The organism is Bacillus sp. SKDU12, from assembly GCF_010093085.1.
Taxonomy (GTDB): Bacteria; Bacillota; Bacilli; order Bacillales; family Bacillaceae; genus Bacillus; species Bacillus mexicanus.
The window spans coordinates 115344-173014 of sequence record NZ_MSRC01000016.1 but is presented as its reverse complement, the minus strand read 5'-3'; the positions used below and the strand labels follow the sequence as shown (position 1 = coordinate 173014).

The window sequence follows — 57671 nt, the reverse complement described above, 5'->3', positions numbered from 1 at the left end:
TGTGGCCGCTGTGTGGAAAATGAGATCCTTATGCATTGAACAAAACTAAAAGATGTATCTCTATTTTATGCAACAATTAATTCCAACAGTTAACTGCGTTATTCTGCCCGGTGGCTCGCCGATTTTCTTGGCAACCTATTGTAGTTGCGTTATTGTTTTCCGTCGGGCTTGAATCGGTAATGAGCCAAGCCTTTAGAAGTCGTATAGAAGCTAAATGCCCTCCATAAATTAGTAAATAGCACGCTTGAGTCAGATAGATGACCACCAATCGCTTCTTTTAATTTTGTAGTCCGAATACATTCACGCCCAAGTGTTAATATTTCCTCTGTTGACTGCGTAAGAGAGGGTTTCTCCTGGTGTCTGAATATTATGCGAGAATAGGGACACGATGTATATTATTAAACGGAACTGCTTAGGAGGAATTTTTTGTGAATAAAGATTTTCATTACTATGCAACTTATGTTGCTGCAATGACTGCTGGTTTTAGATATCAAGACGCACAGAAAATTGCTTATGCGGCCCAATATGTAGATGACTCTTCGATATCAATGATAAATACTGCATATTTACCGGGATTATCTCCGGTCCCGACTGCACAACAATTGAGTGAGTTAATTTATGATGACATATGGTGGTCGGAAACAAAACTTATAAATGCAGCAAGGGTGTGGGTTCCTTTTCATATGCTGCCGGGGAACTACGGTGCAAACAGTGACATTCAAGTATATAATGGTACAAGAAGCAGTAGCGATTCGACCGGGACTTATAAATGGTATTTTGATGATGAATCCAATGAAGAATTTAAGCTTTTATGTCAGAAAGATAGCTTGCTGGTTTCAGAAATGATCAATGACACAATAAATCATACTGGTGAAGACTACATTTTACATCTGATTGGATTAAGAATGCACGTTATGGCAGATACATGGGCTCATTGCAACTTTGCTGGCATACCTGCATGGTTTATTAATGAAACAGAGAAAGAAGTAACAAATATGGATACCGGTGATTTAATAAAAATTGATGAACGTTCTCCTGACGCCCTGGCATTTAATTCTTATAGTTATTTAGGACATGGTCGTATGGGACATTTACCGGATTACCCATATTTACATTACTCATATCATTCTCAATGGAAAGGACAAAAAGTACCTATTATAAAAAACAATTCAACTTTATTTCTGGATGCATTCAGGCAAATGGTAACGGCAATGAGACGAATAATAAATCACACAAGGTTTGATCCTAAAATATTTGATCCCATAGATGACAATACTTTAAATGTTGTACTGGAAATACTGCAAAAGAAAAATAATGACCAGTGCAATGACTGGAAAAAAAACATCAGCAGAATTATAGTCAATGGAGAGCCCTTGAGAGTTCCTGAGGACTATAATATAGATGCTTGGTTGACAGCAGCACAGAAAGCATCTGATAAGAAAAAGACCGACTATTACTTTTTCAACATTTCTGCAATACTACATCTATCCTTGGTTGAGAACAGTTTAAAAGCGAATGGAATTTTTATTGGTGAAACACCGCAATCAAATATTTTGCATGGAACCTTGCGTACTGAAGTAGGTTACGTGCAGCAAAGAAAAAACCCCGCTCCTATATTGGGGGAGGATGCCATTCTACTTCAGGTGGTTAAGGCGAACAACCAAATATTAAAAAACGGGGATGTAGTAAAGATAAAAACGAGTGAATATATAAAGGATGGAAAAAACTATCTAGGAGCATGGCCACAAGGTGTTTATTATTACTTTAAAGATGAAAATATAAGTAAGCAAAAATGGAAGATTATCAAACGTTCTGGCTCTCAAGGAGATAATATCCTCCCTACGGATACTGTGTTTTTACAAAATATACACTATGATAATGTGCCCTTTTTAAATTATTATAAAGGCTTATTTAACGAAAATTACTTAACAACAACTGATCTGTCTAAGGACTGGGTACTTGACTATTTTAACTCTGGCTATAAGATTTCAACTTTTGCAAATCATGGGATGGCTCTGAAAATTGATGGTACGATTGCAGTGTGGGGGGAGAACGATTCTCATCAATGTGATATTCCTACCGGCTTATCTAATATAATTTCTATTGATGCAGGCCATAGGCATTGCTTAGCATTAAGAATTGACGGGACTGTTACTGCATGGGGTAACAATAAATTTAATCAATCCACTGTACCTACCGATTTAAATAATGTAATTGCTGTGGCTGCTGGTGGTGCTCATTCTCTTGCATTAAGAAAAGATGGTATAGTTGTGGCATGGGGGGATAACCGATTTAATCAAAAAACGGTGCCATCTACTTTAAATAATGTGACGGATATTGCTGCAGGTACTCTTCATTCTCTTGCATTAAGAAATGATGGAACAGTTGTAGCATGGGGACAAAACGAATTTCACAAAACAGATGTACCTTACGGGTTAACTAATGTTAAAGCTATCGCAGCGGGAAATGAATACTCCTTAGCCTTAAGAAGTGACGGTATCGTTGTGTCCTGGGGGACGAGGGGAGTTTCTGGTACTCCTTGTTTCGAGGTACCTAAAGGATTAAATAATGTTATAGCTATTGCAGCGGGAACAGATCACTGCTTAGCCTTAAAAAACGACGGTACAATTGTGGGCTGGGGTGATAATGCTAACCAACAACTGGATATACCTAAAGGATTAAATAATGTTATAGCTATTGCAGCGGGAGCAGCTCACTCCTTGGCTTTAAAAAACGACGGTACAATTGAGAGCTGGGGTGATAATTCTCACCATCAACGGGATATACCTCATGGTCTAAATCTTATAAAGAGAGCGAAATGAGATGGTCAATTCAAGTCAGATTATACAATAACTAAAACATGGATTTCTGAAGCTGATTCGAATATTGATCCTATCTAATAGACAAAAGCCCGTCTCATATAAGGCGGGCTTTATATAATCCATATTTTCTTTATCCCAAGAAAAACGTGATACCACTTTTGATACCGAAAAATAAACTTTTTCACTAAAATCTTTTAAAAAACGATAACGCAAAACAGCGCAAACCCTTATTTTATGCGCATTTGTGTTTTTCTTGCGTGTAATCATAGTCGAAATGGAAGGTAGTATCGGTTAATATAAATGAAACCCGGCGGATGTTTCCGCCGGGTTTTGTCTATTTATTGACGAACGCTGATCGTTACAACGCCTAGTACGCTCGATCCTTTATAGATTGTGACTTGGGCAGACCCAGGTATAGATTTGCTGTATACCATTCCGCTTTGACTGACTGAGATATAATCACGGCCGGAGGTTACTACGTAGCTAGTAGCTCCAGCTCTGGCAATATTTAAGTAGCTGTTTACTTTCATCTGATAAAAGGCATCCATGACTTTTATCGGACTATGTGAGGCATTTTGAATGGAAGATGCCGGTGCAGCCGACATTTCCTCAGCAGATGCCACACCGCTTAAACTGAAAGCCAAAGCAGACACTGATAGTGCAGAAATAATAGCTTTTTTACCTTTCATTTGTAACACTCCTTTTTTATTTTTTCTTACACATTACTAATTAGATAAAGAAAGCTCGCTTCCTTCTACACAATATGTATAAAATGTTAACAAATGGATTTTTATTATTTAAATGAGAGAAAGCCGCAGGCATTATTTAAACCTACGGCTGCTTTTTTAACTGTCAGGTATATCATTGGGTTGAATATCCATGACAGAGTCCACTGTTGAGCTATGAGTGTTTTTCATTTCTAATAATTGGTGATAAGCCGTATCAAACTCCTCTTTTGACATCTGCTTTGCGGCTAATGCTGAGCATAAAATAGCAAAGGCGATTGGCATTGTATCAATGTGAATGTCGATATGAACTTCTGAGTTGCCGCTGTTTTTAACCACGGATTCATTAGTGGGCAGGTCTTGAGTGTGTCTGTTGATAGGAATAATATTTTTCTTCATTATCCTTGTCCGGCTTGTTTCTGCGCCTGATCCTGATCTGTATTTACGCTGACCACAACTTTTGAATTACCGCTGTTTGAGACATTTGCAACTGGCGCATCGCGCTCTGTGTTTTCTGGGTTTACTTGATGTTGCTCGCTCATGGTATCCATCCTTTCTCTATTGATAGTGACAGGATATTCGATAGGAGAATGAAAAGATTGGACGGAATTCGCGGTTTTTTCATATTAGGGCATAAGGTCGAAGGAAAGCATTCGATTTGGTAAAATGAAAAGACATTATAATAGAAAAGGTGTTAACATATGAAATCTTATATTATCGTCGGCGCCGGCATATTAGGTGCGTCGACGGCTTATCATCTCGCACAATCAGGCGCCCAGGTTACTGTTATTGATCGAAACGAGCCGGGACAAGCAACTGATGCGGCTGCCGGGATCGTCTGTCCTTGGCTTTCCCAGCGCCGCAACCAGGATTGGTACCAGCTTGCTAAGGGAGGCGCGCGGTATTATACGGATTTAATCCATCAATTAGAAGAGGATGGAGAAACGGATACAGGATATAAGCGTGTCGGTGCGATCAGTATTCATACGGATACGCTGAAGCTAGATAAGATGGAGGAGCGGGCCCATAAGAGACGGGAGGATGCCCCGGAAATCGGTGATATTACCCGCTTGTCCGCAAGTGAAACGAAAAAGCTGTTTCCGATTTTAGCTGACGGCTATGAATCGGTTCATATCAGTGGCGCCGCGCGTGTGAACGGAAGAGCGCTGCGCCGGTCTCTTTTAAGCGCTGCGAAAAAACGCGGCGCAGTGATCATTAAAGGAAATGCATCCTTGCTTTTTGAAAACGGAACGGTTACTGGGGTGCAAACAGATACACAGCAGTTTGCGGCTGACGCGGTGATTGTAACAGCGGGGGCATGGGCCAATGAGATCATGAAACCTCTTGGCATTCATTTTCAAGTGTCCTTCCAGAAAGCGCAGATTATGCATTTTGAAATGATGGACACGGATACTGGATCATGGCCGGTTGTGATGCCGCCAAACGATCAGTACATTCTTTCATTTGAAAACGGTCGAATTATAGCGGGCGCTACGCACGAAAATGATGCCGATCTTGATGATTTGCGTGTGACGGCCGGAGGACAGCATGAAGTATTGAGCAAAGCGCTAGCGTCAGCACCTGGTCTTGCTGATGCGTCTGCCGTTGAAACAAGAGTGGGTTTCAGGCCTTTCACGCCGGGTTTTCTGCCGGTTATCGGCGCTATGCCGAACGTTCAAGGTCTTTTTGCCGCTAACGGTTTAGGTGCTTCGGGATTAACGATGGGGCCGTTTTTGGGTTCTGAGCTCGCGAAGCTGGTTCTCGGGAAGCAGACAGAAATTGACCTTAGCCCTTATGATCCAGCCGGAGCGTTGCATAATAAGTAGAAGCATAACAAACAAATAGTATAAAGCTGTTCTAGCTTTTCTTTTCTTTCTGTCTGTGTTAGCATTTATATTTAATGAAAAAGAGGACGTGAACTGATTTTGATAAAAATTGAGATACCTGCACCGAATGTCACGATTACCGAACGACAGCAGTCAGCGAATGAGAACGAGCCAAAAATAAAGGCGATATACGGATTCATCGATTTTCATCAGATACCAAGGGATAAAGGCGGCATCTTTATGTTTTACAATATTCATGATGAGCTGCTGTTTGTCGGCAAAGCCAGAAAGCTAAGACAAAGAATTAAGAAGCATTTTGAAGACAATGTCTCACCGATCAAACAACATAGAGACGAAGTATATAAAATTGAAGTCTGTGTAGTTGATGAGCCAATGGATAGAGACATTTATGAAACATATATCATCAATACACAGCAATCGAAGTACAATATAGACAAGGCATTTTTTAAATAAAAGTCAGTCTGCGGATTGAATAGCGAAGCCAGAGCTTATGTTAAGCTCTGGCTTTTGATTTGGACATTTTTCTACAGATAGGCCCTTTGGCTATCACTTTGTATAAACTATTGGGAAATTTCTGAAAATAATATTGACAATCTCATCCTCAGACTTTAATATAACAATATATAATGTTATATAACGTTATATAATAAAAATAGGGAGTGAAGGATTTGAGTCAGGTCACATCAAAAGTAAATCGTGAGGTTCAAGCTTTCTTGCAGGATTTGAAAGGGAAAACCATTGACCATGTATTCTTTGTCGCATGCGGAGGCTCTTCAGCCCTTATGTATCCGAGTAAGTATGTGTTTGACAGGGAGTCAAATTCAATGAACTCCGACCTTTACAGCTCTAATGAATTTATTCAGCGCAATCCTGTTCAGCTTGGTGAGAAGTCTCTAGTTATTTTGTGCTCGCATTCGGGAAATACCCCGGAAACGGTCAAAGCTGCCGCGTTTGCAAGGGGTAAAGGCGCACTTACGATTGCAATGACGTATAAACCGGAGTCTCCTTTAGCGCAGGAAGCGCAATATGTTGCCCAGTATGATTGGGGGAATGAGGCGCTTGCGATCAATACGAACTATGGTGTTCTGTATCAAATCGTTTTCGGCGTCCTGCAAGTATTAGAAAACAATACAAAATTTGAACAAGCGATTGAAGGTTTAGATCAATTACAGGCTGTGTACGAAGAAGCCCTTAAGCAAGAAGCTGACAATGCAAAGCAATTTGCAAAAGCTCATGAAAAAGAGAACATTATTTACACAATGGCAAGCGGTGCAAACTATGGTGTCGCGTACTCTTATAGCATCTGCATTCTCATGGAAATGCAATGGATTCATTCCCACGCCATTCATGCCGGAGAATATTTTCACGGACCGTTTGAAATTATTGATGAATCCGTGCCGTTTATCATCCTGCTCGGTTTAGACGAAACAAGACCTCTGGAAGAGCGGGCGCTTACCTTCTCGAAAAAATATGGAAAAAAACTCACTGTGCTTGATGCTGCATCTTATGATTTCACTGCAATTGACGATTCAGTTAAAGGCTATCTTGCTCCGCTCGTTCTCAACCGTGTGCTGAGACGCTATGCGGACGAGCTGGCAGAGGCGAGAAATCATCCTTTATCTCATAGAAGATACATGTGGAAAGTTGAATATTGATCTGAAACTGAAGAATGATTATGCATTAGACTATAATGTTATATAACATTATAGTCTAATGTCCAGAGGAGGCCAACCCTTTGAAGAAAATGTTGTTGTTTTTGATCATTGCAGCTGTCAGTATGTTCACCATTGCGGGCTGTTCGAGCCAGGGCAGTTCAGCGGATGGAAAGGTGACATTAAAATTGTTCCACAGATGGCCGAAGGAGCCGGAAAAAAGTTATTTTGAAGAGGTTGTTAAGGAATTTGAAAAAGAGCACCCGGATATCCACATTCAAATTGAAGCCGTTTTAAATGACTCTTATAAAGATAAAATTAAGGTCATGCTGGGAACCGCCAGCCCTCCTGATATTTACTTCTCTTGGAGTGACGAGTTTGCTTTTAAATTCATCAGAGGCAATAAGGCACTTGATCTCTCGTCCTACTACAAAGATGATACCGATTGGTCATCACAGCTCGTTCAATCGCAAATTACACCATTTACTTATGAAAACAAGCAATATGGCGTGCCGTGGCAAATGGACGCTAAATCATTCTTCTATAATAAAGACATTTTTCAAAAATTGAACCTTTCCCCTCCGAAGACATGGGATGAATTAATGAACGTGTCAAAGAAGCTGAAAGAAAATGGCTATACGCCGATCAGCTTTGGAACAAAGGCGACTTGGACCATCTCGCACTATATCGGCACGCTCAATCAGCGGATGGTCGATGAAAAAACCCGGAAAAAGGATTACAACGCCAAAACGGGTGAATTTACTGATGAAGGCTATGTGAAAGCACTTGAAAAGCTGCAGGAGCTGATGCCTTACTTCAATAAACATGTAAACTCCGTCGATCACGAATATGTGAGACAGCAATTTAAGAGCGGAAAATCGGCGATGATATATGCGGAAACAGCGGAAATCAAGCTGGTTGAACCGGTGAATCTTGGGTTGTTCCCATTCCCTGAAATCAGCGGCCAAAAAGGATCTTCAAAAGTATTAACGGGATCACCGGAAGGATTTATGATTGCCTCAAAAACAAAACATCCGAAGGAAGCGGCGGAATTTTTGCAGTTTCTGACGTCGAAAAAAATGGGTGAAAAGCTTGTTAAAGATGTCGGAAAATACAGTGCAGTGCAAGGAACGGCAACCGCAGAAAATTCTACAGCCGTTCAGCGAGAAGCTGTTCAGCATATTGTTGATGCGAAAGCAATGGTTCCGTGGTTTGATATGGATGTCAATGTTGAAATCGCAGATGTGTACTTAACGAGCGTTCAGCAAATGCTTGGCGGCGACATGACACCGGAACAGGTGATGAAAGCCGTTCAGAAAGCAGCAAAGCAAGTAAGTGCGTCAGCTAAATAAAGCAAAGAAAAGGTGAAGCTTCGCACCTTTTCTTTTTATAAAGGAGATGAGATTTCCTTGGTCAATCAGAATAAAATCATTCCCTATTTGTTTTTGGTGCCTGCTCTCGTTTTTTTACTTTTCGTTTATATCCCGATTTTTGAGAATGTCTTCCTCAGCTTGTTTCAGTGGAGCTCTTTTTCTCCTGAAAAAACGTTTATCGGCTTGAAAAACTATATTGAATTATTTCATGATCCTGTCTTCTATCAGGCGCTTACCAATAATGTGCTTTACGCAGTGATCTCGATTGTATGCCAAGTATTTGGCGGCTTGATTTTGGCGGCGGTGCTTGAGGATAAGCTGGTCAGAAAATGGTCGCCATTTTTTCGCACCGTTTTCTTTTTGCCGGTTGTCATTTCCATGACGGTGATCGCGCTGTTGTTTGATTTTATTTACAACCCTGAGACGGGGCTTTTGAATCAGCTGCTTCAGGCGGTAGGGCTTGATCAGCTGACGAGGGCTTGGCTTGGGGAGGACAGCACGGCTATGCTTTCTGTTATTTTTGTGTCTCAATGGCAATCTGTCGGTTATATTGCGATGCTGTACATTGTGTCGATCCAGAAAATACCGGATGAGCTGTATGAAGCGGCTCGGCTTGACGGTGCGGGGAAAATTCAGCAGTTTTTTCATATTACCCTTCCCCAGACGAAAGAGATGTCTTTTGTTGCAGTGGTCATGACGCTGACCGGCGCCTTTACGGTATTTAATGAACCGTACATATTGACCGGCGGCGGACCGGGAAATGCTTCAGAGGTCTTAAGCACGTTTTTATATAAAAGCGCCTTTACAAAGGATATGATGGGCTATGCCTCAGCAATTGCCACCGTTGTGTTAATCGTTACGCTCGCATTGTCGCTCATGCAAATGAAATTCTTTAAAACCGGAAAGGAGGAGTAACAGATGCTGCCTGAAAAGAAGACAGATTCGTTCAGATTGGAGCCTGTGCCTGACCAGCACATTGAAATGAAAAGAAAACCTAGACGAAAATGGTACATCGGAGAAACGTCTGTGTGGGTTTTTCTGTTTCTTTATCTAATTGCGATCGCCTATCCGCTTTTATGGATGGTGATGAGCGCCTTTAAAAACTCGGACGATATTTTTGAGCACAGCTGGTCGCTGCCGTCTTCGTGGCATCCGGAAAACTTTGTGTCCGCCTGGAATCAGGGGATTTCTTCTTATTTTATGAACAGTGTCATTGTGACGGTGCTGACGTGTGTGATTACTGTCTTTATCAGTGCGTGGGCGGCATACGGCCTTTCCCGGTTTGAGTTTAAAGGAAAAGGATTCTTTCTGGTGCTTTGTCTTGGCGGTTTGATGCTGACACCGCAGGTCAGCCTTGTACCGCTTTATTCTATTATTCAGTCGCTGGGCCTTTACAATACGTATTGGGCGTTGATCCTGCCGTATGCGGCTTACCGGATCCCATTCACCATCATTTTGATCCGCTCTTATTTTCTTTCAATCTCCAAAGAATTGGAGGAGGCGGCTTATTTAGATGGGTGTACGAGCTTCGGATTATTTTTCAGAATTTTCTTACCAATGAGTGTGCCGATTTTGGTAACCTCCGGCATTTTGACGGCTTATCATACATGGAATGAATTTATGTTTGCGATTATTTTTATCGATGATGAGAACTTGCGGACCATTCCAGCCGGGCTGATGCAGTTCAGAGATGCATTACAGACAGATTGGGGCGTCCTGCTGGCGGGATTAACGATTTCAGCCGCACCGATTATTATTCTATTTTTATTGATGCAGAAATATTTTGTCCGCGGGATTGCGAGCGGAAGCGTAAAAGGGTAAAGGGGGAAGTAAAATGAGATTGATTGCGGTTGGAGATAATGTTGTCGATTACTATCAGGATCAAGAAACGTTCTACCCGGGAGGAAATGCCTTAAACGTCGCAGTGCTTGCCAAACGGCTCGGACATGAGACATCCTATATCGGAATCGTCGGCAATGACGAAGCGGCGGCACATCTTTTGAACGTGCTGAAGTTGGAGAAAGTCAATGCGGACTATGTCCGTCAGGCGCACGGAGAAAACGGAATGGCGATTGTCACCCTTGATGAACAGGGTGATCGGATTTTTGTCAGATCAAATAAAGGCGGCATTCAGTCCCGGCTTCGTCTCGTGTTTCAGGAAAAAGATCTAGCCTTTATCAGCGGACATGATCTGCTGCATACCAGTGTCTACAGCAGACTTGAGAACGATCTTCCGCAGCTGTGCGGGCGGGTCCCGGTCTCCTTTGATTTTTCAACCAATCGGGAGGATGATTATTTGAGGAAGGTCTGTCCTTATGTGACATATGCGTTTTTTTCAGGGAGCGATTTGAGTGAGTCAGAGTGCGGCGAGCTTGCTGAAAAAGCTCATGGGTATGGAGCGAAATTCGTTTGTCTGACTCGCGGGGGCGAGGGAGCAATTCTGTCTGCAGGTGGCCGAGTCTATCATCAGCCGATTGTGGAAGCTGATATAATAGATACACTTGGAGCGGGAGATTCATTTATAGCAGGTTTTTTGACGGCTTTTTGCGAGGCGCAGGATATCACGCACGCTTTGCGCCAAGCGGCAGAAACGGCTGCGAACACATGCGGTGTGTATGGGGCTTTCGGCTATGGTCATCCTTATCGTTTGGAGGACGGAGGAAGTGAAAAAACGAGAATACTATAAGCAGTGTCTCGTTTTTTATGCCTGTTACGTGTAGGGGCTGTTGATCGTAAAGGTGACACGGTTTGTGTGCATCAAAAACAGTGAACAGTAGATGGGCTGGTCCTCTGATGTAAAAGCCGTTTTATCAATTTCAAACAGCGCATCCCCGATATCGCAATCCAGGTATTTGCTTTCCTCCTGCTGGGCATATACAACGTTTAATAGCTTTGTATTGTGGATGGGAGCAACTTCGTATTGCTGTCTCAAAATATCATGCATGGATACCCCATCGGCAATAAAGGTATCAATGGCAGGAAACAAATCCAACGGATAATGCGTCACTTCAAAGGTGAGCGGCTGGTCATCATTATATAAAATCCGTTTTAATTCAACGACAGGGCTCTCGGGATTGATTTGAAGCTTTTCGGCAATGGGTTTTGCCGCCGGAATGATCTCGTGGGACAGTACATGATGCTTTGGTTTTTTGCCGGTTGATTCCATAAATTCCGAATAGCCGTTTACTGCAATCAGCTCTCGTTTTAATTTAGGGCTTTTAACGAACGTTCCCTTTCCCTGCTGCCTGATTAGATAACCTTCTTCGACTAAATCGAGAATGGCTTTTCTGACGGTAATGCGGCTGACATTATACTTGCTGCAAAGCTCGTTTTCGGTAGGCAGCTTGGCGGTTGGGGAATACACGCCCTTTTTGATGTCATCAGTGATAATTTGTTTTAGCTGGATGTATAGAGGTGTAGAACTTCCGTTGTTTAACAAAGGGTAGCCTCCTTTTAACCTATTAACCATATTATAATGTATTATGACGTTATAATACAAATTTACATTTTATTTTAGATATCCAGACAAAATGGGAATCGATTACTCTAAAAATAACAGAAAGACCAAGTTGTTTCCAGTGACGAAATAACAGATGAAAAGATAGGGGGAATGTCTGATGGCTGCATTAACATTCGAACATGTCAAAAAATCATATCACACACAATTAACGGTGAAGGACTTTGATTTAGATGTGAAGGATAAAGAGCTTTTGGTGCTGGTGGGGCCGTCAGGTTGCGGAAAATCGACGACGCTGCGGATGGTGGCGGGACTGGAAAGCATTTCTGAAGGAAACCTTCTCATTGATGGGGAGCGGGTCAATGATCTGCCGCCGAAAGAACGTGATATCGCGATGGTATTCCAAAATTATGCGCTTTATCCGCATATGACAGTTTTTGATAATATGGCGTTCGGATTAAAGCTCAAAAAGATGGCGAAACAGGAAATAGCCGAGCGGGTTCATGCGGCGGCTCGAATTTTAGAGATTGAACATTTGCTGAAGAGAAAACCAAAGGCGCTCTCCGGCGGGCAGCGGCAAAGGGTGGCGCTTGGCAGATCGATTGTGAGGGAGCCGAAGGTCTTTTTAATGGACGAGCCGCTGTCCAATCTGGACGCAAAATTGAGAGTGACGATGCGCACAGAAATCAGCAAGCTGCACCAGCGTTTAGAGGCAACCATTATTTATGTCACGCATGACCAGACTGAAGCGATGACAATGGGTGATCGGATTGTCGTGATGAATGAAGGAGAAATTCAGCAGGTGGCGAAGCCTCATGACATTTATCATTATCCGGCGAATTTGTTTGTGGCAGGCTTTATCGGTTCTCCGGGAATGAACGTTCTGAAAGGTGTGATTGAAGAGCAGCATGGCGAGCTATTTTTCACAAATCCTTCAATCCGTCTTCATATTCCAGAAGAAAAAGCGAAGCGGATTAAGGAAAAGGGATATGTCGGAGAACAGATGGTTGCCGGCATCCGCCCGGAACATATCACACAAATGATCGGACATGATCAGCTGTTTGATTCAGTGTGTAAAGCGAGGGTAGAAGTGAATGAAAATCTGGGATCAGAGCAGATCGTACACGTTACGGCTGGTGGTGAGCGGCTTACGGTCCGTCTGGATGGAAACACGCGAATCGCCGCAGGCGATTCGGTCCAGCTGGCAGTCAAAATGGATCACGTCGTTTTTTTCGATTCGGAGACAGAAGAGGCTGTGTATTAGGAAAGGTGCTCCTGAACAGGAGCACCTTTTTCTTACGGCCAAATCTCGGCCGCCCATTCTGGATGGTCGATAAATGGATTGCGGTTATGCTGATATTTTTCATAAATGATTTCATTTCTTTTTCGCTCGCGGTCGTCAACCGGGTCCTGTCTATTCCATTTGAGAAGGACTGATTGTTTTCCGTGATAAGGGGCTGAGCCGTTGCCTGTTTTATCATTAAGCTCAAGATCTGGGAAGCCGTCATCGCCTTCGTAACGGACAGCCATGTAAAACAGCATACGGGCGACATCGCCTTTCACATCATCACGAGGCTCCCATGAATCTTCATCATAATAATTTCCAGGCGCTTTCGCATATTCCGTACCGCCGTTGTCAAAATCCATATTTCCTCTGGTGCTGTTGACTTGGACATCAGCCGGACGCAGATGGTGAATGTCTGTGCCGGGCCCTTTGCTTGTACCAAAATTACCGTGTGATTTCGCCCAGACGTGCTCGCGGTTCCAATTGCCGACATTGCCGCCGTTCAGGTTTTTCGACCGCGATTCATTCGTATAGAGCAGGATGACATTATTGGGGTTTGCCGGATCTTCATCGGTTTCTTTCAGTGCGTTCCATACTTCGCTGTAGGACAGCATCGTGTGTCCGCTGATAATGCTGTGCAAGGTGTTTTTAAGCGCTTTTCCTGTTTTTCCTTCAGTTCCTTCATAATAGGTACCTGTGTCTGCGTGAGGTGCAGCGGGAGCGGCTAAGGAGAGAAGCCCCATGGCACCTGAAGAGGAAGACGCTGCTAATCGGTCATGTAAGCTCCATAAGGTTTGCGGGCTTGCTAAAGCGGCGGGCGCAAACCATCCGGAAAACAGTAATACACAGACGAGCGGCAAAAACCTTATGAGGTTTGTCATCACTTGCCCTCCTTTTATCAGATCATGTCTATTATCTAAAATTGAAATAAAGGATAGAAGTGTCATTTTGTATATTTTTCATTAAAATTATAAATTAGTCCTTTTGGAGGAGGCGGATATCCATTGATGTATGTGTCCGAATACATGGTAACGCAATTCCCTCATTCATTTGTGTAACTTGGATTCCTCCACGCCGCTATGCTTTTGATAGATACTATAACTAAAAAATAAACGTTTTTTTGGTTCATTTGCCAATGAACTATCGGTGGGCTCCTTCTATAATGAAGTCACCATAATGGGCATAGGGGGGAGTGCATGGAAAAGCAGAGGCTTTCCGTCAAAAACAGCATCACAGACTATATTGAATGGCTCGCCCAATACGGCGCAACTGCTGATGGCGGCGTGACGAGGCTTTTGTATTCAAATGAATGGATGGACGCGCAGCTCGCTGTGAAGACGGAAATGTCGGCATTCGGACTTGAGACAAGATTCGATGATGTCGGCAATGTGTTTGGTAGGCTTTCAGGCACACAGTATCCGGAGGAAGTCATTTTAACCGGTTCACATATCGATACTGTCATTAATGGGGGCAAATATGACGGCGCTTATGGTGTGCTGGCGGCAATACTTGCAATCAAGCAGCTCAAAGAAACGTACGGAGCTCCGAAAAAAACACTCGAAGCCGTGTCCTTATGTGAGGAGGAGGGCAGCCGTTTTCCAAAGACCTATTGGGGGTCAGGAAATATGACGGGTGTTTTTTCATTACAGGATGCTGTCGAACCGAGAGATGAAGCAGGCGTCTCTCTGCAAACTGCGATGTATGAGAACGGTTTTGGCAAAGGTGTATTTCAATCAGCGTACAGGAAAGATATCAGCGCTTTTGTTGAGCTTCATATTGAACAGGGACAAACGTTGGAAATGTCGGGCAGGGATCTCGGCATTGTGACAAGTATTGCGGGGCAGAGGCGATATCTCGTCACGCTGGAGGGGGAATGCAATCATGCGGGAACCACCTCCATGAAATGGCGCAAGGACCCGCTCGCAGCCAGCAGCCATATCATTCATGAACTGCTACTTCGTGCGGGAGAGCAGCCGGAAGAGCTTCGTCTGACATGCGGGAAAATAATGGCAGATCCTAATATAGCCAATGTCATACCGGGCCGAGTGCAGTTTTCGATCGATATTCGCCATCAGCATCAGCATGTGCTGGAGCAATTTCATGAAGACATGGCTGCTTTGATCAACGGCCTTTGCCGCCAAAAAGGGATTCGTGCCGTCATTGATGAATATATGCGGATAGAGCCTGTACCAATGGACAAAGGACTGAAGGCTGCTGCTCTTGAAACAGCGGCAGAAAACGGCATCAGCTGTGAAGAAATGGTGAGCGGAGCAGGACATGACGCGCAAATGATCGGAAGACGATATCCAGCTTGTATGCTGTTTGTGCCAAGCCGCGGCGGCATCAGCCACTCACCGAAGGAATACACCTCAGGCAGACAGCTTGAGATCGGCGTCCACGCATTGACTGATTTATTATACAAACTGGCTTACTGATAAAGGAGGAATGGCTGTGTCAGGCAGAAAGGAATTATGCACCCCGTTAAGAACGATTATGACGCCGGGGCCTGTTGAGGTTGATCCGCGTGTATTAAGAGTGATGGGCACCCCGGTCGTCGGCCAATTTGATCCGGCGTTTACTGATATCATGAATGAAACAATGGAAATGCTTCGGGAGCTGTTTCAAACAAAAAATCGATGGGCCTATCCGATTGACGGCACCTCACGGGCGGGTATTGAGGCGGTGCTTGCGAGTGTGATTGAACCGGGAGATCATGTGCTCGTTCCGATTTATGGGCGCTTCGGTTTTTTGTTGACTGAAATCGCCGAGCGGTACGGGGCGAATGTTCATACGCTTGAGTGTGAATGGGGTGCGGTTTTTGACCCGGATGATATCATACGGGAAATCAAAAAAGTGAAGCCGAAAATTGTTGCAATGGTGCATGGGGAAACATCGACAGGACGGATTCACCCGCTGAAAGCAATTGGCGAAGCCTGCCACGCCGAGGATGCATTGTTTATTGTCGATGCAGTTGCGACGATTGGGGGCTGCGAGGTCAGCGTTGATGATTGGAAGATTGACGCGGCCATCGGCGGCACGCAAAAATGCTTGTCTGTTCCATCTGGAATGGCGCCGATCACATATAATGAGCGGGTGGCAGATGTGATTGCGGCGCGCAAAAAGGTGGAGCGGGGAATTGCGACACATGCTGACAGGTCAGCGCTTTCTGAAAACCGGCCGATCACAAGCAATTATTTTGATTTGAGCCAGCTTGAGGATTATTGGAGTGAACGGCGGCTCAATCATCATACTGAAGCAACGACGATGCTGTATGCCTTGCGTGAGGGTGTCAGGCTGGTGCTTGAAGAAGGTCTTGAAGCCCGATTTGAGCGGCATTGTCACCATGAAACCGCATTAGTTGCAGGGGTGAAGGCGATGGGGCTAAAGCTGTTTGGAGATGACAGCTGCAAAATGCCTGTTGTGACCTGCGTAGAAATCCCCTGCGATATTGACGGCGAGTCTGTCCGCCATATGCTATTGGCGCAATTCGGTATTGAAATCGCCAGCTCATTCGGACCGCTGTCCGGGAAGATTTGGAGAATCGGCACGATGGGCTACAGCTGCCGAAAAGAAAATGTGCTGTTTGTGCTTGCCGGATTAGAGGCTGTACTGCTCAGACATGGCGCAAAGATTGAAGCGGGTAAAGCGCTCCAAGCAGCGCTTGATGTGTATGAAAACGCCGGCCGTCAGGCGGCGGTGTAAAGAATAAAGAAAGCTTGCGGGAACGCCGCAAGCTTTTTTAGCGATACGATTTCGCTTTTTCTCCAATCTGAATTTCTTCGTTTTACTCTTTTTACAAATCCTCTCTCGATCTGTTGTATTTTCTGACAAAGCATGAGTTATTTTTCCTCCCATCATCTATTCTTTATACAAGTTACCTATAACATCACGCTGAACGAGTTGTTCCTTATAACAATTTTTGAGAGGAGGGTGCAGTGTTGGCAACTGTGCACACAATGTTAGATGCGCTCCTGGAGGATCAGGATGAGGCTGTGCTGGCGACAATCGTTCAAGTTGAAGGCTCTGCATATCGGAAAGCAGGCGCTTCAATGCTCTTTAAGAAAAATGGCGAACGGGTCGGCTTGCTGAGCGGCGGGTGTATGGAAGAAGATTTATTTCAAAGAATGAACGAGTTAGGTGATCAGCTGACGTCAGCCCTGATTCCCTATGACATGCGGGCGGAGGACGATCTTTCCTGGGGTATGGGAGCCGGCTGCAATGGTGTGATTCATATTCATGCGGAGCGCATCACTCCGGAAAAAAGACGGAATTATGAAAGAGTGAGAGATTGCCTTCATTCAGGTAAAGCTGTAACAGCTGTGACGCAAATTGACTCTTCCCGTTCTTTATTTCTGACAGAAAACAGGCATTTCGGGAACTGGACGGACGCGCCTCTGCAAGACATTCAACGTACTGCTTCAACGCTTCATTTACCGCATTTTGATCCAGCAGCCCGCCTGTTTATTCAGCGGATTGAACCGAAGCCGCGTCTCATTTTGTTTGGGGCGGGACCAGATATTGTGCCTCTTGTCAATTTGGCGGCTGATACAGGATTTTCTGTGATCGTGACAGATTGGCGTCCCGCTTATTGCACATCCTCTCTATTCCCAAAAGCGGATCGGCTGATTACCGCTTTTCCGGAACAAATGCTCAGTGAATTTCAGTTTTACCCACAGGATGCAGCTGTTGTGGCCACCCACCATTTTCAGCACGATCAAATGATCATAGACTTCTTATTTTCTCAGCCTCTTCAGTATATCGGACTGTTGGGTTCAGCAAACCGCACGCAGCGGTTGCTGAACGGAAAACGGCCTCCGGCTCATTTCTACAGTCCGGTCGGGCTGAAAATCGGTGCGGAAGGCCCCGAGGAAATTGCCATCAGTGTTGTCGCGGAACTCATCCAAACAAGAAAACGGCAGGCGGTTGTATGAGAACCCCCTATATAATCGGTGTGTTTCTCGCTGCCGGCAAAAGCAAAAGAATGGGCCAAAACAAGCTTGCTTTGCCGCTAAAAGGAGAAACCATCGGCTCGCTTTCCTTGAAAACGGCTCTTTTGTCCGACCTTGATCACGTGCTGATCGTCGAGCGAACAGAACACGCTTCCTTTGAATGGATGGGAGAGCTCTATCATACACCGCCTTTTCGAAAACGCTGGAGCCTGCACGTTTGTCAAGAAGCTGAAAAAGGCCAAGGGCATGCAGTCGGCAGCGGGGTAAGACAAGCAGAAAAAATGGGAGCGGCAGGCGTTGTTATTTTATTAGCCGACCAGCCGCTGCTTTCTGTTGATCACCTCAATGCTCTTGTGGCAATGGCTCCAAAGTCATTTGCCTTGTCTTCATCATCTTTAGGCGCTCCTGCCCCTCCGATCTATTTCTCTTCGGCTTGTTTTCCTTATGTAAAGAAATTAAGGGGAGATGAGGGAGCTCGCCGGCTCCTGAAAAGCGGGAAGCTTGGAACAGGAGCCGTTTTGGAGGCCAAGACAAGCATGGAGCTGGAAGATATTGATACACCGGAGGAATACGACGTGGCAAGGAGGGCGATGGATTGAACGGACAAGTAACAAAAACAAGGATGGATATTCAATTATGGAGACCTGAAGCGCTTGATGAGGCCTATTCGCTTTTAGAGCAGCACGCACCGGATGTGTGTGCCGTATCGGGCGGCACATTGCTTCAGCTTCAGTGGGATAAGGGGATTCTTCCGAAACAGCATCTCATCAGTCTGGAAGGCATTGACGAGATGAGAGGGATGAGTATCAGTGACACCCATGTGTCGATCGGGGCGCTCACAACGCTGAATGAATGCAGAAAACATCCTCTGATCAAGAGTGCCCTCAGCTGTGTCAGCGACGCTGCTTTAAGTGTCGCCGCACCCGGAATCCGCAGCAAGGCGACGATTGGCGGCAACGTAGCGAGTAAAATCGGTGATTTGCTTCCTCTCCTGCTTGTCCTTGATGCGGAGCTTATTATATATCAAAAGGAGCTGATCAGGCTGCCGCTTGACGATTGGCTCAAAGATAAAGACGTTGACACCGCTCTTGTTACGCGTGTCATCATTCCGCGTGCGGAGGGAGAGCGTGTGTTTTACCGCAAGCTTGGGAGACGCCAGACATTTACAGGAGCTGTTGCTGTGGCAGCTGGACGTTTTTTGAAAGACGGCGGTATTCGTCTCGCCGCTGGCCATGCTGATATCACACCAGAAAGATTAACAGAATGCGAAGCGAAGTGGATGGCGTCAGGGTGGAATCCGCTGGCCCTGTACGAAACGCTTATCCGTGAGCTGCCGTTTTCCGCAGATGCTTTTATGTCAGCTTCATACAGAAAAAAGGCTGCTGCCAATGTCATCATGGCAGAGCTGATGGCTGAGGAGGAGAATAAATGATCGTCAGCAAACCGTCAAGAGTGAGACCTGATGGCAGGGGAAAGGTCACAGGGGAACTGAAATATATGACCGATCTCAGCTTTCCCAGAATGTTGTATGGCAAAGTATTAAGAAGCGCGTATCCTCATGCGGAGCTCGTATCAATTTGCACCATGAAAGCGGAAGAAATGGAAGGTGTGCGGGCCGTTGTCACTTATCAAGACGTTCCTGGTTTAAACCGATTTGGAATCGTCACCCCTGATCAGCCGGTTTTATGCGAGGAGAGGGTGCGATATGTCGGGGATGCTGTCGCCGCAGTTGCTGCGGAAACGGAGGAAATCGCGGAAGCGGCGCTGGAGCTGATACATGTGGAGTATAAAGAGCTGGAGGTTATTGATTCACCGGAAAAAGCGCTTCGGCCGGACGCACCCAAGCTGCATGAGGACGGGAATATCCTACACCGCGCGTTTTTTTCAAACGGCGATGTGGAGGTAGGATTTCAAACATCTAATACAGTTCTTGAAGAAATCTATGAACTGCCGCGGCAGATGCATTCGTATATGGAAACAGAAGGAGGGTCAGCCGTTCTGGAAGATGACGGGGGATTGACGATGTATGCAGGAACACAGCACGGCTATAAAGACCGTTTCCAGCTTTCTCGTATTTTGGGCATTCCTGAGGAAAAGATCAGAGTAGTGTCGAGTCCGATGGGCGGCTCGTTCGGCGGAAAGGATGAACTGAATATCCAGCCGTATGCCGCGCTTTTGGCCCTGAAAAGCGGGCGCCCTGTTAAAATCCATCAGACGAGAAAGGAATCTGTACGTTCTGGCATCAAGCGCCATCCGATGAAAGTGACAATCAAAACGGGTGCAGATCAAGCAGGAAAGCTTTTGGCTCATGATGTGAAAATCGTGGCTGATACAGGCGCCTACGCCACACTTGGATCAGCCGTTCTTGATTTTTCCGTCGAGCATGCCGCGGGACCGTACCGCATTCCAAATATCCGCACGGAAGGAATATCTGTGTTTACGAACAATGGAGTGGCAGGAGAATTCCGGGGCTTTGGCGGCAATCAAATTACATTTGCCCTCGAAACCCATCTCGATCGTCTCAGTGATAGGCTCGGCATCGACCCGCTGGAGCTGAGAAGAAAAAATTTGAGAAAATCGCATGACTTAGGGCCGTTAGAGCATCGGATTGCACCGACTGACGGAGCGGCGAAGGTGTTGAAAGCTATTTCTGCATCTCCTATTCTCACCCGAAACTGTCGCAACTCGGGATTTATCCGAAGAGGAACGGGAGCGGCCATTACGATGCACGGCGGCGGGCTGGGGTATGGCCGAATGGATGCGGCAGGAGGCCGTTTGTCCCTTTCAGGTGACGGCAAAATCACAGCCTCGTTCGGATTTGAAGAGTGTGGACAGGGAATTTTAGCGGCGATTGAACAAATTGTCACCGCGGAGCTGGGCTGTGCCGCAGAGGATGTATCTATTGTGATTGGTGACACCGCAAAAGTACCGAAGTCAGGCTCATCTACAGCATCCCGCGGCACAAGTATGGTCTGGCATGCGATTCAGCGTTTGAAGAAGCCATTTTTATCTCAGTTAAAAAAACGGGCGGCAGAATGGGGCGTCTGTTCAGCAGAAAACCTTACTCTCGGCGCCGCAGGCTTGCGTGATCAAAACTCGAAGGAAATCGTGGTGACGTATAGAGAGCTGGCTGAAATTGGCCCTTTGACAGAAGAAACCGCATTCGATTTTCCGACAACGCCTGATCCTGTGGACGGCGGACATTTTCTCTACTCATTTGGAGCGGCCGCCGTTGAGGTGGCGGTTGATCTATTAACGGGTGAAGTCAAAGTGATAGATTGTGAGCACGCCATTGCGGCAGGGCCGGTTGTCAGTCCGCAGGGCTATCAGGGTCAAATTGAAGGCGGCGCCGCCATGGCGCTCGGCTATACGCTGATGGAGGAAGCGAAAATGACGGATGGCCGTTATGTCGCGGAAAATCTCGATCAGTATATCATTCCCGGTGTGAAGGATGTTCCCGACATGAAGCTAACCGCAATAGAAGAGCTGCTGGAAGGTGATTCCTACGGACCGCGCGGTGTTGGTGAAATCGGAACGATCGCCATCACTCCTGCCATTGTAAAAGCTGTACATCATGCGGTCGGCTGCTGGATAAATAAGCTGCCGATTTCAAAAGAGGAGCTGCTGGAAGCGATAGACAGAAAGGGGCTGAAGCAATGGACGTAAAAGAAGCTACATCATTTCCTATAAAAAAGGAACAGTTCCGAATGACTGTGAATGGGCAGGAGCGGAAGGTTTCAGCCGTTGCCACGGCACGTCTGAGTGACCTGCTTAGAAAGGAATTTCAGCTGACCGGGACAAAGGTGTCGTGCGGAATCGGCCGCTGCGGAGCATGCTCCATCCTAATCGACGGAAGGCTGGCCAATGCGTGTATGACGATGGCCTATCAAGCAGATGGCCGCTCTATCACAACCATCGAGGGGCTTCAAAAAGAAGAGCTGGATATGTGCCAAACCGCTTTTTTGGAAGAAGGAGGCTTTCAATGCGGCTACTGTACGCCGGGAATGATCATTGCGCTTAAAGCGTTGTTCAAGGAAAACCCGCATCCCACAGATGAAGGCATAGAAGAAGGGCTGGCAGGGAATTTATGCCGATGTACAGGATACGGCGGGATTATGCGTTCGGCTTGCAGGATCAGAAAAGAGTTGAACAGAGGAAAGTGAAGTCCGCTTTTTAAAGTCGGACTTCATTTGTGTGAAAAATTGATTTTTATGATCAAGGGGTTTGCGTTTACGTTTACTTTCTCGACTCCATGATTAAACACTGTCTTGCAATCATTTCTTCTTATCAATCACCAACACCAGCCAATAAACCGATAAGACTCAAAAAAATGGCTATAGCAAGGAAAGCCCAGACTAACGCAGCGAATGGAGTGTTTATTCCCATGCCTTCTTTCCATTTGGAAGTGCGGCTCGTTCTGAACTTTCCTAGCTGAATACATAAAATCACATTTAACAATACTGATATGACAAGTGCTATTGCTAAATATAAGCTCAAGCCCATCATCCTTTCTTTTTAAGCTTTCCTCTAGTGTAATCGATAAGCAGGTGTGGATTTCAAGTGTCTTTTTTAAAAAATATAGATTATGACGTTGTTATAAAGAATTTGCTTGAAAACTTTGCGGTTTTTTTGCGGGCATGCATATTTTTAAAATGTTAGAATATTACATAAAAGAGTATATAAGGAGGGGTCTTGTGAATCCGGTTTTACCATCGTCGGAAGTTGGCGTGAAAATCAATGAATGGTATAAGATGATTCGTCAATTTAGTGTCCCGGATGCAGAGATTTTAAAGGCTGAGGTAGAGCAAGAGATCAATCAGATGGAAGAGGATGAATATTTGCTGATTTATTTCTCCTTAATGAAATTCCGTCATCAGCTTATGTTGGATTACTTGGAACCAGTTACCACACGTATCAGGCCAACTATTGATGAACTGCTAGAAAAAATAGAGGCATCAAATAAGGGGATAACTGGCTTGTTGTCTTACTACTCTCTGTTTTTTCGTGGAATGTATGAGTTTGATAAGAGGGAATATGTCAAAGCAATTGATTTTTATCGAGAAGCAGAAAAACACCTTACTCATGTAAATGATGATATTGAGAAGGCGGAATTTCATTTTAAGCTGGCTGAAGCCTACTATATTATGAAGCAAAATCATATTTCAATGCACCATGTTAAACAGGCGATGGACATTTATAATCAATATGATCTTTATAAAGTGCGAAAAATCCAGTGTCATTTTGTTATATCTGGAAATTACGTTGATTTTAAACATTTTGAGAAAAGCTTGCCGCACCTTGAAAAAGCCTTAGAATTGTCCAAACAATTAAATCGTAATGAAAGGCTACTTAGCTCCGCTTACTACAATCTCGGAAAAAATTACGCAGATTTAGGAATAAATGATAAAGCTGATTATTTCTTAAATGAGGCTTCCAAGGTATCAGAAAGTGCTAAGTTGAGCAATTTACCACATTCACTGTTTACATACGCTAAATTTCTTTTTAAGCAGGGGAAAACAAGTGAAGCAATAAAAATGAGTAAAAAGGGTTTATCCGCTGCAATATCCCAAGGTGATAAACTTTTTGTGTCCTTGCAAAAGTATTTGGAAGCACTTTATATTAATGCAGTAGATCAAGTGGGAATCAAAAAAACGATTGATTACTTAGAAAGAAATAAGAATTATGCGTATGTGGAAGATATCGCAATTGATACAGCTGAAGTTTTTGCAAAATCAAAGGAATTTGAAACATCATATGTTTATCATCAAAAAATGCTTGAAACGCAAAAACAAATTCAGAGGGGAGAATGCCTGTATGAATTTTAAAAAGGACGTATTCATTATTCTTACTGCAGTTACTTTGAGTTTAGGTCTCGCTACTACTTTTACTGTAGAACAAAGTGCAGCATATCATCAACTTACTGACCGGAATCAAACATAAAATAAACCCTCTTCGGAGGGTTTATTTTATGTATTTGAATATTCATTAACAATTGAATCAAGCGCTAAGGTTGTATCCTCTCTTTAAACCCTGCACATCTAACTGTTGTTTAATTGTCATAAACATGTCCGAATTGCTCTCCATTGCTGCAGAAATAACCCGAGTCATTTAATCAACACATATTGCTCAACTCCTCTTCACGTGTTAAACGCTTGATATTACATATAATGGGTTTTGGGATGCGGTTTAGCAGCTCTATTTTAAAAGGAGGAATGAAGTTGTTAAGTATTGTTTTTGCAGTCATTACTTTATTCGTCATCTTTTACCTACTCAATTATATTGGTCAGAAGCTAGTGAAATCGTCAATAAATCAAACATTTCTATTCTCGCTTTCTATAATAGAGGCAGTTATTATGTTAGGTTTGTTATATTACAGACCACCCTTTCTTTAAGTTCTAACTGCTGATCCCTATTTTACGGAATTTCCGCGATTTAATTTGCTGTTCTATACAGTTTTTTATTTGCGCAATATTACCAGCCGCCTAAACATCTGAAAGCCCGCCTCACCGGCGGGCTTCCTTCTTAACTCCCCCTATACACCTGATAACCAAACGGCGACAGCAGAAGCGGGATATGGCAATTCGCATCTGGATCTGCGAGCTGAAAGCGGACGGTGACGATGGTTAAAAACGGCTGAGCGGCTGCGTTCATGTTTTGGCTTGCAAAATACTCTCCTGCATGAAATTCCATGATATATTCTCCGGGCGCCAGCTCTTCCCCTGCGAGAAGCGGCGCATCGACTCGGCCGTCATGATTGGTGAATGCTTCTTTTATAAGGTTTCCGCCGTCGAGCCGCTTCACTTCAATTTTTACGTTTGCCGCGGGTTTGCCGTAGGTTAAATCCAAGATATGGGTTGTGAGCTTTCCCATCAGGCTTTCAGGCTCTCTAATGCGTCGGTTTTCTGTTTTTCTTTCTCTGCGTCTTCTCTTGTCACGGTAAAGCGCTGGAAACCGAATGGCGGGCGCGGTTCGGTGTAGACTTTTCCTTTTGATCCCGGTATTTCTTCAACGACTGTGTCCCATGTATGATTTTGAGATTTGAAGCTTACATCAGTGAGCTGCGGGAATCTCGTTAAAATTCTGCAGCCGATATGATAGATTAAGTTTTGGATTGAAGGGGTTTCAAGCTCGTGAAAAACGGTGCTCGCCAAGTCGCGGACTTGTTCAGCGGCAACATAGCGGGCGGGATCTGTAGCGTATGCGTTATGGGTGTTTTCATAATGCCAGCCGATGTGTAAATGGACAAACAGCGGGCGGTTGCCGTCTTCCGGGAGAGTCGTGTATTCGTCCCGGATAAAGCCGACGAAGGAGTTGCCGCTCACCTTGACGAGCTGAAGGTCCATGATTTCGCTGTACTGCTCTGTAATCGTTATGGTTTCTTCTGTTCGTACAGCTTTCAGCACAGACCGAGCCCGTTCATTGCGCGATCTTCTGAAGACGAGGTGGCTTGTGCGGAGCTCTTCTGCCTCGTATGCAGGCATTGCTTCAAATGGAATCTCTTCGCCAGTCAGAGTAATCGTGTCCATATGTGAGTACGTATTTAAAAATCGGTGAGCGACATCATGTAAAAATCCCTCAATTGTCGTCCCTTCATAGGAAGCGAGATGGCGCTGAATAAAGTTTTTCATTGAGTCTGTGGCCACAACGAGAGTGTTATCTCCGTCTATAAAGGATGGCAGGAAGGCATCTCCGCCAATTTCGCAAGTCACATCAACACCGACAACAGTATTGTCTCTCCCAGAAAAAGACGACTCTGGGATTTGCTTTACTCCTGTGAGCGGCTTTAAAAATGTTCGGTATGCAAATACATTTCCTTTGCCGTAAGACATGGTTCTTTTCATTTTCCTCTCCCCTTTTTCAGTGATGATAGCCGCCAGTCGAAAGCGGGCGATGCGGTATATTTCTTGTAGAGCCTGTTGGAATTCTGTTTCACGTTCGTTCTCAAGCCTTGCCATCAAGGCTCGGTGAATGTCCTGTTTCGTCTTTCCCTTTACCGCTAAAATAAAAGGAAAGCCGAAGCGATCATCGTAGTGTTCATTCAGCTTGAGAAATTCCTCGTATTCCTCTTGTTCAAGTTTGCTGAGCCCCGCGTTTTGCTGCTCTATTACTGATGCGTTGCTCATTGTTTTCCTTGTGCCGAGTCTGGGGTGTTTGTTGAGTAAATCAAGCTGTGTCTGGCGGTCTGCTGCTTTCACAATACCCGCCATTTTGTGGTGAAGGTCAGAAAGGGAAGAAAATGGCCGTAATGCCGCGGCTTTCTCCGCAATCCATGAAGAGTGTTCGAAAATTGATCCGAGCGTGTCTGTCAGTGTTGTTGTGTCCATTTGGTTCAGGTCGTCCAGCGTGAGCATAGGCATCTTCCTTTACGTTTTGATTTCAGTGCCATTCGGCTGCTTCGTTTGAAAAAAAGCGTTCAGTACAATTGCCGTCAAACTGCCGATCACAATTCCGCTTCCTGCCAGGACCGAGGCTGCACCCGGAAGAGATGAAAACAATGCGGGAACTGTGGTGACGCCGAGCCCTAAGCTGACGGAAGAGGCGATGATCAGCAGGTTTCCCTGTGAATCGAAATCAACACTGGAAAGCATTTTGATCCCGTAAGAAATGACCATGCCGAACATGACAATCATTGCGCCGCCGAGAACCGGGGGTGGAATCACTGTTGTCAATGCTGCGGCTTTTGGAACGAGTCCGACTGCCATCAGCATGATTCCAGTGATCGCGATGACGTTGACACTTTTTATTTTTGAAAGCTGAATAATACCGACATTTTGCGAGAAGGCGGTATATGGGAATGCGTTAAATAAGCCGCCAAGTAAAATCGCTAGGCCTTCTGCCCGATAGCCCTTTTCCAGATCCTTTTCCGACAGCCTGCGGTTTGTGATATCGGCCAGAGCAAAGTAAACGCCTGTCGATTCAACAAGGCTGACAATAACCACGAGAAGCATCATCATAACTGCCGGCAGTTCAAAGGTCGGCAGCCCGAAATAAAACAGGGACGGAACATGAAGCCAGGACGCCTCCGTGACGTCAGAAAAATCGACTTTCCCCATGAAGAATGCAGCCGCTGTTCCTGCGATAAGGCCGAGCAAAATCGCGATAGAACGGATAAAACCTTTAAAGAAATAAACCAGCAATAAGATAAAAGCTGTGACGCCGAACCCGAGGAGTACGTTTTCCAGTGTGCCGAAGTCTTTGCTTCCTTCACCGCCGGCCAAATTGTTCATTGCCGTCGGAATCAGGCTGATACCGATGATCATGACGACTGAACCGGTCACGACAGGCGGAAAAAAACGGACAAGCTTCCCGAAGAAGCCCGCGGCTAAGATGATCATCAGCCCTGAGGCGATAATGGCGCCGTATATCGCTGAGACACCGTATGTACTGCCGATGGAAATCATCGGACCGACTGCGGTAAACGTACATCCGAGCACAACTGGGAGACCAATGCCGAAATAGCGGTTTTTCCAAAGCTGTAAAAGGGTTGCGGCTCCGCACATGAACAAATCAATAGCGATTACATATGTCAGCTGACCGGCATTCAGACCGATCGCCGCGCCGACGATCAGCGGAACGAGAATCGCTCCGGCATACATAGCAAGCATATGCTGAAGTCCGAGCATCATCAGCTGAAAGGCATTGTGCTGTTCCTTCATCTTTTTCACACCTCTTTTTTTAATGCGAGTGTATGGTCTAATACCGGAAATTCTGTTTTCGGCGCTGTTGTTTCTTTTTTGCCGCGTAAGCTGAAAAATAGATTCAAAAAGATGACGGTCAGGCTGCCGGTGATCGTGCCGTCACTGACCAGAATCCGAATTGGAGCGGGGAAATCAGTGAAAATGGCGGGCACTGTGCTGGCGCCAATACCGAGTGCGATTGAGCAGGCGATCGTCAGAAGGTGATATTGATTTGTGAGGTCCGCTGTGCTAAGCATTTTGACGCCAGACGCAATCACCATGCCGAACATGACTACAGTCGCTCCGCCAAGCACTGCGACAGGAACGGCGGAAGCAAGGGTGGCAATCTTCGGAATCAGTCCGAGACAGACAAGGATACAGCCTGCGATAACGATGACATTTCTCGTTTTCACTTTCGTCAGCTGCAATAAGCCGGCGTTTTGTGCAAAGGTGTTATAGGGAAAGGCGTTGAACAGCCCGCCGATTAAAATAGCAATCCCCTCCGCCCGATAGCCTTTGACGAGGTCTTTTTCGCTTAAAGGCCTGCCGCATATCTTTCCGATTGCGTAGAAAACGCCGGTTGATTCCACGATAATGACGATTCCGACGATCAGCATCGTTAAGATCGGGCCGATTTCAAATGAAGGGACTCCGAAGTAAAACGGCTTCGGGATTTGGAAGAGCGGGGCTGCAGCGGCAGCAGAAAAGCTGACTTTGCCCATGATGGCTGCTGCCGCTGTCCCGGCGGCGATTCCAATTAGAACGGACAGCGTTCGAGCGAATCCTTTGAGAAAGCGGTTGAGGACTAAGATTAGGACAAGGACGCCGACAGAGAGAAGAAGGTTTTCGAGCGAACCGTATTCGGGGTTGGGGCTGCCGTTTATTTTTTCGCCGCCAGCCATATTTTTTACACCTGTCGGAACAAGTGAAAGGCCGATTAAGGTGACAACGGTACCTGTCACGACAGGAGGGAACAACAAAGTTAGCTTACCGAAAAAATGCGCGAACAAAAAGATAAATAACCCTGTCGTGATGATTGAACCGTAAATCGCGTGAACGCCATAGTTCGTGCCGATTGCAATCATTGGAGTGACGGCCACAAATGAACTGCCGAGCATGACGGGCAGCCCGATGCCGACATATGCGCCGCGCAAGGTTTGCAAAAGCGTGGCTGCACCGCACGTTAACAGGTCAATCGCCAACAGGTAGGACAACTGTTCAGCTGTTAAGTTCAGCGCCCTGCCGACAAGCAGGGGCACTAAAATTGCGCCTGCATACATAGCCAGGACATGCTGAAGGCCAAGTGTAAACACTGCAAACGATCTTTGTTCCACGATAGTCCCTCCTTTTTCATGTGAACTTTAGTAACATGATAACGTGCTGACTGTCGGGTGTCATTGGATACAGTAGCCGAAAAAGACAGGTGCTGTTGCTGAAAGTGACGAAAAACAATTTGGTTTGTAAGAGAATGTGACAAGTGTTAACTGATCAGCCGCTGCATTCGTAAGGCAAGCCGCAAACGCATCGTCATCTCAGGATCTTTTAAGCTTTTGCCCAGCAGCTCCTCGCATTTTTCAAGGCGGTAAATCACCGTATTGCGATGAACGTAAAGACGCTTTGCTGTCTCGGAAATTTGGCAGTGTGTTTCTAAATAGACGGATAACGTGTGAAGCAGGCTTTGATCCTCCTGCTGTTTTTCAGCAAGGCTTTGAAGCGTGGAGTTGTAAAATTTCTTCAAATCCTCAACTGGGAGCAGGCGGAGAAGCTCAGGCACATCTTTGGCGTGATACACCTGAATAAACTCTGTGCTTCTTGACAAATGTCCTGATTGCAGAGCGTCTGAGGCTTCGGTGAACGCGTCGGGAACGTCAATGAGCTTTTGGCATATATTGCTGATGCCGAAGGACACAGTCCGTTTCAATTGCGCATTGATCTGTGTTTGAAACTGCTTTAAAAAGTTGATCACCGAGGCGTGCATTTCACTCCAGCTGTCTGTTGCTTCGATCAGAATAATGCCGACATTTCCTTTAATAAAGAGGTGAGGCGGAAACGGGAAGGCTGATAATTCGCCTTCAAGACATTCGAATACACTGTCAGAGGCGAGCTGGTTTTCTGTAAAGCTGATTGATTCATGATTCCGGTCGAGTTTTCCCGCAATACACATGTACTTTTGATCCCAGCGCAGCTTAAATTCCTTTGCCCGGTTTTTGATTTCATCGTCTGAGGAAAATGAGCGCTCGATAAAATTGCTGAAAAACTCATTGCGCGCCCGCCGGCTGAATTGCTTCAGCGCATTTTCCTTTAGAAGTTCAAAGGAAATGACGTTGGCAGCTTGCTCAATGGTGAGGATCAATCCTTTGTCGCCGGCCTGCATCATGTCGGGTATCAGCAGATAGCCGCAGTTTTTTTCGTGATTATAAATAGGAAGAACAGAATACGTTTGTCGGTCCGAGATCGTAGAGAAACAAGTGAAAAACGGTCCGTGTACGGTATTCAGGGTGCCTTTCAGCTTCTCCGTCTCAATTGAAATATGATCGGACGCAGACAGCATTTTGGCATGCTGGTCAAGAAGCAGCACGGGGAGCTGAAGGAGGTCTGATACCTTTTTGAGAAGGGATTGCAGTCCCTTGCCGCTCATAATGTGATTTGTGAATTTTTTGTGCGCGTAAATGGCTTGCTGCAGCTCGTTAGAACGCATATCGAGAATGTGGCTGAGTGTTGCATTCACAATATCGCCGAGGCGGATTTGTTCTGGCAGCTCAATGATTGGAAACGCGTATGAATCAGCCAGTTCGATGATTTCTTTTGGAATATCCTCCAAGTAGCGCTTTGTTTTAATGCCGAGACCCGCGCAGCCGCGTTTTGCCATTTGTCGAATCAGTTCAGATAATTGGTGCGGATGATCCTTCAGGTGATACGCGGTAGTAACGAGCAATTCATTTTTATGCAAAAAGTCCGCGATATCTGGAGCGTCCATCATATTGACATGCTGAACCTCTCTTTCTCCTCCTGCTTTTCCCGCGATTAAAGTGGCGTTTTCATAAGCCGGTATTTTCATCACATCAAAAATATTCATAGCGCACTCTCCCTTTCTAAAAAAACATTGGTTAAGATGAATAATTTTCAATAGGAATTCTAGCGGTTTTGCTGATGTAATACGATCATAGTAGCAGTAAACTGTTGAAAATAGAACGGAATGTGTTACATAAACTGACATAGAAAATCGGCAACCTGACATGGGGGGATCAATATGGCTTACGATATGGTGATAAAAGGTGCGAAGGCAGTGATGCCAGATGGCGTGAAAGAAGCGGATATTGCAGTTTGCAACGGGGTTATTGCCGAGATTGATACTGCTATTGAAGCAAGCGGAGCAGCAACGATCGAGGCAGATGGGAAATTTGTGTTCCCTGGTGTGATAGACTGCCATGTTCATTTCAATGAACCGGGAAGAGAGGACTGGGAGGGAATTGAAACAGGTTCGCGCATGATGGCGGCAGGCGGCTGTACCACCTATTTCGATATGCCGCTCAATTGCATTCCATCAACAGTGACGGCAGAGCATCTACTTACAAAAGCTGAACTCGGCAGGCAAAAATCAGCCGTGGATTTTGCGCTTTGGGGCGGCCTTGTGCCCGGCCACATTGAGGATATCCGTCCGATGGCTGAAGCGGGCGTCATCGGATTTAAAGCATTCTTATCAAAATCAGGCACAGACGAATTCCGCTCTGTTGATGAAAGGACCTTGCTGAAAGGCATGGCAGAAATCGCGACTGCGGAAAAAATTCTCGCTCTTCATGCAGAGAGCGACGCAATCACAAGCTATTTACAGATGGTTTTGGCCAATAAAGGAAAGGTGGATGCGAATGCGTACGCCGCCTCCCGCCCGGAGGAAGCAGAAGCTGAAGCGGTGTATCGCACCATCCAGTACGCGAAGGTGACAGGCTGTCCGGTTCATTTCGTTCATATCAGTACGGCGAAAGCGGTCCGGCTGATCAGAGAGGCGAAGCAGGAAGGTCTTGATGTGTCGGTTGAAACATGCCCGCATTATGTCTTGTTCAGCCATAATGACTTACGTGAAAAGGGCTCTGTCGCAAAATGCGCGCCTCCGCTTCGTTCGCCGCAAAGTCAGGAAGCGCTGATCGAGGCGCTCATGGCGGGGCACATTGACATGATTTCCTCAGATCATTCACCTTGTCATCCATTTTTAAAACGGGAGGATAATCTGTTTTTATCATGGGGCGGAATCAATGGCGGACAGTTCACTTTATTAGGAATGCTGGAACTGGCACTTGGACATCAGATTCCATTTGAAACCGTTGCTGAATGGACAGCGGCAGCGCCTGCGCGGCGATTCGGGCTTCAAAATAAAGGGCGGCTTGAAGCGGGTTGTGATGCGGATTTTGTGCTCGTCAGCATGGAGCCGTACACTGTCACAAGAGAATCGATGTTTGCAAAGCATAAGCTAAGCCTATATGAAGGTCATTCATTTCCTTGCCGCATTTCGGCCACATACAGTAAAGGGCGATGTGTGTACAGTGAAGGAGAGGAAGCAGAAAAAGGCATGGACGGAGCGCTTGTCGTTCCTTCGTAAACCCGGCGGTTAAACTGTCGGGTTTTTTTGATTTCCGCATCTTTGTTTTTTTAAAAGTGATCAACGTGGTATCTTTTTTATAAGGAGACGGAGACAATGGAACACGCCAAATCTATCCTGAATCACCTATGCGGTGTGACGGCACTGGTGATTCAGGAACAATTCGAAGACATTATTTTTAAAATAAAATCAGGTGAAAACCGGCATTTTTAGAACAGCATCAACGGCGTGATTTGTAATTTCACGAGTGAACAGTTATACGCGCCGATAGAATATCAGCATACCCCCTTCTTCAAGAGATACGAATGACGAACAATACCAGCATCTTTGTTCAGCATTTTCCTGCCATATAAACAGCATTTCCGAGGAAACCTGAAAACACGTGTGATAAACTGGGAGAGAGGTGAATGATTGTGATTTATATCGGACTGACGGGGTGGGGGGATCATGACAGCATCTATCCGCCGAAAACGGCCAGCCAGAAAAAATTGCAGGCCTATTCCTCCCATTTTCCGATCGTTGAATTAGACGCAAGCTTTTACGCGATTCAGCCTGCGCGCAATAATGAAAAATGGGTCAAAGAAACGCCCGAATCCTTCCAATTTATCGTGAAAGCATATCAGGGCATGACGGGTCATCAGCGCGGTGACATTCCTTTTGATTCGAAAGAGGAGATGTTTGCCGCATTTAAGGTATCGTTAACGCCATATTTACATAGCAATAAGCTTGCCATGGTGCTGTTCCAATTCCCGCCGTGGTTTGACTGCAAGAAGGAGAATGTCGCCTACTTGAGATGGTGCAAGCGCCAAATGGGAGATATTCCATGTGCGCTTGAATTCAGAAATCGCTCGTGGTTCTCGCCGTCATTTTATGAGCAGACACTTTCATTTATGAAAGCGGAAGGCTGGATTCACAGCGTCTGTGATGAACCGCAAATCGGAGAAGGCAGCGTTCCGACTGTGCTGCATGCCACCGATGAAAACAAAACGCTCGTCAGGCTTCACGGACGCAACAAACAGGGCTGGATGAAGCCTGATGGCGGGAAAAACTGGCGGGAAGTCAGGTACTTATACCGCTATAATCAGCAAGAGCTGATAGATTGGAAAAAACATCTGAATGAATTGCAGCAGCAATGTAAGGATGTTTTTGTCCTGTTCAATAACAATTCCGGCGGTGACGCCGCGGATAACGGTAAGCAGATGCTTGAACTGCTTAATATCGAGTACAGCGGACTTGCACCGAGACAGCTCGATTTATTTTAGAAAAGAGGTTTTGATTGATGTCGTTTGTGATTTTGGTCGTACTGGGATTTATTGCAGGTACGGTAGGGAGCCTGATTGGACTTGGCGGCGGCATTATCATCGTGCCGTCTCTGATGTTTTTAAGCACAGTGACGCCGCTGTTTCAGGATGTGACGCCGCAGGTCGCGATCGGAACTTCGCTTTTGGTCATTATTTTTACGGGTCTGTCTTCAACTTTAGCTTATATGAAATATAAAACCGTTGATTATAAAAGCGGGCTCATTTTCTTTATCGGTTCAGGCCCCGGCAGCATTATCGGAGCTTACGTGTCAAAGCTGTTCAATTCAAACTCGTTTTCCGTTTGGTTTGGCATCTTTATGATTCTTATTTCATTATCTTTAATGCTGAAAGCGAAAGCCCGGCCGATCAACAAAGCCCACAAAGGCATTATTCGGACCTTCCAAGATGATGCCGGTGAGCCTTATACGTACTCATATCAGGCTCCTATTGGCATTGCGATTGCCTTTGTTGTCGGCTTTTTAGGCGGGCTTTTCGGAATAGGCGGCGGTTCGCTGATGGTCCCGGCGATGATGCTTTTATTCCTGTTTCCGCCGAAGGTTGCCGTGGCAACGTCGATGTTTATTATTTTCCTGTCCTCTATGACAGGCTCTGTTTCACATATCATTTCCGGGCATGTCAATTGGCTGTACGCCCTCGCACTTGTGCCCGGCGCTTGGTTTGGCGGAAAGCTTGGCGCCGCCATCAATAGAAAAATGCAGACGAAAAGGATCGTAATGATCATGCGGATCGTATTGATTTTAATCGGCTGCCAGCTTATTTATGAAGGTATTTTCAGCTGAACGATTAGGGAGAGATATTATGAAGGAGAAGCTTCGCTTATATCATACAAATGATTTGCACAGCCATTTTGAAAACTGGCCAAAAATTGTAGATTATATCGAGCAGAAAAGAAAAGAGCACCAATCAGACAGCGAAGAGACGCTCGTTTTTGATATTGGCGATCATCTTGATCGTTTTCAATTTGTGACAGAGGCGACGTTCGGAAAAGCGAATGTTGATCTCTTGAACCGTCTTCGCATTGATGGAGCGGCGATCGGTAATAACGAAGGGATTACGCTTCCGCATGAAGAGCTCGCTGCCCTATATGATCATGCTGAATTTCCCGTTATTGTCTCCAACTTATTTGATAAAAACGGACATCGTCCGTCCTGGGCGGTTCCTTCCCATATCAAAACATTGAAAAACGGTATGTCCATCGCTTTCTTAGGCGTGACTGTGCCGTATTATCCCGTTTATGACAAGCTGGGATGGACAGTAACGGATGCGCTAGAAAGCATAAAAAACACCATCCATGAAGTGAAAGGGCAGGCTGATATCATCGTTCTGCTGTCACATTTAGGCATTCTTGATGATCAGGCAGTGGCTGAAGCGGTTCCTGAGATTGATGTGATACTGGAATCGCACACCCATCATTTGCTTGAAGATGGACAAGTGGTGAACGGTGTTTTGCTTGCCAGCGCCGAGAAATACGGGCATTATGTCGGTTGTGTAGAAATGACAGTGGACAGCGTACAGCGAAGCATCATCAATAAAACAGCGTCTGTGCAGAGCATGGCAGAATGGCGAGGAGAATCCGCCGAAACAAAAGCATTTCTTCATGAAAAAGAAAGTGAAGCCGAGGAAATGCTGTCCGATGCCGTTGCCGAGCTTGCACAAGATGCTGAGGTCAAATGGTTTGAAGAATCAGAGCTGCCTTTGCTGTTGGCGTATGCGTTAAAGGAATGGTGCGGGACGGATATTAGTATGGTGAACTCAGGAGTTATTCTCGGTCCGCTGAAAGCGGGTCCTGTGACGAAGCTGGATTTGCACCGCATCTGTCCTCATCCGATCAACCCGGTGGCTGTCCGCCTGACAGGAGAAGAATTAAAGGAAACCATTGTCCATGCGGCTTCAGAGCAAATGGAACAGCTCCGAATCAAAGGGCTCGGCTTCCGCGGTGAAGTGATGGGGAAAATGGTGTATGCGGGTATTGATGTAGAAACGGAACGGCTTGATGACGGAATCACGCATGTTACACGAATCACACTGAACGGAAAAGAGATTGAAAAACATAAACAATACGCCGTTGCCGTGCTTGATATGTTTACACTCGGCAGGATGTTTCCAATTATCCGCGACGCCGCAGAAAAGGAATATTTCATGCCGGAGTTTTTGCGTGATCTGCTCGCATGGAAGCTCGCGCAATAAAGGAGGTCAGCCCACAACAAGCTGTGCCCTTCATCATAAAGTGATGAATGAAGGGAGTGTTTGATGTGGTGAATCTGACACCAATCATGATAGAAGGACAGCCTTTTACAGCTGTGACAGTGAAGCTTCCAAAAACGAATTTTATGGCTGTCACAAACGATCACGGATACATTATGTGCGGCGCGCTTGATGTGGCGCTGCTCAATGAAAAGCTAAAGGAGCGGGGCATCGTGGCGGGGCGCGCAGTCGGTGTACGCACCGTTGACCAGCTATTAGATGCACCTTTGGAATCCGTGACATACGCCGCGGAGGATCTCGGCATCCATACCGGCATGAGCGGCAGAGACGCACTTTTAAAAATGGTGAATTAAAATAATTTGGCCCGGCTGTTACTATGTCCCCTCTTACAAGCATACATTGTGATATGTAAGGGGGGATTTTCTTGCCAAGATATCGCGGCCCTTTTCGCAAGAGAGGACCTTTGCCTTTCCGGTACGTGATGCTCTTGTCAGTTGTCTTTTTTATTCTGTCAACAACAGTCAGTCTTTGGATGATCAATGGCTCAATTAAACCTGTTTTAATGAGCATCGGCGAGATGGAAACGAAGCGTGTGGCGACAGAGGTGATCCAGGACTCGATTGAGGATTACATGTCCGACAGTGAAAATATGAAAGACATGTTTCAAATGAATTCCGATGAAAACGGGAACTTAACGACAATCGATTTTAATACACAGGTTATAAACAGTGTGAAAACAAAAGTAACAAAGCAGCTTCAGGCTCATTTGAAAGAGATGGAAAACCATACCGGTCACAGCGGCGCCAGTGAAAATATTATGATTAACATTCCGCTCGGACAGGTAACCGGCAACAGCCTCCTTGGAAACCTCGGGCCGAAAATTCCGGTCCGGTTTAATTTAATCGGCGACGCTTTTACAGATGTCAAAACCAAAATCAAGCCGTATGGCATAAATAATGCACTGATTGATATCAGCATCTTTGTTGAAATTAAAGTGAAGGTCATTATTCCGTTCGCCAGCAAAACCGCTGTCGTCACAAATAATGTTCCTGTATCCATTAAAGCAGTGCAGGGCGAAGTGCCGCAGTTTTATAATGGAAGCGGCGGCTCAGGCGTCACGCCTTCTGTCCAGCTCCCGAGCGGCAAAGAAGCCGATTCAAAAAGTGAAAAAAACAGCAAATAAGCCACCTGTCAAAGAGGCGGCTTTTTGTTATTTCTTATGTTTATATTCATAGCGCTCCCATGCCCGCAAATGCGGGTACGGATCAAACGACCATTCAGTTTTTCCGTTATCTTTGTACATTCCGTAGTGAAGATGCGGCGGGAACTTCCCAGCGGTTCCCGGCGGGCCGTATCCGGAGCTGCCGACAGATCCGATCACTTGACCGGGTTCAACGATTTGTCCAGTTTTTATTCCTTTGGCAAACCCATTGAGGTGGGCAAAATAATGATACGTATTGTTAATATCTCTGATGCCGATTCTCCATCCTCCGAAGCGGTTCCAGCCCTTCATTTCAACTACGCCGTAGCAGGTGGATCTGACAGGAAGACCATAATGGGCAAAGATATCCGTGCCTTCATGGATACGCCTTCCGCCGAATCCGCGGGCATCTCCCCACGTGCTGCGGTAGCTGTAATCGGTTCTGATTGGAAGCGGAAACGCATGCTCGTCCAGATCAATTCGGCCGTATGCTTTAAACAGCTTCATGAATTCAGAAATAATCCCCACTGTCTGGTCACGCCGGTAATACTTCCAAAGCCCGATGCGGATGTTGTCGTCATCTGTCCCGTATGACAGCAAGTATTGGCTGAATGTATACAAAATATCTTCATCATTGCTGACCTCGGCTTTCCCGTCTCCATCACCATCCATCCCGATCCCGTCAAACACTTTAATGCTTAACGGCGCATCATCTTTCGGATTAGGATTTTCAGGTCCGCTCCACATTTCATCCGGTATATAGATGCTGATGATTCCTGCTTTGTCAGGCAGGTCTTTTTTATTGCTCCGGACATTTTCCTCATATTGATCGACAGCAGCGAGTACGTACCAAGGAATCTGCGTCACAGCCTCGACTTTATGATATAATTCCATTCGTTTCGACAGCACTGGATCTGTAAGTTTTTTTCCATGCGCAGAGGGCTCAAACGCAAACAAAAGGAGAAGAAGAGCAGATAACAAAACTTTCACATAAGAATCTCCTTTCATATTGAATACACATAGTTTGCGGCAAGCCGGCTTAAAAATGTCAGTAATGATCTTCCCTTGTCGAGAAATTTTTCCTATGGTAAAGTGTCTAAAGAAAAGACTTTCTTTAGTTAGAAAAACATTATTTTTGTTGCAGAAATAAAAAAACCTGCACTTTTCTCGTTTTCAGAATGTTTCGTGACAGAAATTGAGTATATTGGAGATGATGGGAATTGGCAAAGAAAGACGAACACCTCAGAAAGCCCGAATGGCTCAAAATCAAATTAAATACAAATGAAAATTATACAGGACTTAAAAAACTCATGCGGGAAAACAATCTGCATACCGTATGCGAAGAAGCGAAATGTCCGAATATTCATGAATGCTGGGCGGTCAGACGTACAGCTACATTTATGATTTTGGGCTCCGTTTGTACAAGAGCATGCCGTTTCTGTGCTGTCAAAACAGGCCTTCCGACTGAGCTTGATCTGCAAGAGCCTGAACGCGTAGCCGATTCTGTCGCGCTTATGAATCTGAAACACGCGGTTATTACGGCTGTTGCCCGTGACGACCAGAAGGACGGCGGGGCAGGCGTTTTCGCGGAAACTGTCCGTGCGATCCGCAGAAAAAGCCCGTTCACGACAATTGAGGTGCTGCCGTCTGATATGGGCGGAAACTATGATAATTTAAAAACTTTGATGGATACACGCCCAGACATCCTGAATCACAATATCGAAACAGTTCGCCGCCTGACGCCAAGAGTCCGTGCGCGGGCGACATACGACCGTTCGCTGGAATTTTTGCGCCGTGCGAAGGAAATGCAGCCTGACATTCCGACAAAATCAAGCATCATGATCGGGCTCGGGGAAACGAAGGAAGAAATTATTGAAGTCATGGACGACCTTTTGGCAAACAACGTGGATATTATGGCAATAGGACAGTATTTGCAGCCGACGAAAAAACACATGAAAGTCCAAAAATATTATCACCCTGATGAATTTGCAGAATTAAAGGAAATCGCGATGCAAAAAGGCTTCAGCCACTGCGAAGCCGGCCCGCTTGTCCGTTCATCCTACCATGCGGATGAACAGGTGAACGAAGCATCTAAAAAACGCCAAGCACAAGCATAATGCCAAAACGCCAGGTCATCTGGCGTTTTTGTCTTTCCTATTGAATTACGTTCTGGTGGGTTTCTCTATTGACGTTTTGAGACACGGCTTCCTTACGGGGCGGTTTTTATTCTTTTTAGTCGACCCTGGCATGAAATCGGAGCTGGGATAGCTGTTATTTTTGATCGGCTGTATATGGTTTGGATTATCGGACATATAGACATGATAGTAGCGCAGTCTTACAGAAGCTGCCATGCTCTTCGCTTGCTCGATTGTCAATGTCGGAGCATCTTGAATAGGAGGGAGCTGAACCGTTACACTTGATATGTTGGGAGCGGTTTCTTCCCGCATTCCAATGTTATCCGCTATTCGCAGCGTCAATTGTTCTTGTTGATAGAACACATAGCAATTTGTCGATTCTCATCATTTCAAGTCAGACATATGAATTGGGACCCGTTTGTCAGTATGAACTCCGCACCCGAATAAAGCCCAATCAACAGGAAAAGGGTAACAGCATTGAGTTTCATTTGTAAATCCCGCCTCATATGCAGGGTAGCCAAATCGCATGATTTATTCATTAGCAATTGATGGGGACGAGGCAATGAATTATGATAGGAAAGAGTGAAAAAGAGGTGAGATCATGATTCTTATTCAAAATGCCGAATTTGACTTGGTGCACAATTTCAAAGACGGCTTCAATGAAGAGGCTTTTAAAGCCCGCTACTCTGATATTTTAAATAAATACGATTATATTGTGGGAGACTGGGGATACGGCCAGCTCAGGCTCAAGGGCTTCTTTGACGACCAGAATCAAAAGGCAACCTTTGAAACGAAAATCAGCACATTAGATGAATACATTTATGAATACTGCAATTTCGGCTGTGCGTATTTTGTCTTGAAACGAATCAGAAAATAAATATATACAAAGGGGATGCTGTCATGTATTTTGTTGACAGAAACAAGATCGAGCAAACACTCGGGTTCTTTGAGCACCAGCTGGCACTGTTTAACTCACAAGCAGCTTGGCAGTCAGAAATCGGGGGATTGGCGCTTCAGCGTATAGGCCATCTGTTAATCGAATGCATTCTGGATACAGGCAATGACATGATTGACGGTTTTATTATGCGGGACCCGGGCAGTTATAATGACATGATGGACATACTTGTTGATGAAAAAGTTGTCACAGAACAAGAGGGAACGGAGCTCAAGACAGTGATCGCCTACCGTAAAACATTGGTACAGCAGTACATGCTCACTGACAGCAAAGAGCTTTACAGGCTGATTACGGCCCATCAAACAGCTCTTCAAAACTTCCCGAAGCGAATCAGAAGCTACTTGGAAACAGAGCTTGGCCCTGTTTCTGCGTTTAAATAACAACTGGAAAGCCACAGGAGTGTTGGATATGAAAACATATAAAGGGTATTTAATTGATTTAGACGGAACGATGTACAATGGGACGGAAAAAATTGAAGAAGCGTGTGAATTTGTCAGAACGCTGAAAGATCGCGGCGTTCCATATCTTTTTGTGACAAACAACTCTTCGCGCACACCGAAGCAGGTGGCAGACAAGCTCGTCTCTTTTGATATTCCGGCAACAGAAGAACAAGTCTTCACGACCAGCATGGCAACTGCACAGCATATCGCCCAGCAAAAAAAAGACGCGTCTGTATATGTGATCGGGGAAGAAGGAATCCGCCAGGCAATTGAAGAAAATGGCCTGACGTTTGGCGGGGAAAATGCGGATTTTGTTGTCGTTGGGATTGACCGTTCTATTACATACGAAAAATTTGCTGTCGGCTGTCTGGCCATTAGAAATGGAGCCCGTTTTATTTCCACAAACGGAGATATTGCGATTCCGACTGAAAGAGGCCTTCTGCCCGGAAACGGCTCACTGACATCTGTTTTAACCGTATCGACAGGGGTACAGCCGATATTTATCGGCAAGCCGGAATCCATCATTATGGAGCAGGCGATGCGTGTTCTTGGCACGGATGTATCCGAAACTCTGATGGTCGGTGACAACTATGCGACGGACATTATGGCCGGCATAAACGCTGGTATGGATACTCTGCTCGTTCACACAGGCGTAACGAAAAGAGAGCATATGACAGACGACATGGAAAAACCGACTCATGCAATTGACTCTCTGACTGAATGGATTCCATACATATAAAAAAAGGGCGCCCGAAAAGGGTGCCCTTATTCTGTATGTCGCGCGCGGTGTGCGAGCCTGCTGGAGGCCGCGGCGGAAATCGCCCCAACGATGTCATCTAAAAAGGTATGGCATTCGCCTGTTGACTTATCATTCAAATGCTTAAGAATTCCGGGTTTTTCTTTGTCAATGTAACCGTAGTTCGTAAACCCGATTGATCCATAAATGTTCACGATGGAAAATGCCAAAATTTCATCTACTCCATATAGGCTTTCATCCGTTTCCAGTATCGTTTGCAGCGGTTCAGACAGTTTTTTCTGCTCAGCAAGAACATCTAATTCAATGCCCGTTAAAATCGCATTTTGCACCTCGCGTTTTGCAAGAACGCGATTGACGTTCAGTGTGCATTCATCAATTGTTAAATCTGGATGGTATTTTTTCTGCAGAAAAAAGACAAGCTCTGCAATGTCTGATACCTCAACGCCTCGCTCTTTCATCCGTGCTCTTGCTTTTGCTTCCATCTGACTGATTTGTTCGTTTTCTGACATCAGTTTCACCCAATCTTTTTTACTAGTTTATACAAAATATGTGAGATGTTTACGACTTTTTCTTGCGCCTTTGTCGGATGAAAATATGTATTCATAATTCCAGACGTGTATGACTACGATGTGATGAAGCCCTAATTCAATAGGCAGGTGATCATTGTGAAAGGTACAATAAAAGAAAAATACGGCATTCATATCAGACAGCTTTCCACGTACCAGCACACATATCAATGCTTTCAGACACCGAATTCATTCTTTCTGATTGTCCCCGTTTCCCAATTCTCAGATACCGAACTGGCGGAGCTTTATTACATGAGTCAGTATTTACAAGAACAAAGTGACCCATACGTTTCTGTTTTTATCTTTACAAAAGAAGGTGAGCTGACGTTTGAACATGAGAAGAAAACGTACGCTTTGCTGAAAGCGGCACCCCCGTATTCAAACAGGACGTTCTCCGTTGGTCAGGAGCTTGCGGAATTTCACCGTAAAGGCCGCGGGTATCCGTATGAGGTGAAGGCAGCGGGAAGGATCGGCCAGTGGAAGGATCTGTGGGGAAAACGCATTGATCAGCTTGAGGTTTTTTGGCAGCAAAAAGTTCATACGCCGCCGCATGAGCCGTTCGATAAAAAAATGATTGAGTCATTTCCATATTATGCAGGGCTGTCAGAAAATGCGATACAATATTTAGTGGACACTGAACTGGATGACAAGCCTCAAGCCGCTGATTCAGGAACGATATGCCATCAGAGGATGGAAAGACATACATGGTCACCCGACTCCTTGATCAGGATTCCATCCGATTGGGTATTTGACCACTCTTCACGAGATTTGGCTGAATACATGAGGCATACGTTTTTGCATCACAGACAAGATTTTCATCAGCACGGCTTTCTTTTCTTGCAAGAATACGAGCAAGTCACACCGCTGTCTTCTTTTTCAAAACGCCTTCTATACAGTCGGCTGCTCTTTCCGCTTCATTATTTTGAAATCGTAGAGAGCTACTACATGTCATCAGAGTCAGATAAGCACTATTATGAAGAGCAGCTTGACTTCATTCTGAACGACTGCGGACGCTATGAGCAATTTCTCAATACAGCGCAGGAATTCATGAACATGAGGGGACAGAAGCTATTTGTTCCCCGCGTAAGCTGGCTCGGCAAAGGCCGTTCAGGCTGAGGAGAAAATCTGACAAAAATAATTAGAAAATAAAGAATCTTGTCATATCAATGCATTAAACGCTTACATTCATAAAATTCAGCCGATTGCTATCTTGTCAAAACAAGAGCAGACTTATATAATGTTTGTAACTTATATGTCTGTGTTGAGTTAACAATTGTCTTTTTCGAACGGACAATTAAAAGAAAGGTGGAGTTTTTTTGAAAGCGATTCGTGTGGGGCTTTTAGGTTTGGGTACCGTGGGAAGCGGTGTCGTTAAAATTATTCAAGACCATCAGGATAAGCTGATGCATCAGGTCGGCTGTCCGATTACGATAAAAAAAGTGCTTGTAAAAGATCTAGAGAAAAGGAGAGAAGTAGATTTGCCGAAGGAAGCGCTCACGACAGAAGTGGATGATGTCATCAATGATCCAGATGTTGATGTCGTGATCGAGGTCATCGGCGGAGTTGAGCAGACAAAACAATATCTGCTCGACGCGCTAAAATCGAAAAAGCATGTTGTCACAGCAAACAAGGATTTAATGGCTGTGTACGGCTCCGAGCTGCTTGCAGAAGCGAAGGAAAATGGCTGCGACATCTACTTTGAAGCCAGTGTTGCCGGCGGGATTCCGATTTTGCGCACATTGGAGGAGGGGCTCTCGTCAGATCGGATTACAAAGATGATGGGGATCGTAAACGGAACAACGAACTTTATCTTAACCAAAATGATTAAAGAAAAAAGCCCTTACGAGGAAGTGCTCAAGGAAGCACAGGATCTCGGCTTTGCTGAAGCTGATCCGACTTCAGACGTGGAAGGGCTTGATGCTGCACGGAAAATGGCGATATTGGCGCGCCTCGGCTTCTCGATGAATGTGGATCTGGAAGACGTCAAAGTAAAGGGGATTTCTCAAATTACAGACGAGGACATCAGTTTCAGCAAACGCCTTGGCTATACGATGAAGCTGATCGGAATTGCTCAGCGTGACGGCAGCAAAATTGAAGTCAGTGTTCAGCCGACACTCCTTCCTGACCATCATCCGCTTTCAGCCGTGCATAATGAGTTTAACGCTGTTTATGTGTATGGTGAGGCTGTTGGTGAGACGATGTTCTACGGGCCGGGAGCCGGAAGCATGCCGACTGCAACATCCGTTGTTTCCGACCTTGTCGCTGTCATGAAAAATATGCGTCTTGGGGTAACCGGCAACAGCTTTGTCGCGCCGCAATACGAAAAAAATATGAAGTCGCCGTCTGACATTTACGCACAGCAATTTTTAAGAATTCACGTCAAAGATCAAGTCGGTTCATTCTCGAAAATCACGTCTGTCTTTTCAGAGAGGGGCGTAAGTTTTGAAAAGATCCTTCAGCTGCCGATTAAAGGCCATGATGAGCTGGCAGAAATCGTAATTGTCACACACCATACATCAGAAGCTGATTTCAGTGATATCCTGCAAAACTTAAATGATTTGAAAGTCGTTCAAGAAGTCAAAAGCACATATCGCGTAGAAGGGAACGGTTGGAGCTAATGTGGAAAGGACTTATCCATCAATATAAAGCATTTTTACCTGTAACAGATCAAACACCGGCGCTTACATTACATGAGGGAAACACACCTCTTATTCACCTGCCGAAGCTGTCCGAGCAGCTTGGAATTGAGCTTCATGTCAAAACGGAAGGCGTCAACCCTACGGGATCTTTTAAAGACCGCGGCATGGTCATGGCTGTGGCGAAGGCAAAAGAAGAAGGAAATGACACAATTATGTGCGCGTCAACAGGAAACACTTCCGCTGCCGCCGCTGCGTATGCAGCCCGTGCCAACATGAAATGCATCGTCATCATCCCGAACGGTAAAATCGCGTTCGGAAAGCTTGCTCAGGCTGTCATGTACGGAGCCGAAATTATTGCAATTGATGGAAACTTTGATGATGCGCTTAAAATTGTCCGTTCCATTTGTGAGAAATCACCGATTGCTCTTGTCAACTCAGTCAACCCATACCGCATTGAAGGCCAAAAAACTGCTGCCTTTGAAGTGTGCGAGCAGCTGGGGGAAGCCCCGGATGTATTGGCGATCCCGGTTGGAAACGCCGGAAACATTACGGCGTACTGGAAGGGCTTCAAGGAATATCATGAGAAAAACAACACAGGTCTTCCGAAAATGCGCGGCTTTGAAGCGGAAGGCGCGGCGGCAATTGTCCGTAATAAAGTGATTGAAAATCCAGAAACGATAGCGACAGCCATTCGGATTGGAAACCCTGCAAGCTGGGACAAAGCTGTCAAGGCAGCTGAGGAATCCAACGGGAAAATTGACGAAGTTACTGATGATGAAATCCTTCACGCCTATCAGCTGATCGCCCGTGAAGAAGGCGTGTTTGCAGAACCTGGATCTTGCGCGTCTATCGCCGGTGTTCTGAAGCAAGTGAAATCTGGAGACATTCCGAAAGGCAGCAAGGTCGTGGCTGTCTTAACAGGAAACGGATTGAAAGATCCGAACACAGCGGTCGATATTTCAGAAATCAAGCCGGTCACATTGCCGACTGACGAAGACAGCATCCTTGAATATATAAAAGGAGCGGCTCGTGTATGAACGAAGCCGACATGCTGTTCACTGTCACTGTTCCCGGAAGCACGGCTAACCTAGGACCCGGCTTCGATTCAGTTGGAATGGCGCTCAGCAGATATTTGAAGCTGACCGTCTTTGAAAGCGACAAATGGTCTTTTGAAGCTGAAACAGAAACAGTCGCAGGAATTCCGGCCGGTACAGATAATTTGATCTATCAAGTGGCAAAACGGACAGCAGATTTGTATGGAAAAGAAATGCCGCCTGTCCATGTGAAGGTATGGAGTGATATCCCGCTCGCACGCGGTCTTGGAAGCAGCGCCGCGGCGATTGTAGCGGCCGTTGAACTGGCTGATGAATTATGCGGCTTAAAACTGTCTGATGCGGACAAGCTGCATGTAGCCAGCCTAGAAGAAGGGCATCCGGATAATGCGGGCGCTTCTCTCGTTGGCGGGCTTGTCGTCGGCCTGCATGAAGATGATGAGACACAAATGATCCGCGTCCCGGATGCTGACATTGATATTGTCGTTGTCATTCCTTTTTACGAGGTGCTGACAAGAGACGCAAGAGACGTGCTGCCGAAAGAGTTTCCATATGCGGACGCTGTAAAAGCAAGCGCAGTCAGCAATATCCTCATTGCTGCTATCATGTCCAAGGATTGGCCGCTCGTCGGAAAAATCATGAAGAAGGATTTGTTCCACCAGCCGTACCGGGCGATGCTTGTCCCTGAGCTGTCAAAAGTAGAACATGTCGCCGAGATGAAGGGCGCGTACGGAACAGCTCTTAGCGGTGCAGGCCCGACGATTCTCGTTATGACCAAAAAAGGAAACGGAGAAGAGCTGAAAGAACAGCTCGCGCTTCATTTCCCTCATTGTGAAGTCGACGCTTTGACCGTTCCGAAAGAGGGAAGTATAATAGAGCGAAATCCTTTATATCAAGCAAAAAGTGTATAGATCAAGCCAAGCGTCCCTCAGCATCAGCGATGGACGCTTTTTTTCTGCTGGAGATAAAGGAGTTTTTATTTAGAAAAACGAAATACATGAAAAGGAGGAGATGAATATGAAAAAGCTGATAACCGCAGAAGACATCACAGCGATTGTCTCTGTGACCGATCCTCAATACGCCCCTGACGGCAGCCGTGCTGCATACGTGCAGTCGCAAGTGGATCAAGAGCAAGATTCATATACTTCAAATATATGGGTGTATGAAACGGAAAGCGGCTGTTCTGTTCCTTGGACACACGGAGAGAAACGGAGCACAGATCCAAGATGGTCTCCGGACGGGCATACACTTGCCTTTATTTCTGATCGTGAAGGTGATGCGGCACAGCTGTATATCATAAGCACAGAAGGCGGAGAAGCGAAGAAACTGACTGATATCCTGTATGGCGTGTCAAAGCCAATATGGTCCCCTGATGGCGAGTCGGTGCTAGTCACTGTCAGTTTAGGAGAGGGAGAAAGTATTCATGATCGAGAGAAAACAGAGCAGGGCAGCTTTGATCCTGTTGAAGTGCAAGGTCTAGCCTATAAACGTGACGGCAAAGGGCTGACGAGAGGTTCATACGCCCAGCTTGCGCTTGTCAGTGTGAAATCTGGCGAGGTGAAGCAGCTGACAACTCACAAAGCTGATCACGGAGATCCTGCCTTTTCTCCTGACGGCAAAAGGCTTGTTTTCTCAGCCAATTTGACTGAAACGGATGATGCCAGCAAGCCGAGCGATGTCTACATAATGTCGCTGGAGACTGGAGCTCTCAAGCAAATGACACCGCATTGCGGCTCATTCGGATCAAGCTCTTTTTCCCCGGACGGAAGGTTTATTGCTTTGCTTGGGCATGAGCAGGAATATCAAAATGCAACGCTTGAAAAGGCATGGCTCTATGATATCGAACAAGACCTCCTTACATGTCTGACTGAGATGCTGGATGTTCATTTAGCAGATGCGCTGATTGGGGATTCATTGATCGGAGGCGGCGAACAGCGTCCAATTTGGACGAAGGACAGCCAAGGATTTTATGTGATCGGCACAGATCAAGGCAGCACGGGAATCTATTATATGTCGATTGAAGGCCTTGTGTATCCGATTCGTCTCGAAAAAGAGTATATCAATAGTTTTTCACTGTCATCTGACGAACAACACTTTATTGCCAGTGTGGCAAAGCCGGACAGACCGAGCGAGCTTTACAGCATCCCGCTTGGGCAGGAAGAGAAGCGGCTGACTGGCGCGAATGACAAGTTTGTCGATGAGCATACGGTTTCAGTGCCTGAAGATATTCAATATGTTACAGAAGACGGCGTAACGGTGAACGGATGGCTGTTGAAACCTGCACAGGCGGAAGACTCGTCATATCCCCTTATTCTCAACATACACGGCGGACCGCATATGATGTACGGGCATACATATTTTCATGAATTTCAAGTGCTGGCGGCGAAAGGATATGCAGTGGTTTATGTTAATCCGAGAGGGAGCCACGGGTATGGGCAGACATTTGTAAATGCAGTCAGAGGAGATTATGGCGGAAAGGATTATGAGGATGTGATGCAGGCTGTGGATGAGGCGATGAAAAGAGATCCGCAGATTGATCCTAAACGGCTCGGTGTCACGGGCGGAAGCTACGGAGGTTTTATGACCAACTGGATCGTCGGGCAGACGAACCGCTTTAAAGCCGCCGTCACTCAGCGTTCGATTTCAAACTGGATCAGCTTTCACGGCGTCAGTGATATCGGCTATTTCTTCACAGACTGGCAGCTTGAGCATGATATGTTTACAGACACAGAAAAGCTTTGGGACCGTTCCCCTTTAAAATATGCAGCAAACGTGGAGACACCGCTTTTGATCCTGCATGGCGAGCGAGATGACCGGTGTCCGATCGAGCAGGCGGAGCAGCTATTCATCGCTTTGAAAAAAATGGACAAACAAACGATGCTCGTCCGTTTTCCAAAAGCGTCGCACAATTTGTCGCGCAGCGGCCACCCTGGACAGCGGATTAAGCGCCTGAATTATATCAGTTCATGGTTTGATCAATATCTCTAATAAAAAAGCCAGACTGATCATTGATCAGTCTGGCTGGTTATTAAAAGACTTGTTCTACTTCAACGACACCCGGCACTTCTTCAAGAAGAGCGCGTTCAATTCCGGCTTTCAGCGTAATTGTTGAACTTGGGCAGCTGCCGCATGCGCCTAGAAGACGAAGCTTCACAATACCTTCATCTACGTCTACAAGCTCACAGTCACCGCCGTCACGAAGTAAAAACGGACGAAGTTTGTCCAGTACTTCCTGCACCTGTTCTTTCATTTCAACTTCAGTCATGACATTCGCTCCTTTCGTCATCATAAAACCATTATATTGAGTGTAACAATAAAAATCTATTGTTTGGTTTGCAAAGTTGCTTTTCCTATTATAGCACATTGAGACTTGAACACAAAAACGGTTTTTTCTATAAAAACGTCATTTGGCTCTGTATACTGAAAGAAAGAACTTGCTTAGAGAGAAGGAGGCGGTTATCAGTGACAAAACCTGTCGTGCTTAGCGTGTACGGGGCAGAAACCGTTTGTGCGAGCTGTGTCAATATGCCGACGGCCAAGGATACGTACGAGTGGCTTGAGGCCGCGCTGAAAAGAAAATATCCAAATCAGCCTTTTGTGATCCGCTACATCGATATTCATGATCCGCCTGATATGAAACATGCGAAAGAGCTTGCGGAAAAAATCAAACTGGATGAGTATTTTTATCCGCTTGTGCTTGTAGAAGACAAAATTGTTGGTGAAGGCAGCCCGAAATTAAAAGACGTGTATGAGGAAATGGAGAGGCATGGGTATACAGAAAACCGCTGACAGCATCAGCGGATTTTCTCTCTTATTAACCGTTATGGTGTTTGTACATCCACAGCAATCCGGATTTCAGCATACGCGGGACACGGCCGATCAGCGGGCGGTCAGCAACAAGACCGAAGCCGGCTTTTTTACCGAGTGAACCGAGAACGCCTTTCAGCTTGAACTGCGGCATTGATTCAGGAAGGGCTTCTCCATTCCAGCGTTTTTGCAAAATTTGGACAATCTGCTCTGCTTGAGCCTCTGCCAGCTGGGCGCTCGGTGCATGAGGAAGGCTGGCGCAATCACCGACAACATACAGATGTTCATCACCAGGAAGATTGTGATGAGGCGTTAATACGACGCGCCCTTGTGCGTCCTTCTCCACATCTAAGTCTCTGACGACCTTGTTCGGCTGTATGCCGGCTGTCCATACAATGGCGTCTGCAGGAATTGCATCATCGTGATTAAACACAACACCTTCTTCTACCTTTGTGATATTTGCCCTGTTAATAATGCGGACACCGTGCTCTTCGAACCATTTTTGCACATATTTGCTTAAACGCTCGGGAAAGCTTGATAAAATAAGATTGCCGCGGTCGAACAAAATAATGTTCAGGTCATCACGGCTTTCTCTCAATTCACTTGCAAGCTCAACGCCGCTAAGGCCTGCTCCGACAATGGCGACAGTGCTATTAGCACTCAGATTATTCAGCTTTTGGTAGGTTTCGCGGGACTGATCGATGGTTTGAATGCTGTAGGTGAATTCATGTGCTCCCGGCACGTTGTGGTATTTATCCTCGCAGCCGAGCCCGATCACGGCGTCATCGTAAGAAATCGGTTCGCGATCTTGGAACAGCACTTGTTTTTGTGCAATATCAATTGATGAGATATCACCATATTGGACATCCAGACGTGGATGTTCCGGGAATGACACTCTAATGTGATGATCAGAAATTGTGCCTGCGGCAAGGGCGTAATATTCTGTTTTCAAGCAGTGATATGGATTTCTGTCAATTAACGTAATGGAAACATCATCAGGCAGCTGGTTTGGCAGTAAGCGATGAAGCACACGCATGTTCCCGTAACCTCCGCCGATCAAGACCAATTTTTTCATTTGAATTCCCCTTTAATCCGAAGAGTATGATAGATACAGTGAAAAAAATATGAACTATGTAAAATAACATCTAGAATTATATCGAATTTGACCTAAAATCACAATGATAGTTTCAAAATAACCTACAAATTAGTTTTGAATTATAAATTAGTAAAACGTTATTCATTTAATGATATGTTACAATAATGAAATGCGAACAATCCGCTATCTTTGACGAATGGTGAAAATTTCGCGATAATGGACAGATGTGAGGTGAAACCGCATGAATCCAATGATTGAATTTTGTGTCAGCAATCTGGCTCACGGCTCGCAGGAAGCCCGGGCGATCTTGGAAAAGGATCCAAACCTGGATGTCCTTGAATATGGCTGCTTAAGCTACTGCGGGACATGCATGGAGTCGCTTTTCGCTCTTGTAAACGGAGAAGTCGTCAAAGGTGAAACGCCTGAGGAGCTTGTTGAGAATATATATACATTTATTGAGGAAAATCCAATGTTTTAAGAGAAAGGGTCTGACAGGCCCTTTTTTTATTTTGCCGTACATAGAGAACCAAAAAATGTGTAGACATCAAAAAATATTATTGTTATCGTATAAAAGATATTTTTTTAATAAAATTTAAGAGGTGTACGAGTATTCATGGATGTTCTGTGGGGACTGCTGGGCGCAGTTGCGATCGTTGCTATCGCGTTTTTATTTTCAGAAAAGAAAAGCAATATTAAGATAAGAACAGTCATCGTTGGTTTATGTATACAGGTGGCGTTTGGATACATCGTGTTGAAATGGGAAGCGGGGCGCGCTGTTTTTTTATGGTTTTCAAGCCGTGTACAGCTTCTGATTGGTTATGCGAATGAAGGCATCAATTTTATTTTCGGGCCGCTTCTAAAAGTCGGTGACAGTCCGGCTTTTGCATTAAGTGTCCTGCCCATTATCATTTTCTTCTCAGCACTGATCGCTGTTTTATATCATTTAAAAATCATGCAGCTTATTTTCCGTGTTATTGGCGGAGGATTGTCGAAGCTTCTTGGGACGAGCAAAACGGAATCTCTTGCGGCTGCTGCTAATATTTTTGTAGGACAATCTGAATCTCCATTAGTGATCAGACCCCTGATTGCCGGGCTGACGCGCTCTGAATTGTTCACGGTGATGACAAGCGGCCTGTCAGCTGTTGCTGGGTCAACCTTGTTTGGGTACGCTCTTCTCGGTATTCCGATTGAATACTTGCTTGCGGCGAGCTTTATGGCTGCTCCTGCAGGCCTTGTCTTTGGTAAATTGATTATACCCGAAACAGAAAAGCCGCAAACCGTTAAAAGCGACTTCAAAATGGATGAAGGTGAAGGCGCAGCCAATGTGATTGACGCCGCTGCAAAGGGAGCGTCAACCGGACTGCAAATTGCCTTAAACGTTGGAGCAATGCTGCTTGCTTTCGTTGCATTAATCGCCGTAGTAAATGGTATTCTCGGCGGCGTATTAGGCTTGTTCGGCTTAAAAGACGTTACATTAGAATCGCTCCTTGGCTATGTGTTTTCTCCGATTGCCTTTTTGATTGGCGTGCCTTGGCATGAAGCGTTGCAAGCAGGAAGTTATATCGGCCAGAAATTGGTGCTGAATGAGTTTGTCGCTTATTCTAACTTCGGTCCGCACATCGGCGAATTTTCTAAGAAAACGGCTACGATTATCAGTTTCGCGTTATGCGGATTCGCCAATTTTTCATCCATTGCGATTATGCTCGGTACGCTTGGCAGTTTAGCGCCCAGCCGCCGTTCGGATATCGCTCGTCTCGGCCTGAAGGCTATTCTTGCGGGAACATTAGCCAATCTGCTCAGTGCAGCGATTGCCGGCATGTTTATATCATGATAAAAGCTCCTTGCGAAATCGCAAGGAGCTTTTATGTATGAAAAACGGGGGATAATGGTATTGTGTCCGTTTAGAATAGCTTTTATACTAAGTAAAAGAAAAAAAGTTGGAGGCACTTATGAACTCATTTCGTTTTACCAAAATGCACGGCTTGGGAAACAGTTATATCTATGTGAATCAATTTGAAGAACAGCTTCCAGAAGAAAAACTGTCTGAGATTGCGATTCAGGTTTCTTCTGTTTATACAGGGATCGGTTCCGATGGGATGATCCTTATATGTCCTTCAGATCAAGCGCCTGTCAAAATGCGGATTTTTAATAATGACGGGTCAGAAGGGAAAAACTGCGGCAATGGCCTGCGCTGCGTCGCAAAATACGCGTATGAGCAAAAGCTCGTGGAGGAGACATCTTTTCTGATTGAAACGCTCTCCGGCCTTGTAAAAGCGGAAGTTCAAGCAGAGAACGGGGAAGTGAAAATGGTCACTGTTGATATGGGCGAACCGCGCCTGACAAAGGCTGAGCTTCCAATGCTTGACGGCGGGGAAGAGCATATGGTTAATGAAACGATGGCATTTGGTGAAGCTGAACTGACAGGCACTGCCGTTTCAATGGGAAATCCCCATATCGTTTTCCCGATCGCTGATATTGAACAAGCGCCTTTAACGACATTGGGACCGGTGATTGAAAAAGATTCGAGATTTCCAGAAGGCGTCAACGTGGAATTCGTCGAAACCGTAAATGAACATGAACTGCATTTCCGCGTCTGGGAACGGGGATCAGGCATTACGCAGGCATGCGGGACAGGAGCATGTGCAGCGGCCGTCGCATCTGTGTTAAACGGCGTATCACAACGAAATCAGGACATCACTGTGCATTTAGCGGGCGGAGATTTGGTGATCAACTGGAAAGACAACGGCCATGTCATGATGACAGGACCGGCTGAAACCGTTTGTGAAGGTGTCTATTTTTTGTAAACACCTTGTTTGAGAAATGAACCGATCAAGTTTATAATAAAAGACAGCATCCAGTTTTTGAAAGGAGGTTCACAAAGATGAGCAACCCGGTAACAATTACAGAAGCAGCAGCTTTGCATATAAGAGATATGATGAAAGAGCATGAAGAAGAAAACGCGTTTCTGCGTGTCGGCGTCAAAGGCGGCGGCTGCAGCGGACTTTCTTACGGCATGGGTTTTGAACATGAAAAGGGCGAAAAAGACAGTATGTTTGATCAGTACGGCATCACCGTGCTCGTTGACAAAGAAAGCCTTGACATCATGAACGGCACTATCATTGACTACAAAGAATCCATGCTCGGCGGCGGCTTTACTATCGACAATCCAAACGCCATCGCTTCATGCGGCTGCGGTTCTTCGTTTAGAACAGCGACGAATACAGGTACCCCTGAAGAGTGCTAAGCGCTGAATCTGCAACCTGCAATGAATCGTAAAATTTATTCATAACGCTTTTCTTATCGATAAATCATCGTTAAGAAAGGCGTTTTTTGCAGAAAAAAACACCCCAGGCTAGGCTAAGGATGTTCGCTTTTCCATTTTTATCTCGTTTTAAAGCTATTGACAAAAGTTTCACCGTCGTTCTCTGCGTTCACGATAAGCTGGGCACTTCCACTGATACGCTGAGCAATGGCCTTTTGCGCTTTTCCCTCGAAGCTGTATAAAAGAGCTGAATAAACATCGTTTAATTCTTCCTGCAGCGAATTCATTTCGAACTTTGGTTTATGGTTTTTACGAACCGTCTCAAGCTTAGTATTTGCCACTTTTGTCATGCCAGATTTTAACATTTGGCGCTGCAGCTGTTTTTTCATTGGATCATCTTTATGTTCTAAAAGGTTATCTAATGTCGGCATTGCTTTGTCACTCCTATAATCTCAGCCAATTGGCAAGCATCTGATCTTTTTCCTCAAAATCGTCGGCGATTTTATTCAAGCAGCAGCTTTTCTTTCATATGATCATACTTATATGCATTTCTGCTTAATGAATAATATGTGCTATCCAATAAATTTGGAACTTTTATGTTTTTATTCATGCAAAACCTCGCAAATTTAGTGTGAAATGGTGTTGGAAGGATGAGTTGTTTTGAAAAAACACCTTATTATTGTAATTTTGGTAATTGTAGCAGTCGGAGGTTTTATTGTGAAGAACCACGCCCAGCATAATGAAGGAATTGAAGAATTTAAAACTGCGAAAATACATATGGGAAAATTTTTGAAGGCAAATTACGAAGGCATAGACAGCGTTCAGTTTGAGGATAGATATGAAACAGATCCAATGGGTGGTGTGCAAGTGTTTGGGTATTATAATCAAGATAAAACCAACAAATTTGATGGTATCTACGATCCGACAAATAATAAGATAATGAGCCATAGTGTTGATGCAGTTATGAAAAAAGAGTGCAGAGACAAAGATTGCGAATACTAACAATAGGCGCCAACGAAGGTGTCTATTTTTCTTCATAATATCTGATATAGTTTACCGCTTTTCAAGGTCGTAAGTTATGCTATGTATGCATCTTTTTCGACAATCAATGCACGAACCTCATAGTTAAAATTAATTTTGAATCCTCGGACATTTAAGTTCCTCTCTTTAAAAAAGATTCACTCTTGTTTCCTCAACTAAACTTAAAATTTCACTGATATCTTCAATATTAAAAGTATTGGCCAATTCGCTCAAAATGTCTTTTCCCGTATCTGATTTCGCATTTGTCAGTGAGGTTTCTAAGTGAAAGGTTTTCTTCTTCTAAGATACATCCGATATTCACACTGACTTTTTTCATTGACGAGCGTTTTTTTCGTTTGTATCGATATCCATGCTTTTAATTTATCAGTTAGTCTTTTCGCGGTTAAAGGATTTCTGACTTTATTTTTGTAAAATAAGATAGAAGGGGTTGATTTCCAATTGAAAACGAAAAGGTACATAATGATCCTTATTTTAATAATCATAGCAGTTGGGGGACTTTTTATGAAGCATCAGCATGATCAAAAGGAAAAAGAGATTGCTTTATTCGAAGAAGCTCAGAATCATATGGAAAAGTTTTTAACAACTAACTATAAAGATGTGAATGATATCCATTTTTCTGAGGATTATTATATTAACCCCATGGGTGGTATAACTGTTAAGGGTTATACTAACGGCAAAAAAGAATTTGAAGGTCTATATGATCCAGGCAATAAAGAAATATTGTCATATACGGTTGATGCCGAACCCAAAGAAGAATGTAAAGATAAGCTTTGTACACGATAAATTAGCCCGCTCAATCGAGCAGGGCTGATTTTGTTTTATTGCTCATCCTCTATCCCGTCAACATAAATCAAATAATGCTAATAAAGAATAATGACACGAGATTCTATATGGTGACTTATTGAAATATTAGCGCTATCAACCAATTCAGTGTTCTTTTCGGCTTAGGAAAAAACGAATGCATCTAAGCCGATCCTCATCATTTTTAACTTGTACGACGAACCAATATGAGATTTTGTTGATTTCTATTTTGTACTTTGAGGGGCTTATAATGATAAGGAACTTTGCTTAAGTGAAATATTCACTGTCCGAAAGATGATTCTAAAAAAAATACATTTATATCCTGATAAAGAATGCAGGGACAAGGATTGTGATGACGAAAGGTGAATATCTGTATATAAAAAAGCATCCAAATCTGGATGCTTTTCGTGTGTTAGTGCTTATCCCCATTAAAAATCGAATTCTTCACAACTACATAATCCACATTGCGGATCGCGTCAAGCTTTGTTCCGCCTGCATAAGAAATAGAAGATTGCAGATCCTGCTCCATTTCAATCAGCGTATTTTTGATTGAACCTTTATGTGCCACATGCATTTTCTTGCCTTCTACATTTTTCTTTTCGCCTTTTTGAAATTCAGAGGCTGAGCCGAAGTATTCTTTGTAGAGCTTTCCGTCTTTTTCGATCGTGTGGCCCGGTGATTCTTCGTGTCCGGCAAATAGTGAACCGATCATGACCATTGTGGCGCCGAATCGGATTGATTTTGCGATGTCGCCATGGGTGCGGATGCCGCCATCCGCGATAATCGGTTTGCTGGCTGCTTTGGCACACCAGCGCAGCGCCGCTAATTGCCAGCCGCCTGTACCGAAGCCGGTTTTGATTTTCGTAATACATACTTTTCCCGGACCGATGCCGACCTTAGTGGCATCCGCTCCAGCGTTTTCAAGCTCTCTGACTGCTTCCGGCGTGCCGACATTGCCGGCAATGACAAAGGTGTCTGGCAAATGCTTTTTGAGGTGCTGAATCATCTCGATGACAGCATTTGAATGTCCGTGCGCAATGTCAATTGTCACATATTCGGGAGTGAGATTTTCTTCCGCCAGCTGGCGCACAAACTCGTACTCCACATCTTTGACGCCCACGCTGATAGAAGAGAATAATCCGCGTTTGTTCATATCTTTAATAAAATCAATTCGTGTTTCAGGTTCAAATCGGTGCATCACATAAAAGTAACCGTTTTCGGCTAATTGAATGGCCAGCTTTTCATCTATAATCGTCTGCATATTGGCAGGAACGACGGGCAGTTTGAATGTCCGTCCGCCTAAACGTACAGATGTATCACACTCTGAACGGCTGTTCACAATGCATTTTGCAGGAATTAGTTGGATATCTTCGTAATCAAATACGTTTTCCACTGATTTCACTCCTAAATACGAATATTTTGAAAGTAATTAATTGAAATGTTCGCCTTGTATAATGTACTCTGTTTTATTTAGGATGTCAAACGTTTTTGTTTTTTGCAGGTGTATTCAAGTGCCAAAGCTTGTCATGCACAGTGAGTTTGGGTATGATAGTTTCAACGAATAGTCTTAAAGAGCGAATAAAAATGCGAATGATATACGTTCAGCAAAGCTTGGTTGTTCAGCACCAGGCTTTCTTTATGACAGGGACATGTGAAAGGAGCGAGTGAGATGACGCAAAACGAAGAAAAAACACCGAAATCCCAAAAGGTCCAAGACCGTATTATTATGGCGATGATCTGGATTGTCGCAGCCCTTGTGATTGCGCTGGTCCTTGGAACTGCGTTGAATTATATAAATATCTTCAAATAAAAAAGGAGTTGTGTCGCTGACACAAACTCCTTTTTTATTATTTATTTTCAAAAAGACTTGTTGAGTGAAGAGGCTGTACGCGTGCTTTTGGATCCATGTAAGCCTTGGCGTTGTTCACTGCTGTCGGCGCCTCACCGAAGCCGCTTGCAATTAGATTGACTTTTCCTTCGTATGTGCAAATGTCACCAGCGGCAAAGAAGC

Annotated in this window: 57 protein-coding genes and 2 pseudogenes (1 of these 59 only partly in view); 41 read left to right on the top strand and 18 right to left on the bottom strand. The window is 45.1% G+C overall.

What is annotated here, in order from left to right; translation table 11 throughout:
* Window positions 1-152 precede the first annotated feature (152 nt).
* Window positions 153-311 (bottom strand): annotated as a pseudogene (locus tag BTW01_RS18500) (IS1595 family transposase); the annotation flags it as partial.
* A gap of 117 nt (window positions 312-428) precedes the next feature.
* On the opposite strand from BTW01_RS18500, the gene BTW01_RS13550 reads away from it, so the two are divergent.
* The gene (locus BTW01_RS13550) at window positions 429-2822 is read left to right on the top strand and encodes a DUF6765 family protein (RefSeq protein ID WP_162103481.1); all 2394 of its coding nucleotides are present in this window, start codon (window positions 429-431) and stop codon (window positions 2820-2822) included.
* Between the two features lie 338 nt (window positions 2823-3160).
* On the opposite strand, the gene BTW01_RS13545 is transcribed toward BTW01_RS13550, so the two are convergent.
* The 3 genes from BTW01_RS13545 to BTW01_RS13535 form a co-directional block, all read right to left on the bottom strand.
* The gene (locus tag BTW01_RS13545; protein WP_162103480.1) at window positions 3161-3511 is read right to left on the bottom strand and encodes a hypothetical protein; all 351 of its coding nucleotides are present in this window, start codon (window positions 3509-3511) and stop codon (window positions 3161-3163) included.
* A 156-nt stretch (window positions 3512-3667) separates the two neighbouring features.
* Window positions 3668-3946 (bottom strand): hypothetical protein, encoded by a 279-nt coding sequence (locus BTW01_RS13540; protein ID WP_162103479.1) that lies wholly within the window; start codon window positions 3944-3946, stop codon window positions 3668-3670.
* Window positions 3946-4089 carry a spore protein gene (locus BTW01_RS13535; protein WP_162103478.1) on the bottom strand — a complete coding sequence of 48 codons (144 nt, stop codon included), beginning with the start codon at window positions 4087-4089 and terminating at the stop codon, window positions 3946-3948. Before BTW01_RS13535 ends, BTW01_RS13540 begins: the two co-directional genes overlap by 1 nt.
* Window positions 4090-4248: 159 nt before the next feature.
* On the opposite strand from BTW01_RS13535, the gene BTW01_RS13530 reads away from it, so the two are divergent.
* The 7 genes from BTW01_RS13530 (at window position 4249) to BTW01_RS13500 (ending at window position 11105) form a co-directional block, all read left to right on the top strand.
* Window positions 4249-5373, top strand: coding sequence for an NAD(P)/FAD-dependent oxidoreductase (locus BTW01_RS13530; RefSeq protein ID WP_162103477.1), 1125 nt, complete (start codon window positions 4249-4251; stop codon window positions 5371-5373).
* 99 nt (window positions 5374-5472) lie between these two features.
* Window positions 5473-5847, top strand: a complete 375-nt coding sequence (locus tag BTW01_RS13525) for a nucleotide excision repair endonuclease (RefSeq protein WP_162103476.1) — start codon at window positions 5473-5475, stop codon at window positions 5845-5847.
* A gap of 215 nt (window positions 5848-6062) precedes the next feature.
* A complete protein-coding gene (gene frlB / locus BTW01_RS13520; RefSeq protein WP_162103475.1) occupies window positions 6063-7049 on the top strand; it encodes a fructosamine deglycase FrlB in 987 nt (328 codons plus the stop codon).
* An 80-nt stretch (window positions 7050-7129) separates the two neighbouring features.
* Window positions 7130-8398 (top strand): ABC transporter substrate-binding protein, encoded by a 1269-nt coding sequence (locus BTW01_RS13515; protein WP_162103474.1) that lies wholly within the window; start codon window positions 7130-7132, stop codon window positions 8396-8398.
* 57 nt (window positions 8399-8455) lie between these two features.
* On the top strand, window positions 8456-9334 hold the full coding sequence (locus BTW01_RS13510) for a carbohydrate ABC transporter permease (RefSeq protein WP_162103473.1): 879 nt from the start codon (window positions 8456-8458) through the stop codon (window positions 9332-9334).
* 3 nt (window positions 9335-9337) lie between these two features.
* Window positions 9338-10240: a carbohydrate ABC transporter permease gene (locus tag BTW01_RS13505; protein ID WP_162103472.1), complete on the top strand. Its 903-nt coding sequence runs from the start codon at window positions 9338-9340 to the stop codon at window positions 10238-10240.
* 13 nt (window positions 10241-10253) lie between these two features.
* Window positions 10254-11105, top strand: a complete 852-nt coding sequence (locus tag BTW01_RS13500; protein WP_162103471.1) for a fructoselysine 6-kinase — start codon at window positions 10254-10256, stop codon at window positions 11103-11105.
* Window positions 11106-11129: 24 nt separating this feature from the next.
* On the opposite strand, the gene frlR is transcribed toward BTW01_RS13500, so the two are convergent.
* Entirely contained in the window at window positions 11130-11858 is a 729-nt protein-coding gene (gene frlR, locus BTW01_RS13495; RefSeq protein WP_162103470.1) for a transcriptional regulator FrlR, read from the bottom strand.
* A gap of 178 nt (window positions 11859-12036) precedes the next feature.
* Between frlR and BTW01_RS13490 the strand changes: the two genes are divergently transcribed.
* On the top strand, window positions 12037-13140 hold the full coding sequence (locus tag BTW01_RS13490; protein ID WP_162103469.1) for an ABC transporter ATP-binding protein: 1104 nt from the start codon (window positions 12037-12039) through the stop codon (window positions 13138-13140).
* Window positions 13141-13172: 32 nt separating this feature from the next.
* Here the strand turns inward: BTW01_RS13490 and BTW01_RS13485 are convergent, their stop codons facing one another.
* Entirely contained in the window at window positions 13173-14042 is an 870-nt protein-coding gene (locus tag BTW01_RS13485; protein ID WP_162103468.1) for an endonuclease I family protein, read from the bottom strand.
* Window positions 14043-14357: 315 nt separating this feature from the next.
* Between BTW01_RS13485 and allC the strand changes: the two genes are divergently transcribed.
* The 8 genes from allC (at window position 14358) to BTW01_RS13445 (ending at window position 23935) form a co-directional block, all read left to right on the top strand.
* Complete coding sequence (gene allC / locus BTW01_RS13480; protein WP_162103467.1) at window positions 14358-15596, top strand: allantoate deiminase; 1239 nt, start codon at window positions 14358-14360, stop codon at window positions 15594-15596.
* A gap of 16 nt (window positions 15597-15612) precedes the next feature.
* Window positions 15613-16863, top strand: coding sequence for a pyridoxal-phosphate-dependent aminotransferase family protein (locus tag BTW01_RS13475; protein ID WP_162103466.1), 1251 nt, complete (start codon window positions 15613-15615; stop codon window positions 16861-16863).
* A gap of 236 nt (window positions 16864-17099) precedes the next feature.
* On the top strand, window positions 17100-18092 hold the full coding sequence (locus BTW01_RS13470) for an XdhC family protein (RefSeq protein WP_162103465.1): 993 nt from the start codon (window positions 17100-17102) through the stop codon (window positions 18090-18092).
* Window positions 18089-18709, top strand: a complete 621-nt coding sequence (gene pucB / locus BTW01_RS13465) for a xanthine dehydrogenase accessory protein PucB (RefSeq protein ID WP_162103464.1) — start codon at window positions 18089-18091, stop codon at window positions 18707-18709. Before BTW01_RS13470 ends, pucB begins: the two co-directional genes overlap by 4 nt.
* The gene (pucC, locus tag BTW01_RS13460; RefSeq protein ID WP_162103463.1) at window positions 18706-19542 is read left to right on the top strand and encodes a xanthine dehydrogenase subunit C; all 837 of its coding nucleotides are present in this window, start codon (window positions 18706-18708) and stop codon (window positions 19540-19542) included. The genes pucB and pucC overlap by 4 nt, the downstream gene beginning before the upstream one ends.
* On the top strand, window positions 19539-21776 hold the full coding sequence (pucD, locus tag BTW01_RS13455) for a xanthine dehydrogenase subunit D (RefSeq protein ID WP_162103462.1): 2238 nt from the start codon (window positions 19539-19541) through the stop codon (window positions 21774-21776). The genes pucC and pucD overlap by 4 nt, the downstream gene beginning before the upstream one ends.
* Window positions 21767-22273, top strand: a complete 507-nt coding sequence (gene pucE, locus BTW01_RS13450) for a xanthine dehydrogenase subunit E (protein WP_162103461.1) — start codon at window positions 21767-21769, stop codon at window positions 22271-22273. The genes pucD and pucE overlap by 10 nt, the downstream gene beginning before the upstream one ends.
* 531 nt (window positions 22274-22804) lie before the next feature.
* Entirely contained in the window at window positions 22805-23935 is a 1131-nt protein-coding gene (locus tag BTW01_RS13445; protein ID WP_162103460.1) for an aspartate phosphatase, read from the top strand.
* 697 nt (window positions 23936-24632) lie between these two features.
* Here the strand turns inward: BTW01_RS13445 and uraH are convergent.
* The 5 genes from uraH to pucR all read right to left on the bottom strand — a co-directional run bounded on the left by uraH (window position 24633) and on the right by pucR (window position 30863).
* Window positions 24633-24980 (bottom strand): hydroxyisourate hydrolase, encoded by a 348-nt coding sequence (gene uraH, locus BTW01_RS13440; protein WP_162103459.1) that lies wholly within the window; start codon window positions 24978-24980, stop codon window positions 24633-24635.
* Entirely contained in the window at window positions 24980-26461 is a 1482-nt protein-coding gene (gene pucL, locus BTW01_RS13435) for a factor-independent urate hydroxylase (protein WP_162103458.1), read from the bottom strand. The genes uraH and pucL overlap by 1 nt, the downstream gene beginning before the upstream one ends.
* Before the next feature lie 12 nt (window positions 26462-26473).
* Window positions 26474-27766, bottom strand: coding sequence for a nucleobase:cation symporter-2 family protein (locus BTW01_RS13430; RefSeq protein ID WP_162103457.1), 1293 nt, complete (start codon window positions 27764-27766; stop codon window positions 26474-26476).
* 5 nt (window positions 27767-27771) lie between these two features.
* Entirely contained in the window at window positions 27772-29121 is a 1350-nt protein-coding gene (locus BTW01_RS13425) for a nucleobase:cation symporter-2 family protein (RefSeq protein ID WP_162103456.1), read from the bottom strand.
* A 146-nt stretch (window positions 29122-29267) separates the two neighbouring features.
* Window positions 29268-30863 carry a purine catabolism transcriptional regulator PucR gene (pucR, locus tag BTW01_RS13420; protein ID WP_162103455.1) on the bottom strand — a complete coding sequence of 532 codons (1596 nt, stop codon included), beginning with the start codon at window positions 30861-30863 and terminating at the stop codon, window positions 29268-29270.
* A gap of 174 nt (window positions 30864-31037) precedes the next feature.
* On the opposite strand from pucR, the gene BTW01_RS13415 reads away from it, so the two are divergent.
* The 7 genes and pseudogenes from BTW01_RS13415 to yunB all read left to right on the top strand — a co-directional run bounded on the left by BTW01_RS13415 (window position 31038) and on the right by yunB (window position 37091).
* Window positions 31038-32381, top strand: coding sequence for an allantoinase (locus BTW01_RS13415; protein ID WP_162103454.1), 1344 nt, complete (start codon window positions 31038-31040; stop codon window positions 32379-32381).
* Between the two features lie 96 nt (window positions 32382-32477).
* Window positions 32478-32757 (top strand): annotated as a pseudogene (locus BTW01_RS18755) (YunG family protein).
* Window positions 32758-32794: 37 nt separating this feature from the next.
* Window positions 32795-33643 carry a DUF72 domain-containing protein gene (locus BTW01_RS13405; RefSeq protein ID WP_162103606.1) on the top strand — a complete coding sequence of 283 codons (849 nt, stop codon included), beginning with the start codon at window positions 32795-32797 and terminating at the stop codon, window positions 33641-33643.
* Between the two features lie 17 nt (window positions 33644-33660).
* The gene (locus BTW01_RS13400) at window positions 33661-34482 is read left to right on the top strand and encodes a sulfite exporter TauE/SafE family protein (RefSeq protein WP_162103453.1); all 822 of its coding nucleotides are present in this window, start codon (window positions 33661-33663) and stop codon (window positions 34480-34482) included.
* Window positions 34483-34501: 19 nt separating this feature from the next.
* Window positions 34502-35890 carry a bifunctional metallophosphatase/5'-nucleotidase gene (locus BTW01_RS13395; protein WP_162103452.1) on the top strand — a complete coding sequence of 463 codons (1389 nt, stop codon included), beginning with the start codon at window positions 34502-34504 and terminating at the stop codon, window positions 35888-35890.
* A 65-nt stretch (window positions 35891-35955) separates the two neighbouring features.
* The gene (locus BTW01_RS13390) at window positions 35956-36261 is read left to right on the top strand and encodes a YunC family protein (RefSeq protein ID WP_162103451.1); all 306 of its coding nucleotides are present in this window, start codon (window positions 35956-35958) and stop codon (window positions 36259-36261) included.
* 71 nt (window positions 36262-36332) lie between these two features.
* Window positions 36333-37091, top strand: a complete 759-nt coding sequence (gene yunB, locus BTW01_RS13385) for a sporulation protein YunB (RefSeq protein WP_162103450.1) — start codon at window positions 36333-36335, stop codon at window positions 37089-37091.
* Window positions 37092-37118: 27 nt separating this feature from the next.
* Here the strand turns inward: yunB and lytH are convergent, their stop codons facing one another.
* Window positions 37119-38099 (bottom strand): L-Ala--D-Glu endopeptidase, encoded by a 981-nt coding sequence (gene lytH, locus BTW01_RS13380; RefSeq protein WP_162103449.1) that lies wholly within the window; start codon window positions 38097-38099, stop codon window positions 37119-37121.
* 230 nt (window positions 38100-38329) lie between these two features.
* On the opposite strand from lytH, the gene lipA reads away from it, so the two are divergent.
* The 4 genes from lipA to nucF all read left to right on the top strand — a co-directional run bounded on the left by lipA (window position 38330) and on the right by nucF (window position 41378).
* Entirely contained in the window at window positions 38330-39226 is an 897-nt protein-coding gene (gene lipA, locus BTW01_RS13375) for a lipoyl synthase (RefSeq protein WP_162103448.1), read from the top strand.
* A 619-nt stretch (window positions 39227-39845) separates the two neighbouring features.
* Entirely contained in the window at window positions 39846-40121 is a 276-nt protein-coding gene (locus BTW01_RS13370; RefSeq protein WP_162103447.1) for a YutD family protein, read from the top strand.
* 23 nt (window positions 40122-40144) lie between these two features.
* A complete protein-coding gene (locus tag BTW01_RS13365) occupies window positions 40145-40579 on the top strand; it encodes a DUF86 domain-containing protein (protein WP_162103446.1) in 435 nt (144 codons plus the stop codon).
* Between the two features lie 28 nt (window positions 40580-40607).
* Complete coding sequence (gene nucF / locus BTW01_RS13360; protein WP_162103445.1) at window positions 40608-41378, top strand: 5' nucleotidase NucF; 771 nt, start codon at window positions 40608-40610, stop codon at window positions 41376-41378.
* A 26-nt stretch (window positions 41379-41404) separates the two neighbouring features.
* Here nucF and BTW01_RS13355 read toward each other — a convergent pair whose 3' ends face one another.
* A complete protein-coding gene (locus BTW01_RS13355; RefSeq protein ID WP_162103444.1) occupies window positions 41405-41905 on the bottom strand; it encodes a phosphatidylglycerophosphatase A in 501 nt (166 codons plus the stop codon).
* A 153-nt stretch (window positions 41906-42058) separates the two neighbouring features.
* Here BTW01_RS13355 and cotNH point away from each other — a divergent pair, with 153 nt between their 5' ends.
* The 5 genes from cotNH to BTW01_RS13330 all read left to right on the top strand — a co-directional run bounded on the left by cotNH (window position 42059) and on the right by BTW01_RS13330 (window position 48641).
* Complete coding sequence (gene cotNH, locus BTW01_RS13350) at window positions 42059-43078, top strand: spore coat-associated protein CotNH (RefSeq protein ID WP_162103605.1); 1020 nt, start codon at window positions 42059-42061, stop codon at window positions 43076-43078.
* Between the two features lie 200 nt (window positions 43079-43278).
* Window positions 43279-44580, top strand: coding sequence for a homoserine dehydrogenase (locus BTW01_RS13345; protein WP_162103443.1), 1302 nt, complete (start codon window positions 43279-43281; stop codon window positions 44578-44580).
* The gene (thrC, locus tag BTW01_RS13340) at window positions 44580-45638 is read left to right on the top strand and encodes a threonine synthase (protein WP_162103604.1); all 1059 of its coding nucleotides are present in this window, start codon (window positions 44580-44582) and stop codon (window positions 45636-45638) included. The genes BTW01_RS13345 and thrC overlap by 1 nt, the downstream gene beginning before the upstream one ends.
* Window positions 45635-46564, top strand: a complete 930-nt coding sequence (gene thrB / locus BTW01_RS13335; protein ID WP_162103442.1) for a homoserine kinase — start codon at window positions 45635-45637, stop codon at window positions 46562-46564. The genes thrC and thrB overlap by 4 nt, the downstream gene beginning before the upstream one ends.
* Window positions 46565-46670: 106 nt before the next feature.
* Complete coding sequence (locus BTW01_RS13330) at window positions 46671-48641, top strand: S9 family peptidase (RefSeq protein WP_162103441.1); 1971 nt, start codon at window positions 46671-46673, stop codon at window positions 48639-48641.
* 40 nt (window positions 48642-48681) lie between these two features.
* Here BTW01_RS13330 and BTW01_RS13325 read toward each other — a convergent pair whose 3' ends face one another.
* Window positions 48682-49017 (bottom strand): NifU family protein, encoded by a 336-nt coding sequence (locus tag BTW01_RS13325; protein ID WP_202923606.1) that lies wholly within the window; start codon window positions 49015-49017, stop codon window positions 48682-48684.
* Window positions 49018-49115: 98 nt separating this feature from the next.
* On the opposite strand from BTW01_RS13325, the gene BTW01_RS13320 reads away from it, so the two are divergent.
* The gene (locus BTW01_RS13320) at window positions 49116-49442 is read left to right on the top strand and encodes a YuzD family protein (RefSeq protein ID WP_162103440.1); all 327 of its coding nucleotides are present in this window, start codon (window positions 49116-49118) and stop codon (window positions 49440-49442) included.
* Between the two features lie 25 nt (window positions 49443-49467).
* Here BTW01_RS13320 and BTW01_RS13315 read toward each other — a convergent pair whose 3' ends face one another.
* On the bottom strand, window positions 49468-50535 hold the full coding sequence (locus BTW01_RS13315) for an NAD(P)/FAD-dependent oxidoreductase (RefSeq protein ID WP_162103439.1): 1068 nt from the start codon (window positions 50533-50535) through the stop codon (window positions 49468-49470).
* Between the two features lie 262 nt (window positions 50536-50797).
* On the opposite strand from BTW01_RS13315, the gene BTW01_RS13310 reads away from it, so the two are divergent.
* From BTW01_RS13310 to BTW01_RS13295, 4 genes are all read left to right on the top strand, one after another.
* On the top strand, window positions 50798-51034 hold the full coding sequence (locus tag BTW01_RS13310) for a YuzB family protein (protein WP_162103438.1): 237 nt from the start codon (window positions 50798-50800) through the stop codon (window positions 51032-51034).
* A 135-nt stretch (window positions 51035-51169) separates the two neighbouring features.
* Window positions 51170-52387, top strand: coding sequence for a NupC/NupG family nucleoside CNT transporter (locus BTW01_RS13305; protein WP_162103437.1), 1218 nt, complete (start codon window positions 51170-51172; stop codon window positions 52385-52387).
* A 118-nt stretch (window positions 52388-52505) separates the two neighbouring features.
* Window positions 52506-53360 carry a diaminopimelate epimerase gene (gene dapF / locus BTW01_RS13300; protein ID WP_162103436.1) on the top strand — a complete coding sequence of 285 codons (855 nt, stop codon included), beginning with the start codon at window positions 52506-52508 and terminating at the stop codon, window positions 53358-53360.
* Window positions 53361-53437: 77 nt separating this feature from the next.
* Window positions 53438-53800, top strand: a complete 363-nt coding sequence (locus tag BTW01_RS13295; RefSeq protein WP_162103435.1) for a HesB/IscA family protein — start codon at window positions 53438-53440, stop codon at window positions 53798-53800.
* A gap of 137 nt (window positions 53801-53937) precedes the next feature.
* On the opposite strand, the gene BTW01_RS13290 is transcribed toward BTW01_RS13295, so the two are convergent.
* On the bottom strand, window positions 53938-54249 hold the full coding sequence (locus BTW01_RS13290) for a hypothetical protein (protein WP_162103434.1): 312 nt from the start codon (window positions 54247-54249) through the stop codon (window positions 53938-53940).
* A 286-nt stretch (window positions 54250-54535) separates the two neighbouring features.
* On the opposite strand from BTW01_RS13290, the gene BTW01_RS13285 reads away from it, so the two are divergent.
* Window positions 54536-54820: a DUF1433 domain-containing protein gene (locus BTW01_RS13285; protein ID WP_419724074.1), complete on the top strand. Its 285-nt coding sequence runs from the start codon at window positions 54536-54538 to the stop codon at window positions 54818-54820.
* 477 nt (window positions 54821-55297) lie between these two features.
* Window positions 55298-55642, top strand: coding sequence for a DUF1433 domain-containing protein (locus tag BTW01_RS13280; RefSeq protein WP_162103432.1), 345 nt, complete (start codon window positions 55298-55300; stop codon window positions 55640-55642).
* 430 nt (window positions 55643-56072) lie between these two features.
* Here BTW01_RS13280 and guaC read toward each other — a convergent pair whose 3' ends face one another.
* Window positions 56073-57053: a GMP reductase gene (guaC, locus tag BTW01_RS13275; RefSeq protein WP_162103431.1), complete on the bottom strand. Its 981-nt coding sequence runs from the start codon at window positions 57051-57053 to the stop codon at window positions 56073-56075.
* Window positions 57054-57329: 276 nt separating this feature from the next.
* On the opposite strand from guaC, the gene BTW01_RS13270 reads away from it, so the two are divergent.
* Window positions 57330-57470, top strand: a complete 141-nt coding sequence (locus tag BTW01_RS13270; RefSeq protein ID WP_162103430.1) for a hypothetical protein — start codon at window positions 57330-57332, stop codon at window positions 57468-57470.
* 37 nt (window positions 57471-57507) lie between these two features.
* Here BTW01_RS13270 and yumC read toward each other — a convergent pair whose 3' ends face one another.
* Window positions 57508-57671, bottom strand: the 3' portion of a protein-coding gene (gene yumC, locus BTW01_RS13265; RefSeq protein ID WP_162103429.1) for a ferredoxin--NADP reductase 2. It continues 835 nt past the right edge of the window; only the last 164 of its 999 coding nucleotides appear in the window; its start codon lies beyond the right edge, outside the window; the stop codon is at window positions 57508-57510.

What these genes read in the sequence shown, in the direction of transcription:
- BTW01_RS13490 (WP_162103469.1), top strand. Translation starts at nt 12,037, where the DNA reads ATGGCTGCATTAACATTCGAACATGTCAAAAAATCATATCACACACAA.
- dapF (WP_162103436.1), top strand. Translation starts at nt 52,506, where the DNA reads ATGAACTCATTTCGTTTTACCAAAATGCACGGCTTGGGAAACAGTTAT.
- pucR (WP_162103455.1), bottom strand. Translation starts at nt 30,863, where the DNA reads ATGAATATTTTTGATGTGATGAAAATACCGGCTTATGAAAACGCCACT.
- BTW01_RS13395 (WP_162103452.1), top strand. Translation starts at nt 34,502, where the DNA reads ATGAAGGAGAAGCTTCGCTTATATCATACAAATGATTTGCACAGCCAT.
- BTW01_RS13270 (WP_162103430.1), top strand. Translation starts at nt 57,330, where the DNA reads ATGACGCAAAACGAAGAAAAAACACCGAAATCCCAAAAGGTCCAAGAC.
- BTW01_RS13500 (WP_162103471.1), top strand. Translation starts at nt 10,254, where the DNA reads ATGAGATTGATTGCGGTTGGAGATAATGTTGTCGATTACTATCAGGAT.
- BTW01_RS13355 (WP_162103444.1), bottom strand. Translation starts at nt 41,905, where the DNA reads ATGTCAGAAAACGAACAAATCAGTCAGATGGAAGCAAAAGCAAGAGCA.
- BTW01_RS13400 (WP_162103453.1), top strand. Translation starts at nt 33,661, where the DNA reads ATGTCGTTTGTGATTTTGGTCGTACTGGGATTTATTGCAGGTACGGTA.
- BTW01_RS13330 (WP_162103441.1), top strand. Translation starts at nt 46,671, where the DNA reads ATGAAAAAGCTGATAACCGCAGAAGACATCACAGCGATTGTCTCTGTG.
- BTW01_RS13310 (WP_162103438.1), top strand. Translation starts at nt 50,798, where the DNA reads ATGAATCCAATGATTGAATTTTGTGTCAGCAATCTGGCTCACGGCTCG.
- allC (WP_162103467.1), top strand. Translation starts at nt 14,358, where the DNA reads ATGGAAAAGCAGAGGCTTTCCGTCAAAAACAGCATCACAGACTATATT.
- nucF (WP_162103445.1), top strand. Translation starts at nt 40,608, where the DNA reads ATGAAAACATATAAAGGGTATTTAATTGATTTAGACGGAACGATGTAC.
- pucL (WP_162103458.1), bottom strand. Translation starts at nt 26,461, where the DNA reads ATGCTCACGCTGGACGACCTGAACCAAATGGACACAACAACACTGACA.
- BTW01_RS13315 (WP_162103439.1), bottom strand. Translation starts at nt 50,535, where the DNA reads ATGAAAAAATTGGTCTTGATCGGCGGAGGTTACGGGAACATGCGTGTG.
- BTW01_RS13415 (WP_162103454.1), top strand. Translation starts at nt 31,038, where the DNA reads ATGGCTTACGATATGGTGATAAAAGGTGCGAAGGCAGTGATGCCAGAT.
- BTW01_RS13290 (WP_162103434.1), bottom strand. Translation starts at nt 54,249, where the DNA reads ATGCCGACATTAGATAACCTTTTAGAACATAAAGATGATCCAATGAAA.
- BTW01_RS13430 (WP_162103457.1), bottom strand. Translation starts at nt 27,766, where the DNA reads ATGAAGGAACAGCACAATGCCTTTCAGCTGATGATGCTCGGACTTCAG.
- BTW01_RS13365 (WP_162103446.1), top strand. Translation starts at nt 40,145, where the DNA reads ATGTATTTTGTTGACAGAAACAAGATCGAGCAAACACTCGGGTTCTTT.
- BTW01_RS13540 (WP_162103479.1), bottom strand. Translation starts at nt 3,946, where the DNA reads ATGAAGAAAAATATTATTCCTATCAACAGACACACTCAAGACCTGCCC.
- pucE (WP_162103461.1), top strand. Translation starts at nt 21,767, where the DNA reads ATGGACGTAAAAGAAGCTACATCATTTCCTATAAAAAAGGAACAGTTC.
- BTW01_RS13295 (WP_162103435.1), top strand. Translation starts at nt 53,438, where the DNA reads ATGAGCAACCCGGTAACAATTACAGAAGCAGCAGCTTTGCATATAAGA.
- BTW01_RS13545 (WP_162103480.1), bottom strand. Translation starts at nt 3,511, where the DNA reads ATGAAAGGTAAAAAAGCTATTATTTCTGCACTATCAGTGTCTGCTTTG.
- pucD (WP_162103462.1), top strand. Translation starts at nt 19,539, where the DNA reads ATGATCGTCAGCAAACCGTCAAGAGTGAGACCTGATGGCAGGGGAAAG.
- BTW01_RS13530 (WP_162103477.1), top strand. Translation starts at nt 4,249, where the DNA reads ATGAAATCTTATATTATCGTCGGCGCCGGCATATTAGGTGCGTCGACG.
- BTW01_RS13370 (WP_162103447.1), top strand. Translation starts at nt 39,846, where the DNA reads ATGATTCTTATTCAAAATGCCGAATTTGACTTGGTGCACAATTTCAAA.
- BTW01_RS13305 (WP_162103437.1), top strand. Translation starts at nt 51,170, where the DNA reads ATGGATGTTCTGTGGGGACTGCTGGGCGCAGTTGCGATCGTTGCTATC.
- uraH (WP_162103459.1), bottom strand. Translation starts at nt 24,980, where the DNA reads ATGGGAAAGCTCACAACCCATATCTTGGATTTAACCTACGGCAAACCC.
- BTW01_RS13325 (WP_202923606.1), bottom strand. Translation starts at nt 49,017, where the DNA reads ATGTGCTATAATAGGAAAAGCAACTTTGCAAACCAAACAATAGATTTT.
- BTW01_RS13505 (WP_162103472.1), top strand. Translation starts at nt 9,338, where the DNA reads ATGCTGCCTGAAAAGAAGACAGATTCGTTCAGATTGGAGCCTGTGCCT.
- thrC (WP_162103604.1), top strand. Translation starts at nt 44,580, where the DNA reads ATGTGGAAAGGACTTATCCATCAATATAAAGCATTTTTACCTGTAACA.
- pucB (WP_162103464.1), top strand. Translation starts at nt 18,089, where the DNA reads ATGAGAACCCCCTATATAATCGGTGTGTTTCTCGCTGCCGGCAAAAGC.
- BTW01_RS13485 (WP_162103468.1), bottom strand. Translation starts at nt 14,042, where the DNA reads ATGACAAACCTCATAAGGTTTTTGCCGCTCGTCTGTGTATTACTGTTT.
- thrB (WP_162103442.1), top strand. Translation starts at nt 45,635, where the DNA reads ATGAACGAAGCCGACATGCTGTTCACTGTCACTGTTCCCGGAAGCACG.
- BTW01_RS13535 (WP_162103478.1), bottom strand. Translation starts at nt 4,089, where the DNA reads ATGAGCGAGCAACATCAAGTAAACCCAGAAAACACAGAGCGCGATGCG.